The following is a 57,671-nucleotide window of genomic DNA, read 5'->3' on the forward strand; positions in this document are numbered from 1 at the left end:
GCGGGGGGCGGGGGTGGGGGGGGGGCGTGACGGTAGGGGCGCGGGTTGGGTGGGGGGGGGGCGGGGTTGCCCCCGGCCCCCCTCGACCCGCACCCCGCCCCCCGCCCCCGCGACGCCGACTACAGCCGTATCGCCGGGAAAAATCTGGTGTCCGGCTGCATCCGTGTGCGGCCTTCCGCGCGAAGTTCCGTCAGAACGCGCGACGAAGGAGCCCTCGGCATGCAACACCCCACGGGACCAGGCAGCCGGCCGACCGTCCCGCCGGTCATTGGCATCGGCTGGTGCGCCTGGCACCAGGCGTACAGCGCTACGGCCCGTCTCGTGCAGGACGCGGAGGGCGCGGCGCACTTCGCCTGCAACTCCTGCCGCGAGGCGTACAACCTGGTTCCCGTCGCGGACCGGCCATGACGCAAGCCCCCGAGCCGCCCCCGGTCGAGCGGTTGAGCAGAGCGCAGTACGACGGGTGGGCGTGCTGCTGGTGCGGCAAGAGTCTGCTGCACGACTCCGGGGCGGTATCCGCGGGGATCGCACGAGGCAACTCCGGGGTGCACGTCCTTGACGTCGAAGTGTTCGCCTGCGGGTCGGCCTGCCCGCAAGGGCCGCGCGGAACCCGGTCCGACAGGGCATCCCAGGCGTGAGTTCGTGCCGGCGATAGGACATGCCCGCCTGCTCGAACGACGTCACGATTCTCCCGGCACTCCCGCCTCGAAGTCAGGGCCGATGGCGTCGGCCCACGGTTCCGTGGCCGTGACCACGGGGTGACCGAGCCGCGCCGACTCCTCGATCGCCAGGCCCAGCAGGTGGTCCTGGAGACCGTCCGCCAAGGGGTACGGAGGCGGACCCTCGCCACGAACCCACATGGACATCCGCTCGACGATGGTCGCGGCTGCGATGTCCTCGTCGGACAGACGAGCGGGGCGGTACGGATTTCGGTACACGGCACGTCCGTTGACCGAGATGCTGTCCAGGAAGAACCCCTCCAGGTTCATGTCCACACCGGTCTGACGGCGCGTCACGGCGGACTCGACGACTGTGCGCGGGTCTTCGAGGAAGACGATCCGATCGTCGACGATCTCGCCTCCCGTTCCCCGCACGGTGAGCCTCCGGTGCCTCAGCGGGTTCCACCACTGGTTCTCGGTGAAGTCGTACAGGCCTGTGCGGCCGCCCCCGAAGTCGAGGATCGCGAGTGTCGCCGTACGCGGGACGGGATCAGGGTTGTCCGAGAAGGCGCCCCCGAAGGCGATGGGATCGACAAGGGACGTGCTGACGGAGTTGGCGATCACCGTCGTGGGCCCGCGGCCCACATCGAGCAGTCCTCGCATGATCGATACCGCGTGGTAGAGGTGGTTCGAGGTCACCTGCACACTGGTGGGCTCGCCGACCAGTCCTTCCTTGACCATGCGCAGCCGGGCTCGGTGCGCGGGCATGAACATGTTGTGTTCGGCCACCTGCACCAGGTCCCGTGCGCCCACCCGGGACCACAGCGCTCGCATCGCGGGGAGGTCCGGAGCGGGTGGGGTCTCCTCAAGGACGGCGACACCGAGTTCGACGATCTGCTGCGTGATCTCCGGCGCGGCTGGCCAGGGCACCGCAACGATCACGAAGTCGGGCTCGCCATGCTTGGCCGCCTCTTCGACGGAGTCCACTGCCAGGGTTCCGAACCGGTGCGCCAGTTCCTCACGCCTCGCGGCCGACCGCGAATGGACACCGGTGACGGCGAACCGCCCGGGCAACTCGGCGGCGACCCGCAGGAAGAACTCCGATCTCCAGCCGGTGCCCACGATCGCGAACTTCGCCGGTCGATCCTTCGTGGCCATCTGCCTGCCTCCTGTCGGCCTGTGCCTTCACGGCCGGGATGCCTTGAGGAGCACTGAGGAACAAGTGTGCGCCCGGTTCGGCTGTGCGGGCGTGTCCGAAGGCGTCGACGGAGAGCACGATCCTGACCTCACCACCGGCCCATGGGGGGAGGGCGTCTGCCTGTTCGGGGGATCAACCGCGGCCGTCGGGCCGTCCCTCCTGGATCTCAGCGCGTCCGCCGCCGGTGATGAGGCTCCTGCGGAAGTGCCCGTGCCGCGACCTGCGGGCCCCGAGGCCGACCGGCTGGACCGTTGCGACTGTCCGGCTGCGATCAAGGGTCACCCAAGCGGTCCTCGTCGAAGGACCCGATTGCCCGGCAGCCCCAACTGCCTCAATTCCCGTCCACCGATCCTGACCTCAACTCCCCCGCCCCGCACCACCCGGCAGCAGGACCGGCGCGTCGGACCGATGAGTCTGCGGGTTGCCTGAAGTCTTCCTTGTGACGAGGCCGCCCCGTCGCCGGATCGGGAATCGGTGCATCGGGAATCGCCGGAACACATTGCTACGGAGGAGAGATGGAGGCCAGGATGAGAAATCCGATTCGGCTGTACATGTCGATGTCGCTCGACGGCTATATCGCCGGGCCGGACGACCGGCCAGGTCAGGAGCTCGGACGCGACGGCGGACGGCTTTTCGACTGGCTGGACGACCGGGAGTCCGACGGACCGAGCGGACAGGTCTACCGCGAAGCGCTGGCGACCGGCGCGGTGATCTCCGGCCGACGGACCTTCGAACTCGCCGGGCGCTGGCAGGGCGACCATCACGACGGCGTTCCGGTGCTCGTTCTGACCCACCAGGTGGATGACGGGGACGTGCCACCCGGCCACGCGCGTTTCGTCACCGACGTCGTGGAATGCGCCCGTCAGGCCCGCGCCGCCGCGGGGGACCGGCCGGTCATGGTCCATGGGGCGGGGGCGGCCCAAGCGCTGCTCCGGGCGGGGCAGTTGGACGAGATGGAGATCCACCTGGTGCAGGTCCTCCTCGGGGAGGGCCGACGGCTGTTCGACCATATCGGTGGTGATCACATCGAGCTCGACCTCGTCCGACGGCTCGACGACCGAGACGTCACCCACCTCCGCTACCAGGTACGCCGGCCCGGGGAGGCGGCGTGAAGACGCTCTTCGTCTCCTACCGCGTCACCGACCTGGAGCGGTCGCTCGGTTTCTACACCGCCCTGGGCTACGCCGAACTGGGCAGAGTCGAGGTCGGCGACGGGGCTCACCTCGTGATCCTCGCCTTCCCCGGCGAGCCGGCGGCCTCGCTCGAACTGGTCCACCGTCCCGCCGACGGACGCGTCGACGTGGGCAGCGGATTCGACCACCTGGCGATCCAGGTGGACACGCTGACCGTTACCCTCAAGGCACTGGTCGAAGCCGGTCTGGAGCCGGGGCCCCTCCAGTACCCGGGCGGTCCTCACGGCCCGAAGACATCGTGGCTCACGGACCCGGACGGCTACCGGATCGAGCTGGTGGAGTGGCCGTCCGGACATCCCGACGGCATCACCGCGGCAGACTTCTCCTGAGGCGGTCACGGCGAGTGGAGTGACGACACTCTCCTCAGCGCTGCGGCGGCGCACCTCCCAGTCTCATCCCCCGCCCCACTCACAGGACTTGAGGATGGCGGCCGAGTGCCCTCACGGGTGCCGCTGCTCATGTGACGGCACGCATCGCCTGCCACGCGCCCGGGGGCATCCCTGTCGCCTTCCGGAAGAACACCGAGAAGTTGGACGCGTCGGGAAAGCCGAGCAGGTCGGCGCAGCGGCTCGCGGTGACGCGGTCGTGGACGAGGAGCCGTTCGGCCTCCAGGACGATCCGGTCGACGATGTATCCCTTCGCCGTACGGCCGGTGACCTGCTGCACCGCTCGTGAGAGGGTGCGGGGCGCGTATCCCAGAGCGCGGGCGTAGTAGCCGACGTCGTGATGTTCCCGGAAGTGCGCTTCGACGCTGGTCCGGAACAGCCGAAACACCGGATGTGAGAACCGTGCTTCGGCGTGAGGTGGCCGAAGCCGGGCGACGAGTGCCGACAGCAGGATGTCCGGCAGCTCCGTCGAGAGGTCCCCGGCGGGGGCGGACGCCTCGATGAGGAGATGGTTGCGTGCGGCGTCGACGTACGGCCAGTCGGCGTCGGGAATGCTCCAGTGCGCGGCCAGGTCCGGGGACGCAACGAGGTCCCGGGTGGCGTGGGTGACCGGGGCGGTCGGTACGAACAGCACGAGGTGTCCCGTCACACCGGTGATGTCGTCCCACTGGTGCACCGCGCCGGGAGGGATCCACACCGCGGAGCGTTCCTTTAGCGGGTGGCGGAGAAAGTCCACCGTGAGGGAGCCGTGCCCGGCGTCGACGACGGCGAGGACATGGAAGTCGGCGCGCTGTGTTCCGCCGTCGTTCAGTTCGCGAAGGCGGTCGAACGTCATCGTCTCGACCGTGGCGGCACGGCGCTCCGCGGGCTGGTAGGTCATCTGCCGGATCACGGTCACCTGTCCAGTTTCCACCATCGGCCGACCAGTCACGCCGATGTCCTGCCTGGGTGAGCGAGCTTCAATGAACGCACAGGCAAATCGCCCAGAACAGTCGCCGGGAGAACCACGATGAACACGACGCAACCGAAGCCGCTGCCCACTTACGACCATCGGCCGGGGACCGGTCCGACCCTGGTGTTCCTGCACTACTGGGGTGGTTCGGCCCGCACCTGGGACCTCGTGGTCGACCGTCTCCCGGGCCGTGACGTGCTGACCGTCGACTTCCGCGGATGGGGCCGCTCCAAGGGGCTGCCCGGCCCCTACACGCTGGGGCAGCTCGCCGACGACACGCTCTCCGTACTCGCCGAGGCGGGCGTCACCGACCACGTCCTCGTCGGGCATTCGATGGGGGGCAAAGTCGCCCAACTGGTCGCGGCGACCCGACCCGCCGGCCTGCGCGGCATCGTCCTCGTCGGCTCCGGAGCGGCGAAACCCTCGGCACAGGTCACCCCCGAGTTCCAGGAAGCCCTGTCCCACGCCTACGACTCCGACGACTCCGTGGCCGGGGCACGGGACCACATCCTCACCGCGACCCGACTGCCCTCGTCGATCAAGGCACGCGTCGCCGTCGATTCGCGAGCCGGGGCCGACGCCGCCCGCACCGAGTGGCCGTTGCACGGCATCGCGGAGGACATCACCCGGCGCACCGGCATGGTCAGCGTTCCCGCCCTCGTCGTCGCCGGGGAGAACGACCAGGTCGAGCCGGCCGAGGTGCTCCGCGCCAACCTTCTGCCCTACCTGTCCCAGGCAGAGTTCACGGTGATTCCGACCACCGGTCACCTGATCCCGCTGGAAGCTCCGGCCGACCTCGTCGACGCCATCACGGCCTTCGCACCAGCGGCCTGACCATCCGCGCGGCCTGGCGACAGCTCTCCTCCGCGTCACCAGCCGAACGCCCCTGCCCAACCCCCTCCCTGTCATCCTATGTATTTCCTCAACTCCCGTCTCCGCTCGCACCATTGACAGCGGTTCCACCTCCCCTCAATCATCAGACATCCGATGAATTGGAGCCGCTCATGGGTACGTATCCGAGACGTCAGGTCCTGGGCACCACCGCCGGAGTCGCCGTAGCAGCAGCCCTTCCCCTCTCCTCGGCCACCGCCGCGCACGCCGCCGAACCCCTCACCGAACACACCGGGCCGTGGGCCGCCGTCCCCGACCCGGTCCCTGTCCCCCTCGACTCCCTCTACGACAACGACGGCATCGACACCACCTCCGCGCGCGGCGGTGACTTCGACGGCTCGGGCTACACCTTTCCTGGCGAGGAACTTCCCGCCGGCCGTGTCGAGGTCGACGGGACGCCCTTCGTCTTCCCGTCTTCGGACACCGGCGCGAAGAACAACGTCGTCGCCCTCGGACAACGCGTCGAACTTCCGGCAGGCCGCTACCTCTCGGCCCTCTTTCTCACCGCGGGCAGCTACGGCAACGCCGCCGGCCGAGCCACGGTCCACTACACGGACGGCTCGACCACGACCGCCACCCTCGGCGGCTCCGACTGGTACGCCACGGGCGGATCCCTGTCAGCGCCCTACCGCTACGGCCCGGACGGCAGCAAGGACGAACACAGCGTAGGGATCGGCATATCCGAGCTGTGGCTCGATCCGCAGCGCGACGCCGTGGCGATCACCCTTCCGGTGACCAACCCGGCGCAGGCCGGCAAGGCCTCGCTCCATGTGTTCGCGCTGTCCCTGCAACCCGCCGCCCAGGGACGCGCGTTGGCCCTGCGCGAGGCCCGGTCGACGAACTCACTCCTGGAGGCGTCCGGCGCCCAGAGCATCGAAGCCACCGTCATCAACGCGGGGACGGTCGCCGTCCTGGCCTCGGACGACGTGACGGTACACGTCGAGGTTCCTGGGGCGCGCACCGTCGAGGCCGCCCGGGTCCGCCGTCTGGACCCCGGCGAGCAGGCCCGTATCCGGATGGGCATCCGCAACCGTGCGGGCACCGCGCCGGGCACCGCCCAGGACGGCTCGGTGACCGTCGCCGGCCGCGGCACCCAAGTCACCTCGCGGACAAGCCGGTTGACCCTCGGCGTCGCGGACTACCAGCCCACGGAAACCTCCCTGACGGGCCATCAGGCTCCGTACTGGTTCCAGGAGGCCAAGTTCGGCATCTTCATCCACTGGGGCGTCTACTCGGTGCCCGCCTGGGCGCCGGTCGGCAAGCAGTACGCCGAGTGGTACTGGGATCAGCTGCAGGACCCGAACAACCCGACATACGCCTACCACCGGGCCACCTACGGCGAGGAGTTCGCGTACGACGACTTCATCCCGCGTTTCACCGCCGAGAAGTTCGATCCGCGGGCCTGGGTGGAACTGTTCCGGGACGCGGGCGCCCAGTACCACGTGCTCACCTCGAAACACCACGAGGGCTTCGCGCTGTGGGACACCAAGGTCTCCGACCGCAACGCCGTGAAGATGGGCCCCAGAAGGGACCTGGTCAGAGAACTCTTCGACGCGTCACGCCGCCACACACCCGAACTCCACCGCGGGCTCTACTTCTCGATGCCGGAGTGGTTCAACCCGGACAGCCCGTGGATGGGCCACGCCCCTCGCAATCCGTACACCCTTCAGCCGGTGCCGTACACCGGATACACCGCGGGCAAGGACTATGTGACGGAGTATCAGGCCGCGCAGATGCTGGAACTGATCCACGGCTACGACCCCGAACTCATCTGGTGCGACATCGGCGGCGCCAACGACAGCCTCCATGTGCTGGCGGAGTACTTCAACCACGCCAAGAACCGCCGCCGCCCGATCGACGTGACCGTCAACGACCGTTCGGGGATCGCCTTCCACGACTTCACCACGCCCGAGTACACGACGTACGACAACACCGTCGTCGCCAAGTGGGAGTCCAGCCGCGGCCTGGACCCGTTCAGCTACGGCTACAACCGGGCGACCCCCGACGACGGCTACATGACCGCCGAGGAAGTCGTGCGCAACCTCGTCGACATCGTGTCGAAGAACGGCAACTTCCTTCTCGACATCGGCCCCCGGGCCGACGGCACGATCCCCGAGATCATGCAGACACGGCTCCGCGAGACGGGCAACTGGCTGCGCACCAACGGAGAGGCGATCTACGGCACCACGTACTGGTCCCGGATGGCCGAACTGGGCGATGACCTGCGCTTCACCGTCCGCCCGGACGAGGCCTTCTACATCCACTCCCTGGCCAGGCCGAGCGCCAGACTCACCGTCGAAGCGCCGATCCCCATCCGCGGCGGCGACAAGGTGACGATGCTCGGCCACGGCCGCCCCCTGACCTGGACCCTCAGCAACGGGGCACTGGTGATCGACGTCCCCGAAGCCGCACGCAAGGCGGGGCAGCACGCGTGGGTGTTCAAAGTGCACTGGCGCGTCTGAGTCCCGACGGAGTCCCTGAGCGCGGCCGGTGTTCGTGACGAAAGGGAGCGCACCCTCAACCGCTGCGGTCGGGCGGCTCCCCCACGGACACCACCACCGCTGCCGCCTGCCCCTCGGGGGCGTCGTAGCTGACCGTGTCCCCGGGACCGCGGCCAAGGAGGGCGCTGCCGAGGGGGCTGTCGGCCGTGACCAGCGCCTGGTCACCCGCCGCGGCTGTCTCACCGATGTGGACGGTCTCCACCGAGCCACCGGAGTACCGCACGGTGACCGTACTGCCCACACCGACAAGGCTCGTGGAAGGCGGGCCCGCCACATCCGCCTCACGCAGCCGCGTGGTGATCTCCGAAATACGGTCGTCGAGGCGCCTGAGATCGTCGCCACGTTGCAACTCATCGGCTTCGTCGGCTCGGTCGCCGACCACCGAGTCAGAGTCCTGAAGTGTCGCCGCGACCGTCCTGCGTTCAGTGTGGAGGTCGTCAAGCTCCTGCTGGAGAGCGTGACGGGCAGCATCGCTGATCGGCGCTGGTTCGCTTGACATGCCTGCTCCTCGGGGACACAGGAGAGCGGAAGCAGAAAACAAACATTTCGTACCATATCAACAATGTCGTGGCGGCGGATGGGCGTCGCCGACGACGGACGGCCAGCCGGTGCCTGGCCGGATACCGGTCAGCCGTCAACCACTCACGATTCCCACCACGAGGTTGATGGCCGTGGCGAGAATGCTCGTGCCGAAGACGTAGGACATCAGCGAGTGCCGCAGCACGATCGACCGGATCGTGGAACTGGAGACATCCGTGTCGGACACCTGATACGTCATTCCGAGGTTGTAGCTGAAGTAGAAGAAATCCCGGTACGCCGGCGGATCGTCCGAATTGAAGTCGATGCCGCCCTCGGACTCGTAGTACACGTAGGCATATCGGGTGGCGTACATCAGGTGCAGTGCGGCCCAGGCCGTGAAGACCCCGCACAGGGCGGTCGCGGCGTGGCCGATGTCGGACTTGCCGCCGCGCAGGAGAAGCAGCACGATGGCGACCAGTCCGCACAGAGCCACCAGGACCACCACCACTTCCTCGGTGACGGGCCGGAAGTCCTCGCGGCGCGCATTGCGGTGAGTGGCCGCGGCATCCATCGGCCACAGCACCGCCCAGCCCGACACCACGAAGAACAGTTCCATCGCGGCGATTCCGGCCAGCACACCCAGTGCCGCGTCGGTCGGCGGTCCGACGGCCGCGCCGACCACCGCTCCGAGGACCAAGGCCCCGGCAAGACGTGGCACGGCGTCCAAAGGCAACCAGGTCCTCATGCACTACCACCACAATCCCGTTGTCGCCTCGACCCCGAGCCGTCCGACGTCACCGAGTCGACGTCGGCCCTGCGGGTGAGCGTCGGCCCGGCAGGAACACGGGGTACGTACCCCACCTGTCGCTCCGGCATCGCCTCGTTCCTTCAAAGACCCGGAACGGCCGAGGAGGTTCACTCGCCCACGGAACGGGCGGGGCCCTCGGTGCCCTTCACTCCCCGCTCCGTGCTCGGATCGACAGGCAGGCCGAATCCCGGAGTGGCCCAAGGATCTGCCCTGGAAATGGACCACACCCCTGGGCTACTCCACTCCTAGGGTCGGAGACATGAAGACGGGCGGACAGCAGTCCGACCGACGCCTCCCAGAGCGCCGGCCACGCCTGTCCACCCCGCAGAGGTGATGCCAATCCGGCTTTCCGCCCCTGCGGAACCTCCACCGAAGAGACAAAACGATCGAGGAAACGAGTCCCATGAAAGCGATCGTGGTGACAGACCAGGCCGCTGGAACAGCCGGGATGACGCTGGTCGAGCGACCCGAGCCGCAACCGGCCATCAACGATGTCGTCGTTCGGATTCACGCGTCGGGATTCGTCCCGACCGAGATGGAGTGGCCCTCGACCTGGATTGATCGCGCCGGCCGCGACAGGACGCCGGCGATCCCGGGCCACGAACTGGCCGGAGTGGTCACCGCCCTCGGCTACGGCACCACGGGGCTGTCGGTCGGGCAGCGCGTGTTCGGCCTCGCCGACTGGCATCGCGACGGCACCCTGGCGGAGTACGTCGCGATCGAGGCACGCAACCTCGCACCGCTGCCCGGCGACGTCGACTTCACGGCAGCCGCGTCGCTGCCCATCTCAGGTCTGACAGCGTGGCAGGGGCTGTTCCAGCACGGCCGCCTTGAGGCCGGCCAGACCGTGCTCGCCCATGGCGCGGCCGGGGCAGTCGGAACGATGGTGACCCAGCTCGCACGCGAGGCCGGCGCCTATGTCATCGGCACCGGGCGTGCCGCCGACCGTCAGAAGGCACTCGACTTCGGCGCGCACGAGTTCGTCGACCTCGAGAACGACGCGCTGGAAGACGTCGGCAGCGTCGATCTCGTCTTCGATGTGATCGGTGGCGACATTCAGAAACGGTCCGCAGCCCTGATCAAGACCGGAGGAACACTGGTGTCCGTCGTCGGCCCGGTCGAGGCGCAGCCCGTCGCCGGCCTGGCGGTGGACTTCGTCGTCGAGACCGACCGTGCCGAACTGGGCGAGATCGTGCGGCGGGTGCGGGACGGACGACTGCGGACCAACATCGACAACGTCTCAACCCTCGACGACGCCGTCGCCGCCCTCAACCCGACCGAACGACGCAAAGGGAAGACGATCATCCGCGTTCACCCGTGAGGGACCAACTCGCTCCCGGCCACATGGCGTCAGGGAAGCGGAACGGCTGCCGCACGCTCCTTCGTCGCCGCGCAGGTCCCAGCACGGGGGGGGTGACCCAGGCGTGGCGTCCTCGCCTGGGTCGCGGGACAGCGGAGCCGGCACCGCGGTGTGCGGACCAAGCCCCGGTGCCAAGCCCCCCGCCCCACCCGACGGACCCCGCCCCCGACGCACACCCTCCAGACGGCCCTGGTTCGACCCGACATCCCTGTCACTGCCCTGAATCGTTGTCATTCCTCTTGACCTCACTTCAGAGGGCGAATTACGGTTCCCGCACTCGTAGTGAATGAAACGATTCAACACCTGCTCACCCGTGACAAGTTGGGGCTGAACCATGCACGAAACCCACCCGCAGCGTGGCGGTGCGACCCGCCGGTCCGTCATGGCGGCCGCTCTGACGACGGGCGTCCTCGCCACACTCGGTCCGACGGCGAGCGCCGCCGCTTCCTCCGGTACGGCTCGCTCCACCGCGGCCGCGCCAACGGCCAGTTGGTTCGCCAGACCGGCCAAGTCGGTCCGACCCAGGTTCCGTTGGTGGTGGCCGGACGGGCTGGTGGACCCGGTGGAGATCGCGCGGGAGATCGACCAGATGGCCGACGCGGGGTTCGGCGGCGCCGAGATCGCGGCAGTGCACCACAGCATCACCGACACCTCCGTGCTGGACACCGCCCGCCACGGGTGGGGCAGCCCGGCCTGGCGCGACGGAGTGAAGGCCGCGCTGCGCCAGGCCGCCCGGCGCGGACTGACCATCGACCTCACCCTCGGCCCGAGTTGGCCCGTCGCCGTGCCCGGAGTGACTCCCGACGACGACGCCGCGGTGAAGGAACTCGCCTACGGCAAGGCCACGTTGACCGGCGGCGCGGCCTACGACGGTCCCGTGCCGGCCTCCGTCTACGCGGCCGCCTCGGGTGTCACACAGCAGAAGCTCGTCGCCGTGCAGGCCGCCCGCGTCAACACCGCCTACTCCAGCGGCAAGGCGACCGGACTGGACGCCGAGAGCGTCACCGACCTCACCGGCCAGGTGTCGGACGGCAGTCTGAGCTGGACGCCGCCCGACTCGGCGACCTGGGTGATCCTGTCGTACTGGCAACGGGGTTCGGGCCAGCAGCCCGAGGCAGGGCCGCACTCCTCCCCCGCCGCGTATGTCGTCGACCACTTCAGCGCGGCGGGGACCGCGGCCGTCACCCGCTACTGGGACTCCGCGATCCTGGACTCCACGCTCCGCCAACTCCTGAGATCGGCGGGCGGCACCTTCTTCGAGGACTCCGTCGAGCTGGAGACCAAGGGGTTGCAGTGGACGCCCGGTCTGCCCGCGGCCTTCCGCGAGCACACCGGTCGCGACCTGCTGCCGTATCTGCCGGCCGTCGTCCTCGACAAGGGCAACCAGATCTTCGCTTTCGAGGCACGGCTCACCCAGGAGATCCGGCACGACTTCTGGGAGACCGTCTCCGGTCTGTTCAACCAGCACCACCTCGGGGCGCTCACGTCCTGGGCGCACGGACACGGCATGAGGATGCGTTCCCAGCCGTACGGTCTCCAGACCGACGCCATCGCGTCGGCGGCCGTCCTCGACGTACCCGAGGGCGAGTCGCTCGGCTTCAAGAACCTCGACGACTACCGCTGCCTGGCGGGCGGACGTGACATGGCCGGCCACCGCATCCTGTCCTGCGAGGCGGGCGCGTACGCGGGCGGCGCCTACAACACCACCTGGGACAAGTTCCTGCGCACCATGGGCGGCGCGTACGCGGCGGGCGTCAACCAGACCGTGATCCACGGCTTCTCCTACGCCACCGCACCGGGTGTCAGCTGGCCCGGCTTCGCCGCGTTCAGCCCGTACAGCGGGGCCCCGGGATACGGCGAGTCGTGGGGGCCGAGGCAGCCGACCTGGCGCCATGTGCCCGACATCGCCGCCTACCTGGGCCGCGTCCACGAGGTCCTCCAGTCGGGCACCGCCCGCGCGGACATCGCCGTCTTCCGGCAGACCGGCTACACGGCCACCGGCATCGGGGCCTCCTGGCTGACCTCGACGGGCGTCCCGCTCGGCTGGACCCACCAGTTCCTGAGCGGCCCCCTGCTCGACCTGCCCACCGCCAAGGTCTCCGGCGGGCGCCTCGCACCCGACGGGCCCGCCTACAAGGCCCTGTTCCTCGAAGGCGACTTCTTCTACGGCTCCAACCCCACGCTCGCCGTCGCCGACGCCCGCAGACTCCTGAAGTTCGCGCGTGCGGGCCTGCCCACCGTGCTCCTCGGCGCCTTCGACCAGCCACTCACCCCCGGTCTCCCCGACGCCGGGGAGCAGGCCGAACTGCGTTCACTGACCGCCCAGTTGCTCGCTCTGCCGAACGTGCGTCAGCTCACCGACAAGACCCTCGTCGGTGCGGCGTTCGCGGAACTCGGCGTGACCTCGGATGCCGTCTACTCCGTGCCGTCGACCCTGCTGAACGCCCACCGGATCACCGACGACGCCGACTTCTACTACCTGTGCAACGGCAAGCACGCCGAGACGGTCAAACCCGCCGTCGCCCTCATCGACCACGACGTCACGCTGCGCGCGACCCGCCGCAAGGGGACCGGCGCGGTCCCGTACCTGCTGGACCCCTGGAGCGGACAGGTCACCCGGCTCGCCCGGTACACCCAGGACGGCGACGCGTTCACCTTCCGGGTGACGCTCCAGCCGGGCGAGACCCTCGTCGTCGCGCTGGGCGCCCCGGGACTGTTCGGGGACCGCTGCGGGAGCCGTCCGCACGCGGTCGCGACCGACGCGGACACCGCGCTCTTCGCGGACGGCTCGCTGGCCGTACGAGCCTTCACGGCCGGTGTCCGCACCACCACCCTGTCGACGGGCCGCAAGGTCACCACCGAGATCCCCGAGGTGCCGGCGGCCGTCCCCCTCGACCGGTGGACGCTCTCGGTCGACGACTGGCAGCCCGGCGGCACCGCGACCACCACCACGATCGTCAGGCACAGCCTTGTCCTCGACGCCCTGCTGCCGTGGTCGCAGATCCCCGAACTGGCCGACGTGGGCGGCGTCGGCCGCTACCGGACAACGGTCACCCTGCCGGACACCTGGACCTCTGGCACGGGGGCCCTGCTCTACCTGGGCAGCGTCAGCGACACGTGCCGGGTCTCCGTCAACGGAACGCTGCTCGACCCCGTCGACCGGCTCAACCCGGTGGTGGACCTCGGCGGCCGGCTCCGCCGCGGCACCAACACCATCGAGGTCGAGGTGGCCACCCCGTTGTTCAACCGGCTGCGGATCAGCAACCCCGCGGTGTTCGGGACCTCCGCGAGACAGTCCTACGGCCTGGTCGGACCGGTCCGGCTCACGCCGTACGTGCAGCGGAAGGTGGCCTGATCCCAGGCGGTCGTACGGGGATTCCTGTCCCCGTACGACCACCCTCGACCCGGACACGGCACACGCCGGTCGGCGCCCGGTCAGTCACACGTCAGCGTCGGTGTCGCCCAGTCGCCGTGGTCGTTGCCGTTGCCGTCGCCCGCGTCGCCGACCCTGAGGTCGACCACCTGGGCGCCGCTCACGTCGACGTCGATCGGCACTGCGGCTTGTTTGCCGTGGATCGTCGGGGTGGTGACCAGGGTCTTGCCGTCCGCGATCACGGAGAACGTCACCGTGCCCGCGCCGCCCGTCTCGTCGTCGACGCCGACGTCCGCCGTCAACCGCGAGCACTGGCCGGCGAGATAGAGCTGGACGTCGCTGACCGAGTTGGTGCCCAGCCCCTTGGCGTAGCCGACGCCCGCGATGGTGATCGGACGCCCGTCACCGGCCGCCTGTTCGCCGACGCTGGTGTCCCGCTCCACCGGCCCCCATCCGTTGGTGGACGACAGAAACGGCAGGGCGCTCACGTCGCTCTTCCCGCTCGGCGGGGCGGGCGGTATCCCCCCGACGATGCGCTCGTCGCCGCCGGAGGACTGCCGTCCGCTCTGCCGGTAGCGCACCGTGGTGGTGAGTGCCGAGGCGGACGGGAGGGTGCCGCCCGGCGGCTGCACCTTCCAGGTGAAGGTGGCCGATGCGCCGGGTCGCAGGATCTTGACCGCCGTGGGACTCGGGGCGCTGACGCTCCAGCCGTCGGGTGCCGAGAGCGACGCCGTCAGTGCGGAGGCCGACGGCCGGTCCTTCGGCACGCGGACCGTCGTCCGGGCGGTGAAGGCCTGTCCCGGCCGGGCGTTGTCCGGGACGTCCAGGGTGACGTCCGCTCCCGGGCGCTTCGGCATCGCGTAGGTCCGGGCGTCGTAGCCGGGACTGTCGTTCTGCGCGACGCGCAGGGACGAGGCGTAGCTGCCGTAGTCGGTGAGGGAGACCTTGCCGAGACCGCCGGTGCTGCCGTCGAGGTTCCAGACGGCGATGGCGATGCTGTTGTGGCCGTTCGGGTTCAGGATGCCGTTGGGGACCGGGAACGTGTGCTGCGGGCCGAGGTAGTTGACGTAGTTGCCGACCTGCCAGCCGTTCACGAAGATCGTGGCGCGGTACTTGCGTGCCGGGTCGTCGGTGAACGTCAGCCCGAGCGAGGTGTCCTGGCCGTGCGGCAGGTCCAGCGTGGCGTCGGTGCGGTACCAGGAGACTCCGGGTGTCGTGTCGGCCGTCGGGAGGGAGACGCGGTTCCAGTCGCCGTCCGGGTAGCCCGGCAGGGACCAGCCGGCCCGTTCGCCGTAGAGGCCGCCCGTGGAGAGCGGGCCGCGGACCGTGTCCTGGAGGTCCTCGCCGCCCCGCACGCCCTGGAGGCGCCAGGTGACGGACGTCAGCGGCGCACCGACGAGGGAGGCGCTGGTCAGGCCGCGCGCGGTCTTGTTGCCGTTGGAGGAGTTGTAGTCCTCCTCGTGGCCCATGTTGACGGTGAGTACGGAGATGACGTTGTCGCCCGTGGACTTCACGGAACCCGCAGGGAAGGTGAAGTCACCGCTGCCTGTGGTGGAGCTGCCCAGGAAGGTGCCGTTCAGCCAGGCGGAGAACGCCTGGGCGCCGCCGCCGGAGTCCGAGACCAGGTGGACGCCGGTCTCCTTGCCGGTGGTGCGGAAGCGGCCTCGGTACCACGTGTTGCCGGTGTGGAAGCCGTAGTCGTCCGCGTAGAGCACCGGCAGCGAGTTGACGCCGGAGACGCTGTTGGTGGTCGCCTTGTCGGCCACCTGCCAGCTGGTGTCGTCGAAGCCGGGGGCTGCTTCGGGGGATTCCTCGGCGTGCTTCCAGTTGGTGAGCGCCGGGAGGTGGACGGGGGCGGCCACCGGGATCTTTCCGGTGAGGCTCCCCGTGTCGGTGGTGCGGGTGCCCAATGTCCGCCCGTTCCAGGTGACTTGGGCGGCGGAGGTGAAGACCTCGATGTTCTTGTCGTCGGCGTTGTCGCCGGTGAGCGCCACGGTGCGACCGCCGTGCGGGCTGGCCGCCGTCCGCAGCAGGTGGGTGCCGCGCACGAGCACGGGGCCGCTCGCCGTGTCCTGACGCCAGAAGGTCTTCGCCGTGGCCTTGTCGCCGACGAGCAGGAGGAGGGGGCGCTGTCCGGCGCCGCTGACTCTGACGCGGATCAGGCCCTGGTGCGTGTAGTTGAGCCGCAGGTCTCCGGTGGCCGGGTCCCAACTCGTGCTGACCGTACCGCCGTCGGCGGAAACGGTGGGCTCGGTGGCGTAGCGCAGGACGGTCTCGCCGTCGCTGCCCTGGTCGCCGTAGAGCACGGCGATGTCCCGGTTCCCGATGGTCGCGTCGGTCATGATCTCGGAGGTCGAGTACTGCAACTGTGCTTCGCCGAGGCGGTAGTTGGCCACGATCACATGGGAGTCGCGGCCGTCGAGGGTGATCGCGGTGCCGGGCTGCTGCGGCACGACCGGATAGGTCGGCTCGGCGGTGGCGGCGGTCGGCACGTCGATGGCGTCGACGGCAACGTAGTTGTCCGTGGATGCCGAGCTGTGGTTCCCGTTGACGACGATCTTCAGTGTGTGCGCGCCGGGTGTCAGACCGGTCTTCTGGAAGACCACGGCCTGGCTCTCGCCGCCGGAGTCGTCGACCGTGGCGGTCTTGGTGCCGTCCAGGTAGACGTCGGCGTAGCCATGGTTGTCGGTCTTCGAGCCGATCCAGCGGATCGCGGTGCCGTCGAAGGGGACGGTGAGCGAGTCACCGGCCTTGTTCGAGAACGACTCGGTGTGTTTGTAGTCGCCGCCCGTGTAGCTCGTGTCGGCCACGTGCGACCACGAACCGGCGTACTGGAGCGCGGAGTCGGGGTCGTCCCAGGTGTAGGTGGTGTCGTTGGACGGCTGGGCGTTGAAGTCCAGGGAGATGTGCGTCCTGTCGACGGCCGTGGACGTGGAGTTGCCGTGGCGCAGGACGTGGAACTGCGTCTTGGTGTCGGGGTTCATCCGGGCGGTGTCGACGACCGCGGAGTCGTCGGGCGGGGTGGCCCTGATCGCCTCGGTCTTGGTCAGCGGGGCGACCGACTGCGTGAAGTAGCCGATGAGTTTGTCCTCGTCGTACTTGGGATCGAGCTGGCGCGTCTCGCGGATCGCGGCGCCGTAGTCGTACGACGTGTAGTTCTCGGGCATGCCGAGCCAGCCCCAGTTGGTGCCGCCGTAGGTCATGTAGAAGCTCTGGGCGGTCGCGCCGACGGCGATGTTCTGCTTGTAGAAGACGTTGGCGAACCGGTCGTTGATGAGCTGGGCGCACTTGTCGTAGCCCGGTCCGCCCCAGGGGTCGAAGGCGCCGCCCTGGAACTCCGGTGAGTACAGCGGTTTTCCGGCCGGGTGGTCGTAGCTGATGTCCGGGACGCCGTTCCACTTCGAGGGATTGGAGCAGTCGAAGCCCTGGGGGTAGGAGTCCGGGCCGTCGACGTCCAGGGCGCCGGTACCGGAGTTGAAGGTGCCGTTGTTGTTTCCGGTCAGCGGAACCGTGATGCCGTCGGCCCGGGCCTTGTCCTCCAGGTGCTGCATGTAGGAGCGCCCGGCGGCCGAGCCGTCGTAGTACTCGTTCTCGACCTGATAGGCGATCACCGACCCGGTGCCATTGGTCAGTTGGTGGCGGGCGATGATCCGGTCGATCTGGGTCAGCCATTCGTCGGCGTACTTCAGGAAACGCGGGTCGTCGCTGCGGTTGTCCTCGGCCTTGGTGGTCAGCCAGCCGGGCAGGCCGCCGCTGTCGACCTCCGCGTTGATGTACGGCGCCGGGCGGGCGATGACGTAGAGGCCGGCCTCCTGGGCCATGTCGAGGAGCTTGTCGACGTCCCGCACCCCGGTGAAGTCGTACACACCCGGCTTGGGCGAGTGGTAACCCCAATCGAAGTAGAGGGACGTCGAGTTGAAGCCGGCGGCCTTCATCTTCTGGAAGATGTCGCGCCACAGGTCCTGGCTCGGGAGCCGGAAGTAGTGGAACTCGCCGGACCACAGATAGGTGCGTTTGCCGTCCACGAGGAATGAGTAGCCGTCGAGACTCACCGTGTGCGCCTGCGGAGCGGCGGCGGGAGCGGCCGGCCCCTGCTCGCCGACGTCCTGCGCGGCCACGGCCGGCGCGATGGTGCCCGCCGCCAGGGCGATGGTCGCGGCCGTCGCGAGGACCGCCCTCCACCACCGTCGGCGACCGGGTCTCGCTCCCTCTGAACCAATCCGACTACCCCGCACTGCGGCCTCCAGACCGACTGGGCGAACAGCATCAAACAGACTCAGGCAAACCCGAACAGTAAAGGGGCGCCGGGCCAACCACAATGGGTCGGAAGGACACAGTCGAAAGGCCGGTCCCCGGGCTCACGTCCGGAACCGGCCACCTTTCCTGACGCCGAGCGATCTCGCGGACTCGGTCGTCAGTCGTGTACGGAGCCGCCGTGAGGTTTCCGGACGGAGGGCGCGGGTTCGGGGTGGGCGCCGGTGAGTTCGGGCTCCAGGCCCTCGCTCAACCCGGCGGGCCGACGGCCCGCGTCGGTGCGCCACGCCTCGAAGGCCCAGGTGGTGAGGGCCACGACCGCGAGGCCCAGGAGCCAGCCGCCCACGACATCGCTGAACCAGTGGACACCGAGTGCGATCCGGGTGAAGCCGACGCCGATCACGGACACCACCGCGATGACCCAGCACAGCGCCCGCAGAGCGCGCGGCACCAGCGGCAGCAGCACCAACAGCAGTATGGCGAACGAGGTGGTCGCGGTCATCGCGTGTCCCGAGGGGAAGGAGAATCCCGGCGCGTGCGCGACCGGGTCCTCCAGGGACGGCCGGGCCCGCTCGACCAGCGTTTTGACCAGCAGCCCGATCAGACCGCCGGCCGTGGCCGTGACGGCGGACCAGGCGGCGAGTCGCCAGGCCCGGCGGTACAGCAGCCACACGGTCAGCAGCGCGACGATCGCCCGCAGGGTGACCGGATCCCATACCCGGTCGGACAGGAAACGCAGGACATCCGTCCAGGCCGGATGCGCGAGGGCGGTCTCGTTCAACTGCCGCGCCGCGCGCGCGTCGAGACTCCGCAGCGGCTGCCAACGGCCCTCCACCAGGACGAGCAGCAGGCCGAACGGGACAGCGGCTACGGCGGCGACGGCGACCGAACCGAGGAGATGGATGCCGAATCTCCGGTCGGCCGCCCGGCGGCGACGGAGGTCGGCGAGACGTTGGGTCGTGGCGCGGACCACCATTCAGACTCCCGGGTCGGCTGAGATCGGACCGGGCCGCAGCGCCCGCGCGGCCTCCAGCTGCGCGGCGAAGGACAGGCCCAGGAAGAGGGCGATGGAGGTCAGGTAGGCCCAGAGCAGCAGGGACATGAACGCGCTGAGCGGACCGTAGATCGTGTCGAAGGACCCGCTGATGTTCAGGTACAGGCTCAGCAGCCAGGTCAGGGCCGTCCACAGGACGAGGTAGACGGCGGCGCCGAAGGCCAGCCAGGTGTAGCCGGGCTGCCTGCGGCGGGGGGAACGGCGGAAGATCGCGCTGGCCGAGATCAGGGCGAGCACCAGTCCGAAGGGCCAGCGCAGGATCTCGCAGGCCGTCCTGGCATCGCCGTCGAGGTGGTACACCGTCGCCGCCGCGGCGGCCAGGTCGCCGCCGGCCACCATCACGACGAACCCGATGCCGAGCGGAATGCCGGCGCTGAGGGACATCACGAGCCCGCGCAGGTACTTCTGGCGGAAGGGACGGTCGCGTTCGTTGCCGTAGATCCGGTTGGCGCCACGTTCGATCTGGCACATCGCGGTCGTGACGTTGACCAGCGAGAAGGCCAGGCCGAACCAGAGGGCGATCTGGTCGCCGTCGCCCGCGCTGCGGCGGCTTCGGGCCAGTGCGTCGTCGACGACGTCGGCGCTGGGCCCCTGCGCGATCCGATGGATGGTCAGTTCGGCGAGTCTCCCGATGTTCTCCGTGTGCAGCGCCGTGGAGAGCCCGACGAAGGCGATGGCCAGCGGGATCACCGCCAGTACCGTTTGCAGGGCGAGCGCGCGGGAATGGCTGAAGCCGTCGGCGTAGCGGAACCGCACGAAGGAGTCGCGCAGCAGCGGCCAGCGGCCGTAGCGGCGCAGCGACGCCAGGGCCTCGTCGGCCGAGAGGTCGTCCCCGGTCATGTCGCGGGTCTCGGGGACCTTGGTGGCGGTGCCCATTCACTTCTCCCGGGTGGGCAGCAACACGGTGAGCGCACCGGCGCTGACCTCGGCGGTGAGACGTCGGCCGTGGGTCACCGGGTCCCCGTCGAGTTCACGCGACTGCGGTACGGCGAAGGTGAGTTCGGCCCGCCGGAAGGTGAAGAACTCCACCGGTACGACCTTCGTGCCGGCGCCCTCCGGGAGAAGCGTCTGCGCGGTCGTGGCCCGCGGGTTCCGGCCGCGACCGCGCATCAGGGCGCCCAGGGCCCGTATCCAGCCGCCGGGGCCGCGCGGGTCGAGGATCAGCAGATCGAGCAGCCCGTCGTCGGGCCGGGCCGCCGGGAGGAGCGTCAGACCGCCTTGTACGGTGCCGACGTTGGCGAGGAGCACCATGCGGGCCGTGCGGTGCAGGACGGGCGCGTCGTCGAGCCGGACCGTCAGCCGCATCCGGGGTGTGCGCAGGGTGCCGACGGTGGCGAGTACGTAGGCGAGCCAGCCCACGGTGGACTTGGCACGCTCGTCGGTGTGTTCCAGCATCGCGGCGTCGAGCCCGGCCCCGGACATCGCGGCGAAGTGCGTGGGGGCGAGGCCGTCGCCCTCGATGCGGCCGAGGTCGATGCGGTGCGGGGTGCCGGACAGGGCGGCGTCGAGCGCGGTGGTGGGGGTGAGCGGCAGGCCGAGGTTGCGCGCCAGCAGGTTGCCGGTGCCGCAGGGCACCACGACGAGGGGTACGCCACTGCCGGCCAGGGCGTCGGCCGCCGCCCGCACGGTTCCGTCGCCACCGCAGACCACGACCAGTTCCGCACCGGCACGGACCGCGCCGGACGCCTGGCCGGTGCCGGGGTCGTCGGCGGTGGTCTCGATGAACCGCGGTGCGCGGTGGCCGTGTTGTTCCAGAACCCGCCGCAGCTTCTCGCGGTCCCCCGCGTCGGTCGCCAGGGGGTTGAAGATCACGACGGTGCTGCCGGGCGCCCGCTCCTCGGCCCGCGCGGCCGGGTCGGCGGGTGCGGTCCGCTGCGCGGGAACGGCGGCCACGGACGCGTCGGTGAGCAGGGCACGGCCGACGATCAGCAGGGACAGGGCGCCGTTGGCTATTCCGCCGATCACGTCCGTGGGGTGGTGCATGCCCCGGTAGAGGCGGGAGACGCCGACGATCAGCGGCAGGAGGAACAGCAGCCCGGCCAGCGGCCACCGCCACGGCCTGCGGACCCGGGACAGCACGAGCACCGCGAGCCCGGCGTAGAGCGCGGTGGCCGCGCCGGTGTGGCCGGAGGTGTAACTGGACGTGGGCGGGGAGGCGTCGAGTCGGTGCACATGCGGGCGGGTCCGGTCCACCGACAGCGTGACGACCAGGAACACGAGTGCCTGGAGCGAGACGGCGACAGCGAGGAAGACCGCCTGACGCCACATCGGCAGCCGGGGTAGGAGCAGCAGCGCCACGCAGGTCAACAGGGTGATGGCGATGATCGTGAGGGTGTTGCCCGCCTCCGAGCCGAGGTACGACAGGGTGGTCAGCGTGCTCGTACGGATCCGCTCGAACCCCTCGTCGACGTGGTCCTCCACCGTCAACGGCCACACGTTCCGGGCCGGGCCGGTGATCAGGAGCCCGAAGCCCACTATCACCGCGGCCTGACAGACGGTCAGTGCGCCGATGCGCGCCGCGGCACCGCCGGTACCCCGGGGCAGAACAGGCGCGCGGCCCCACCGGACCGCCTCAGCCTCCTCCCCGGTCGCTTCTGCTGCTCTTCCCGGCACTGCGGTCGACATCGGGGCTCCCACGGTTCGGCGCCTCGCGGCGGTCCACGGTCGGGTGGCCTTCACACCCGACCATCGCCGTCTGCCCCCGAACCCGAGGCGCAGACACCCCCTCACGTGGGAATCCATGAGCCCATGCCCCGGGCGGACACGGAAGGTGCCGCTGGGGCGTGGTGCGACGGCCACGGCAGGGGTGGGGTCCGACAGGAGTTGGTCCAGCAGGGGCATCGGTGGCCCCGAGGTCACGGGGCGCCCCGCGGCGGAGGAAGGACCCCGGTGCGGCGGCGAGTCGGGGGATGGCCGTCGCGGGCCTCTTCCAGGTCGGCGATGCCGATCCCTGCCTCGTTGTCCCCGACCGGCTGACGGACGAAGTCCGCGCGCGCCGCGGGATCGCCGGGTCCGAATGCCCGGCGATCCCGCGGCGCGTCTCCGGGGAGATCCGGTCGCTCCGAAGGTCCACGGCGGTGACGCTGCCGCCGTGCGTCAACAGCACCCCGCCCACGGCGTCCGCCGGCCGCCCGCCGCGCGGTGAGAGGCCGTGCCGGCCGGCGAGGCGGACCGGGACATCGTCAGGAGCGCCGGGGGTTACGCACGTGCCAGCAGAGCGTCGGACGGCCGAGGGATATCATGCGGGCGAGCCGATGCGCCAACTGCCGTACGGATCAGCGCAGTCCGGCGAAGAGGTCGTTCTCGGGCAGGGCCGCGTCGGTGGTGTCCCTGACGCGTACGAAGGTCTCCGTGCCCATGAACTCGCCGAACCTCTCCTTGCCCATCTTGAGGAAGAAGATGTTGTCGCCCTGACTGGCGTGCGCGGCCAGCGAGTCGAACTTCTGGCCACTGAACGCGGTGGCGTCCACCCAGGTGGTGATCTCGTCGTCGGGAAGGCCGATCTTGGCCATCTCGGCGAGTTCGGCGGGGTCGGGCTCCGGCATCTCCGGGTGGAACTCGCGCATGAGCTCGCCGAACCGGTGCATCGTCGAGCGGGGCATCGTGGTCCAGTACACCTTCGGCGTGAGCTCGATCATGTCCAGCGCCGCCATCGTGATGCGGTGGGCCTGGATGTGGTCGGGGTGGCCGTAGAAGCCGTTCTCGTCGTAGGTGACGACCACATCGGGCCGGTAGTGCCGCATGAGGTCAGCGAGCCGGGCCGCGCCTTCCTCCACGGGGGTCTGCCAGAAGGCTCCGGGGGCGTCGTTGCTCGGCCAGCCCATCATTCCGGAGTCGCCGTAGTCCAGCATCTCCAGGTCGCTGATCTTCAGGACCTCACAGCTCGCCTCGAGTTCCTGACGGCGCATCTCGGCGACGGCCACCGGATCGTGGCCGGGATCGCCCGGCTTGACACCCCCTGGTCCGTCCCCGCAAGCGCCGTCGGTACAGGTCACGAGAACCGTGCGGACGCCTTCCGCGGCATAGCGCGCGAGGACTCCTCCGGTTCCGGTGGCCTCGTCGTCGGGGTGGGCGTGCACTGCCATCAGCGTCAAGGGCCGGTCAGTCATGAAACAGTCCTCCTGAAGGAATACGTCGTGATTCACATGCGCGGCGGGCATACCGCCGTCGCGGGGTCCGGACCCTGGTGGGGCGGAAGACCTCGTGATCTCCGTGTTCCCCGTCCATGCGGCGCCGGTCCCTCAGCCGTTGCAACCGTGCCGACCGGACCGACTGTTCCCGATCCGGGCTCTCAGCCTTCCAGACGCGGGCGTTTCAACGCGAACGAGGTACCGGCCCGACCTGTGCGTCTTGACGCCATGCGGGGTCCGGCCGCCGTCCGACGCCGCCTGTGAGGTCCCGATACGGACATGGGGCCATACATCACTGTGGCCGCGCGGCTTGCACGGCGTGCGTGATCCGCCCCGGCTGGCGTGCGGCCGGATGCGATGCGGGCCGGCCCCGCCGCGTCGACCGGGCTCTCCGCGCTGACTGCTCGCGGTGCGAGTAGGAGCGTCGTCGCGGCCGATCACCACGGCACCGCCGAGGCCCAGCCGACCAGGGCATGGTCTCGTCGTGGTGCGGGGCGAACCGCGCGACGGAGTGGGTGGCATCCGGTGGTTCTGGCCGCGGACGCGTTCGTCGACGGGCCGGACGGCCTCGCGTATCGATCCGTTCGGGTGGCCGGAGCGGTTGCCCGGTCCGTCGCCGAAGCCCGGCGATCCCAGCACCGCGTCTCTTCGACAAGCGTCCCGACCTGCCGGGCTCCAGCTGGAGGTCTAACACCGCCGACGTTCGAACCTGTCCTCAGCTCAGCGATCACGAACGCCGAGCCGCCGTAGGGAAGGCTCCCTCGGCCTCATCCTGAGGAGGCCGTCGACACCTCAGTCCTCCCCGGCCCCCAGCACGTACAGCCCCGGCAGGTTCACCACGATCGCCTCCTGCGTGCTGCGTGCGATCACCACCACGGCCTCTTCCGCCGGGTCCGGGTTCTCCTCGCGGTGCGGCACGAACGGCGGGACGAAGATGTAGTCGCCGGGAGACGTGCGCAGGCGGATCTCCTCCGGCCGCGGGCCCGTGTCGTCGAGGAACACGAACTCGGGGTGTCCGCTGACCACATAGATGGCGGTCTCGGACTCGCCGTGGTGGTGGTCCGAGGAGGCCGTGGAGGGGGCTACATGCGTCTGGCCCATCCACAGTTTTTCGGAGCCGACGGTCTTGCCGGACACCGCCGCGAACCTGCGCATGCCACCGCTCTGCGCGGTGTCGCCGTCGAGGGCGTCGGCGCGGACGTGGTGCAGGCGGGTGCGCAGGGGGGCCGCCGACTCGCCTGGGGCATCGTGGAGATGGGGGTGGAAACCTTCGCCGGGGGTTGTCAGCGGCTCGCTCATGGTGGGCGACGCTAGAGCCGCCACGAAAAGGATGTCAAGAGGTATCCATTGCCCTTCACCTGCGGCAATGTTCCCGCAATGTACGAGGGGCGGATGCGGGGAACGCGTGAGGGGTACCCCGGGAAGCCCTCGTGACCGGGCCCGCGTCGGGCATCATGTGCGCATGCATATTTCCGCGAAGGCGGACTACGCCACGCGGGCCCTCCTGGAGCTCGCCTGCGAACCTGCCCGTCCGCTCACGTGCGAGGCGATCGCCTCCTCGCAGCAGATCCCGTTCCGGTTCCTGAAGTCCGTGGTGGGCGAGTTGCGCAGAGCCGGTCTGGTCCGCAGCCAGCGTGGCTGTGAGGGCGGGTACTGGCTCGGCCGGCCCGCTGCCGAGATCACGCTGCTGGACGTCGCCCGTGCGGTGGACGGGGAGTTGATCACCCTCCGCAGCGAACCCCTGGCCGGACTCGACTACCCCGGCCCCGCCTCCGGCCTGCCCGGAGTGTGGCGCCGTGTCGAGGCCGAGGCCGCCGCCATCCTCGGCGGCACGACCCTGGCCACACTGCTGCCCGCCACGGCGACGGACGCGAACGGCGACGACGAAAGCGCCGCCGAACACGAACACTCACCGGGCGAGCACCTGAGCCACCAGGGAGCCGCATGACGCCGGACACCGACCGGCCGGACACGGGAGTCACCGGCGGCGCCGAAGTTACCGAGGGCCGCGAGGACTACGAGACCCGCGACGTCACCGGACACCACGAAGCCACCGGCGCCCTCGCCGACCCCAACAGCCTTGACGGACGCGGCCCCCGCGACAGCCCCGGCGCCCTCGACATCGTCGAGTACACCGACCCCCTGTGTCCCTGGGCCTGGGGGTCCGAACCCGTCTTCCGCCGCCTCCGCGCAGCACTGACCGACGACGACCGCGTCCACTGGCGCCGCGTCTACTGCATCCTCTTCGACCACGACGACGACCCCGCCCCCGATCCCGCCGCGGAGACCGCCTGGTACGCGCGCTACGTCGAGGAGATCAGCGCACACACCCACGCACCGCGAGCGCTACGGCTGAGCCGTGTCGCCGCGAGTTCCTGGCCGGCCTCACTGGTCGCCAAGGCCGCCGAGGCGCAGGGCACGGAAGTCGCCGACCGGGTCCTACGGCGGCTGCGGGAGAGCGTGTTCGTGCTCGGGGAACCCGCGGACACCCCCGAGTCGGCGCTGGCCGCGGTGTCGGGCGTACCGGGTCTCGACGCGGAGCGTTTGGCGGCCGACGCGGCGTCGGCCGAGGTGCTGGCGCAGGTACGCGCCGACCACGCCGAAGCGCGTCGCCCCGTGGCCGAGGTGCTGTCGGTACGCGGTGGCGACTCGCCCCATCCCGGTGCCGCCAAAGAGGCCTCGGACGGTCAACGCCGTTACGCACTGCCGACGTTGCTCGTGCGCACCGCCGCCGGACACCGCGTCGTCCCCGGCTGGCGCCCGTACGAGGAGTACGTCGCGGCCGTCACCGAGCTGAGCCGCGGGCTGTTTCCCGCACCCACCGCACCGCATCCCGCCTCACCGCTCCGGCCTGCGCTCGCACCCACACCGCTCCCCCCGGCGACAGCCCTCGCCCACTACCGCACCCTCACCGACCCCGAACGCATCCACCTCACCGACGCGGCCCCCTGGCCCCCGCCCGGCACCGTCCGCGTGGACACCGCCAACGGCCCCCTGTGGCTCCACCCGGACGAGGCCGCCGTGCACCCCGCCACCGCTCCCTCGCGAACCACCGCACCCCGCTAGCCCTCTGATCAGGGGTCAGGCACCGTCCCGGCGTCCCTCAAAGGCCGTCCCCGGGATCGTCCCGCCGAATGAGACACCAATTGGTGTCCATTGACAGCCGCCGACGGACGGCCCCAGGATGTGCAGCATGCTCACGACGCACCCCGGTGTGGTGTGCCGCTACGTGGACCTGCGGCGCACCTGTAGCGCTCTCTGTCGCTGACCCGCCGCCCCCGGCCCACTGGCGCCTGACCGCGCCCCCGTTGGCACCGGCGCCCCACCGCCTCGCCGACCGGCGCCCGTCCTCCCGCGCCGCTCCCTTCGCGCTTCGCCGCCGTCTCTCCGCCTCCGTATCCCGGCTGTCTTCCGTGCTCCGCCGACGCCTCCTGCCCTGGGCGCGGCATGCCCCCGTGCGCCTCGAAGCCGCACCGGCATGCCCGTCGTCCCGGTCCGCGTGATGTCCGGCCCTCGGGTCAGCCGCTTCCGCCCTTCTTCCGCAGCACCCCGCTCATCTCTCGCCGCACCTCACCCCGCTTCCGCCGCCCCGCGCTCTCCTCCGCTGCCACGGCGCGGCCGGAAGCCCTCGAAGAAAGAAACCAAGATGCCCGGACGACTCACGCCCCGCAGCCCTCGGACGGCCTTCCGCCCCGGCCGGCTGCGCGCCGCCGCACTGGGGACCGCCCTCGCCACCGTGCTCGTCCCCGCGCTCAGCGCCTGCGGCGGCGACGCCTCGACGGCCGGCGGCGGTGCCACGCTGAAGTGGGCCTCCTCCTACTTCCCCACCCACTGGGACCCGGTCGTCGGCGGCAGTGGCGCCCAGTTCCGCGAACTCGCCCTGGTCTACGCCTCGTTGACCCGTACGGACGCGACCGGCAAGGCCGTGCCCGACCTGGCCAAGAGCTGGGAGTACAACACCAAGGGCGATCAGATCACCTTCCATCTGCGCCCCGGCCTCACGTTCAGCGACGGTACGCCGGTGGACGCGACCGCCGTGAAGGCAGCCATCGTGCGCGCCCAGAAACAGAAGAACTCCGCGCTGTTCGGCGACCTCACCTCGATCAAGTCGGTGGACGCCGACGGACTGGACGCGGTGCTCCACCTCAGCCAGGTCGACTACCAGATCCCCCAGCTCCTGGGCGAACGCGTCCTCCAGATCGCCAGCCCGAAGGCGGCGGCGTCACCCACGAAGCTGGACCAGAACCCGGTCGGCGCGGGCCCGTTCACCGTCACGCAGCTCGTACCGGGCACCAAGGTCCTCCTGAAGAAGAACCCGGACTACTGGGACGCCAAGAACATCCACATCGACAACGTCGAGCTGACCTCGGCGCCCGACGCGGCGACGGTCGTCTCCGGACTCCAGACCGGCGTCTACAACTTCGCCGACATCGCGCCCAGTCAGGCCGAGGCCGCCAAGAAGGCCGGACTCGACGTCTTCGTCCAGCCCGGCTTCAACGCCAACAACATCAGCCTCAACGTGAACAAGGCGCCGTTCAACAACGCCAAGGTCGTCGACGCGGTCCGCTACGCCATCAACCGCCAGGAGTTCGTGGACAAGCTGACCTTCGGCTACGGCTCGGCGACGAACCAGCCGTTCCCCAAGGGCTACGTGGCCTACGACCCGCAGTCCGCCAACGACTACGCCTACGACCCGGCGAAGTCCAAGCAGCTGCTCTCCGAGGCCGGTTACCGGGCCGGCCAGATCAAGCTGGTCCTCGTCATCCCCGCCGAGGACCCCCAAGCCGAGGTCGTCCAGGCACAGTTGGCGAAGGTCGGCATCACCGTCGACATCAAGGTCGACAAGAACTGGGCGACCCCGTTCTTCGCCAAGGACCTGACGCTCTCCCTCTACGGGACGACGGGGCGTGACTCCGCCGCACAGACCCTCACCGCGCACTTCGGCCCGAACGGCCCCCTCAACCTCAGCTCACCGTACGAGCCTTCAGGCTTCGAGGCGGCCATCGCCAAGGTGCGGCAGACCCCGCTGGACTCGCCCGACTACACGAAGGTCCTCCAGGCGGCGACCCGGGCCGGCCTGGAGAGCAAGGCGCTGGTCTTCACCTACTCGTCGCCCAACCTCATCGCCAAGAGCAAGTCCATCTCCGCCCTGCCCAAGAACCCGGCCCACATCGACTGGACCGGCGTGACCATCGGCACGAACTGACACTCCGTCAACTCCACTGTCGTAAAAGGTCGATACGGCCTCTGCGCATCCCAACAGCTCACTACAGGTCACTACAGGTCACTACAGAGAGGGGGCAAGCCATGACGACGACGGAGGCACCGGCCACACCACCCGACGTCCGTCACCGGGTCGCCACGACCGGGGCGCGGCACACCGTGGGCCGCGTCCTGGTCACCCTCGCCCGGTCGATCGCGATCTTCGTGCCCGTGTTCCTGGTCGCGACGTTCGTGACGTTCGCGCTGCGGTCACTGAGCGGGCTCAGCCCGGCGCGGATCCAGCTGGGCGAGGAAGCAACTCCCGCGGCGGTTGCGAGAGTCGAGGCACAGTGGGGTCTCAACCGGCCCTTCCTGGTCCAGTACGCCGACTGGCTGGGCGGGGTGCTGCACGGGCAGCTCGGCACCAGCTGGACCAACGGCGCCGACATCTCCACCCTCATCGGCCTCGGCCTGGGCGTGAGTCTGTCGGTGGCGTTCTTCGCGCTGATCATCGGCGTGATCGCGGGCTTCGGCCTCGGCACGCTCGCCGCGCTGCGCCGTACGACCTGGGTCGACCGTGCGATCACCGGCTTCGTGACGGTGATCTCGGTGATGCCGGCCTTCGTCGTCGGGATCGTACTGGTCGCGGTGTTCGCGGTGGGACTGCATGTGTTCCCGTCCGCCGGCTACGTCCCGGCGGCGCAGGGGCTCGGGCCATGGCTCGCCCATATCACCCTGCCCGCGGTCGCGTTGAGCTTCGACGTCGTCGCCGATGTCGCCCGGCAACTGCGCACGAGCCTCATCGCGGCCTACCGCGAGAACTACGTGACGGGCGCGGTCGTACGGGGGCTCAGTCCGCGGCGGATCTTCCTCGGCCATGTGCTGCGCAACGGACTGGGTCCGGCACTCGCCACGCTGGGCCTGAAGTTCCCGACGCTCGTCGGCGCCTCCGTCGTCACCGAGTGGATCTTCGGGCTCCAGGGCTTCGGCCGGTTCGCCAACGACTCCGCGCAGGCCGGTGACGTACCGGCCGTGCAGGGGGTGCTGGTGGTGTCGATCGTCCTGGTCGTCGCCTTCAACCTGATTGTCAACCTGGTGCTGGCGCGTGTGACGCCGGCGTCCCAGCGGGGGGTGTGACCATGGTGCGCCGCGTGCTCTCCCTCACGTCCGGCCGGATCGCGCTGGTGATCCTGACCGTGATCGCCCTGCTCGCCGTCCTCGGGCCGTTCATCGCGCCCCACGACCCGCTGGCCACCAGCTCCGACACCCTCGCCGACGCATCGGGCGCGCACTGGCTCGGCACCGACTACCTCGGCCGCGATGTGCTCAGCCGACTGCTCGACGGCTCCCGGGTCAGCGTCCTCGGCTCGCTCGAAGTCGCCCTCACCGCACTGGGAGTCGGGGCGATCCCCGGCATCCTGTCGGTGTACTTCGGCCGGGTCTTCGAATGGGTCACCCTCCGGCTGACCGACACCCTTGTCGCCCTGCCCTTCCTGCTGTTCGCGGTCGCCGTGGTCGCGCTGCTCGGCAACGGCATCACCCAAGCGATGCTGGTCACCGGCGTGTTGGTATCCCCGTTGTTCTACCGGGTGGCCCGCGCCGCCACGCTGGCCGTGGCCCGCTCGCCGTACGTGGAGGCGGCGCTCATCTCCGGTGCGTCCATCGGGTGGGTCGTGCGGCGGCATGTCTGGGTGAAGGTACTGCCGCCGATCGCGGTCGCGCTCGCCCAGACCATCGGCGTCGGTTTCGTCATCGTCTCGACGCTGACCTTCCTCGGCATCGGCGTCCAGCCGCCCGCACCCACCTGGGGCGGCCTGCTCGCCTCGGACCTCGGCTATCTCACCCAGAAGCCGTGGGCGCCGCTGATCCCCGCCCTGCTCATCATGGTCACCGTCTGGGCGTGCAACCTCCTCGCCGACGCGATCCGCGACGTCTCCGGCGAAGCGGGCCGCGCCCTGGTCAACAACCGCAGGGCGCGCGCCAATCGACTCTCCGGGGCCGAGACACAGAGCGGCTCCGGCTCCGACCTCGCGAACGTTCACGCCGGAGGTGCGTGATGGCAACCCTCTCCGAGAAGGTCCTCACCGACGCCGAGCAGAACACCGGAGCCGTAACCGACGGCACCGGCGTTGGCACCGCCACGGCTCAGCCCGGACACCGTCCGACCCCTTCAGCTCCCGCCCCGTCAACACCCGTCCTCTCCGTACGGGACATCCGCATCAGCGACCAGGCCGCCGGCCAGGAGATCGTCCACGGCGTCACCTTCACGCTGACGCCCGGCAGGACGGTCGGCATCGTCGGCGAGTCCGGCAGCGGCAAGACGCTCACCTGCCGGGCCACGCTGGGCATCCTGCCCGCCCACTTCGAGGTCACCGGCGGCTCGATCGAGATCGACGGCCAGGACATCTCCGGGCTCACCTCCGCTCAGTGGACGGCCCTGCGCGGCGCCACGATCAGCGCGGTCTTCCAGGACCCGGCGTCGTACCTCAACCCCTCGATCCGGGTGGGCGCCCAGATCGCCGAGGTGCTCCGGGTGAAGAAGGGCCTGAAGCGGCGCGCGGCCCGCCAGGGGGCGATCGACCTGCTCCGCACGGTCCATCTGCGCGACCCCGAACTCGTCTACGGCCAGTACACCTACGAGCTGTCCGGCGGCATGCTCCAACGCGTGCTCATCGCCGCCGCGATCGCCGCCGACCCGCGCATCCTCATCGCCGACGAGGCCACGACCGCGCTCGATGTCACCGTCCAGGCCGAGATCCTCGACCTGCTGGCCGACCTGCGCGAACGTACCGGCCTCGCCCTCGTCCTGGTCTCCCACGACCTGGCCGTCGTCGCCCAGCTCTGCGACGAGGTGCTCGTCATGCGGCAGGGCGAGGTCGTCGAACAGGGCCCGACGCACGAGGTGTTGCACAACCCCCAGCACGCGTACACCCGGCTCCTGATCGCCGAGCACGAGCAGTACGGCCTGGACAAGTTCCTCGCCGTCGGCCCTGGCGAGGCCGAGGACGCCGTAGAGACTCTGGACGCCGAAGAGGAGGACGCATGAGCACCACCGACCGCCCCCCGGCGCCGCAGCCCACGCAACCGACCCAACCCGTCCTGAACATCGTCGACTTGGAGGTCCACTACGGCTCCCGTCGGCGCCGCCGCCGGGCCCTGAACCGGGTCTCCCTGAGCATCGCCCCGGGCGAGACCGTCGGCATCATCGGGGAGACCGGCTCCGGCAAGTCGACGCTCGCGCGGGCCGCGCTCGGGCTGGTGCGCGCCTCGGGCGGGTCGATCGTGATCGACGGCGAGGAGGTCGGCGCGTACGGCCCTCGCCAGTGGCGCGCGCTGCGGCGGCGCGGAGTCATCCAGTACGTCTTCCAGGACCCGCTGCGCAGTCTCGATCCGGACGTGACGATCGAGGCCTCGCTGGCCGAACCCCTCCTGATCCAGGGCGTGTCACGGCAGGAGGCGGCGGCGCGGGTGCGGGCGTTCCTCGACCGGGTACGGCTCTCCCCCGGGCTGCTCGACCGGCTGCCGGGTGAGTTGTCCGGCGGTCAGCGTCAACGGGTCGCGGTGGCACGGGCGTTGGTGACCGAACCGCGTCTCGTGATCCTCGACGAACCGGTCAGCGCCCTCGACTCCGCGAACCGCGTGCAGATACTCCAGATCCTCAAGGAGCTCCGCGCCGACGGGGTGGCCCTCGTCTTCATCTCCCACGACCTCGGCTCCGTCGCCGGCGTCGCCGACCGGATCGCGGTGCTGTACCAGGGCGAGTCGGTCGAGGTCGGCGCCACCGGCGACGTCATCAACCAACCCCAACACCCCTACACGCGCCTGCTCGTCCGGTCCGCGCCCACCCTGCACAGCGCGGCTGCCGACCGTGCCGAACGCGAGGCCCTGCGTGCCCTTCTGCACGCCTGACACCCCCTCAACTGCCGCTGACAGACAAGGAACTGCCATGTCCCGCACGCTCCACCTCGCCCTGCACCCCTACGGCGTGGGCGGCCCCGGCCAGCACGGTCTGTGGAAGGACCCGCGCGTCGCGAAGAACGCCAGCATCGACATCAACTACTACATCCGGTTGGCGCAGACGGCCGAACACGCCCTGTTCGACGCCCTGTTCATCGTCGACAGCCAGTTCATCAACTCCACCTACCCGGCGCACTATCTCAACCGCCTCGAACCGCTCACCCTGTTGTCGGCCGTGGCGACCCACACGAAGCATCTGGGCCTGGTGGGCACGGCCAGCTCGACGTACAACTCGCCCTTCAACCTGGCCCGCCGCTTCGCCTCGCTCGACCACATCAGCGGCGGCCGGGCCGGCTGGAACGTGGTGACGAGCTTCGACACCGGTACCGCGCGGAACTTCGGACTCGACGAGCACCTCGACTACTCCACCCGCTACGGCCGCGCCCTGGAGTTCGTGCAGGTGGCGCAGGGGCTGTGGGACTCGTACGAGGACGACGCGTTCCCGGCGGACGTCGAGCGGGGCGTGTTCCTCGACCCGGCGAAGCTGCACGGACTCGACCACGAGGGCGAGCACTTCAAGATCGCGGGTCCGCTGAACCTCTCCCGCTCCCCGCAGGGCCAGCCGGTGATCTTCCAGGCCGGGGTGTCCGAGGAGGGCCGTGATCTCGCGGCGCAGGTCGCCGAGGGCATCTTCGCGCCCGGGGGCACCCTGGAATCGGCGCGGGACTACTACGCCGACGTCAAGAAGCGCACCGCCGCCTACGGCCGTGACCCCGAGCACGTCAAGATCCTCATCCACGGCGGCCCGGTCGTCGCCGCCACCGACGAGGCGGCCCGCCGCCGGGAGCGGGAGATCTTCGATGAGGACGACGACTTCGACCGCAACCTGGCGCTGCTGGGCCGGTCCTTCGGGGCGTACGACTTCAGCGTGCACGACCTGGACGCGCCCTTCCCCGATGTCGCCCACCTCGCCGAGAAGGGCGGGCGCACGGGGGCCACGCAGCTCATCGCACGGGCCAGGGCCGAGAACCTGACACTGCGTCAAGTGGCGGAGTCCATCAACCAGTTCCGGCAGTCGCCGTTCGTCGGGGACCCGCGGACGGTGGCCGACACCATCCAGCAGTGGTTCGACGCGCGCGCCCTCGACGGCTTCAACCTCGCCTTCCGCACCGAGGAGGAGCTGAACTACTTCGTCGACAGCGTCGTCCCGCTCCTCCAGAAGCGGGGCCTGTTCCGCACCGAGTACACGTCCGACACCCTGCGCGGCAACCTCGGCCTGCCGATCCCGGCCAACCGTCACTCCCGCGAGCGCCAGCTCGTGAACGACTGAGAGGGCCGGCTCACCATGACGAGCGAGAGGCCACGCTTCCGGCTCGGTTTCCTCACCCATGTCCAGGGCCGTGACGACGACATCGCCCGCACCTACCGCAATGCACAGGAACTCTTCGTCGTGGCCGACGAGTTGGGCTTCGACGTGGGCTGGGTGGCCCAGCACCACGTCCCCCTCGGGGGCGGCGGCCTGTCCTCGCCGTGGACGTTCCTGGCCCACGCGGCGGCCCGCACGACCCGCATCCGGCTCGGCACCGCCATCACCGTCCTGCCCCTGGAGGATCCGGTCCGGCTCGCCGAGGACATCGCCACCGTCGACACACTCAGCTGTGGCCGGGTTGAGCTCGGCGTGGGCAGCGGGTCAAGCGCGGTGGAGTACGCCGCGTTCGGCAAGGACGTGGCCCGCAAGCGTGAACTGACCAGCGAGCACCTCGACATCGTCCGACAGGCGCTGGACCGGCGCGAGGTGGGCACGCCCGGCTTCCGCATCCAGCCCCGGCCCAGCGACTTCGACGACCGTGTCTGGCAAGGGGTGTTCAGCGGGCGGGGCGCCGCGTTCGCCGCGCGGGGCGGTTCGAATCTGCTGCTCAACCGGGCGGCCTACGGCTTCGACGCACCCACCGACGAGGTCCAACGCCCATGGGCGGACGCCTACTTGGCCGCCTGGAAGGAGCCGCGGCGCCCGCGCATCGGCCTGTCGCGGTTCGTGTTCCCGGCCAAGGACCGGCGGACCGCACTCGCGGCGATCGGCGACGACGTCCACCGGGCGGCCTTGCGGATGGCGGAGCACGGCGCGTTCCCCAAGGGCCTCGGCCAGGACGAGGCGCTGCGCCGCTTCCACTCCTTCTACGGCCATCCCGATGAGATCGTCGCGGCGCTCGGGCAGGAGCGGGTGCTGCCCGTCGCGACGGACCTGATCACCCAGTTCAACCCCGCCGTCCCCAACCACGACGCGGCCGTCCGTGCCCTCGAACTCATCGCGACCGAGGTGGCACCGGCGTTGGGCTGGCAGCCCGCGCCGACGGCCTCGATCGTATCCGCAGGAGTGTGAAATGACCCAGTACAGCGACTACTTCGGCCCCGAGGGCCTGCGCGTCCGGGGCACGGTCCTGATCGTGCCCGGCCGGGGCGAGACCCACTCGACCTACACCCGCTTCGGCAGGCGGCTCGCCGCCGACGCCTACCGGGTCCGGATCGTCGACGCCCCCGATCTCGACACCGAGGACCTGACCGCGCTCGCCGCCCGGCTCTCCGAAGCGGCCGAGGACACGGCCGCGGACGACGGTGTCGTACGACCGCTCGTCCTCGTCGGCGCCGATTCGGGCGCCGCCGCCGTGGCCACGCTGCTCGACCGGGAACCCGGCGTCCGGCCCGACGCCGTCGTCCTCGCGGGCCTGCCCGGCCGCTCCCCCGGCACCACCGCGACCGCCGGCACCTGGGACGAGGAACTCGACGTCCGCACCGCGTGCCCCACCCACCGGGGCGCCCTCACGGAGGACCCCGAGGTGCGGCGCGGTTCGCTCGACGAGGTGGTGCCGGAGGCCGTGCTCGGCGCCGCCTACGACAGCAAGACCGCCGTACCGACTCTGCTGCTGGTCGGTGACGCCGATCCGCTCGCCGATCACGAGGCGCTCGCACATGCCGCCAAGTCCCGTGCCAGCGCGCGGCTTTCGGTCGTGCACGGTGCTCATCACGATGTGCTGAACGACCTCCAGCACCGTTCGGTGGCCGCCGAGGTCGTCACGTTCCTGGAGACGCTGCGCAACGATCTGCGGCCGCTGGTCACGGTGCGGTCGAGCGCCTGGTGAGCGTTCGGCCGCCCGCTCGGTCCGTCGTCCGAACCCCGATCACGGAAGGTCCGTCATGGCCTCGATCCTGTCCGTTTCCGGCAGCCCCTCCCCCACCTCACGCACCACCCGCCTCCTGCGTCACCTGGACGACCGGCTCCGCCTCCAAGGCCATGACGTGACCCCGCTGGAGGTGCGCACGCTGCCCGCGCAGGCGTTGCTGGGCGCCGACTTCGGGCATCCGGCGATCGCCGCCGCCACGGCGCTGTTCGAGCAGGCGGACGGGGTGGTGATCGGCACACCGGTCTACAAAGCAGCGTATTCGGGCCTGCTGAAGTCGCTCCTCGATCTGCTCCCGCAGTACGCGCTGACCGGCAAGACGGTGCTGCCGCTGGCCACGGGCGGCAGCACGGCCCATGTGCTGGCGATCGACTACGCGCTGCGTCCGGTGCTGAGTTCCATGGGGCCGTCGCACATCGTGCCGGGGTGGTTCACGCTCGACAAGGACATCACGGTCGGCGAGGACGGCACGCTGACCGTGGCGTCCGCGACCGCGACGGCGCTGGAGCAGGTCACGGACCACTTCTCGCGCGCGTTGGGCGGTTACACGGCGGTGCTCGCCTCCACGGGGTGACGGCACCCGGGGGCCGGCGTGGTTGTGGCAGTCGTGTTTCAACTGCCCACGTCACGCTGGTCCTCCGGCACCGCCTGTGGTTCTCTCACGCTATGACCGTGCTCGTGACCCGCCGCCACGTCGACTACGTGCGTGTCACCAGCACGGGGTGTTCCGCCGCGAGCTGACGCTCCGCTCCGGCAGCCGATCCCCCTCCTCACCATCGCGCCGCGCCGTCCTCCGTCCTGCCGTCCTCCGGTCGGGGCGGCGGTCCCGCGGTCGTGCCACGCACCCCAGCACCCCGCACGCTCCGCACAAGGGAGAACCATGAGCCAGCCCATCGACTCCGTCGCCGCGGGTCACACCCCCGAGGACGAGCCCGCAGGCCCCGACACCTCGGCCTGGTCGTTCGAGACCAAGCAGGTTCACGCCGGTGCGGTACCGGACCCGACGACCGGGGCGCGGGCGACGCCGATCTACCGGACCAGCTCGTTCGTCTTCCGCGACACCCAGCACGCGGCGGACCTGTTCGCGCTGGCCGAGCCCGGCAACATCTACACCCGCATCCACAACCCCACACAGGACGTCTTCGAGCAGCGCGTCGCCGCCCTCGAAGGCGGAGTCGCCGCGGTCGCCCTCGCGTCCGGGCAGGCCGCCGAGACCCTCGCGATCCTGACGGTGGCGTCCGCGGGCGACCACCTCGTCTCCAGTACGTCCCTGTACGGCGGTACGTACAACCTCTTCCGGCACACGCTGCCGAAGTTCGGCATCGACGTGTCGTTCGTCGACGACCCGGACGACGCCGAGGCGTGGCGGGCGGCGATCCGGCCGAACACGAAGGCCCTGTTCGCCGAGACGCTCGGCAATCCGCGCGGCAACGTCCTCGACGTCCGTGCGGTCGCGGATGTCGCACACGGGGCGGGCGTACCGCTGATCGTCGACAACACCGTGCCGACGCCGTACCTGCTGCGGCCGATCGAGCACGGCGCCGACATCGTCGTCCACTCGGCGACGAAGTTCCTCGGCGGGCACGGCACCACCATCGCCGGTGTCGTGGTCGACGGCGGCACCTTCGACTTCGGCGCGCACGCGGAACGGTTCCCCGACTTCAGCGAGCCGGACCCCAGTTACCACGGTCTGCGGTACTGGCCGGCGCTCGGCCCGGGCGCCTTCGCGGTCAAGCTGCGGGTGCAGCTGCTGCGCGACCTCGGCCCGGCGATCTCACCGCACTCGGCGTTCCTGCTCCTTCAGGGCGTGGAGACGCTGAGTCTGCGCATCGAACGGCACTCGTCCAACGCGCAGGCCCTGGCCGAGTGGCTGGAGCAGCGCGACGAGGTGGCCGCCGTCCACTACCCGGGACTGGAGTCCAACCCCTGGTACGAAGCGGGGCGGCGCTACCTTCCGCGCGGTGCCGGTGCGGTGCTGGCCTTCGAGCTGCGGGACGGGGTCGAGGCCGGGAAGCGGTTCGTGGACGCGGTCGAGCTGTTCAGTCATCTCGCCAACATCGGGGACGTACGCAGCCTCATCATCCACCCGGCTTCCACGACCCACAGCCAGCTGGACGAGGCACAGTTGGCGGCGACCGGTACCTCGCCGGGGCTGGTGCGGCTCTCGGTCGGCATCGAGAACCTCGCCGATCTGAAGGCCGACCTGGAGGCCGGGTTCCGCGCGGCCAAGGGCGCGTCCTGAACACCGTACCGACACCGTCAGGGGTCCCCTTTCCGCCGGCCTCCGGGGCCTGGCGGGTGGGGGACCCGCCCGGGCGCCGTCAGTGGCATGCCAGGGAGAAGCCCCTCGCGCTGGAGGCGGGGGGTGAACTGCCCGGTGTGCGGCTGGCGTTCGAGACCTGGGGGCGGCTCGCGCCGGACCGCTCGAACGCCGTGCTGGTCCTGCACGCCCTCACCGGCGACAGTCATGTCGCCGGTCCCGCCGGGCCGGGTCACCCCACCCCGGGTTGGTGGGACGCGCTCGTCGGACCCGGCCGCGTCCTGGACACGGAACGGTGGTTCGTGGTCGCGCCGAACGTGCTCGGCGGCTGCCAGGGCAGCACCGGTCCGTCCTCCCTCCGTGCGGACGGACGGCGGTGGGGCGGGGCCTTCCCGTTCCTGACCCAGCGCGACCAGGTCGCCGTGGAGGCCGGTCTCGCGGATGAACTGGGCGTCGAGCGCTGGGCGTTGGTGGTCGGCGGGTCCATGGGCGGGATGCGGGCCCTGGAGTGGGCCGTGACGTACCCGGAGCGGACGGCTGCGCTTCTGCTGCTCGCCACCACCGCGTCGGCGAGCGCCGAGCAGATCGCATGGGCCGACATCCAGCTGCACGCCGTCCGTTCGGACCCGCACTGGCACGGCGGCGACTACCACGACACCGGCCGGGGACCCGACGCGGGACTCGGGCTGGCCCGGCGCCTGGCCCACGTCACCTACCGCAGCGAGCCGGAGTTGGCGGTCCGCTTCGGCCGTGCGGCGCAGGGTGCGGAGGACCCGTGGGACGGCGGCCGGTACCAGGTCCAGTCGTATCTCGACCACCACGCGGCCAAGTTGGTACGCCGTTTCGACGCGGGCAGCTACGTCACGCTGTCGGAGGCCATGAACAGCCACGACATCGGCCGCGAACGGGGTGGAACACGTGCCGCGCTGCGCCGGGTGAAGGCCCGGACCCTGGTCGCCGGGGTGGACTCCGACCGGCTCTATCCGCCGTACCAGCAGGCCGAGTTGGCGGCCGGGATTCCCTCGGCGGACCGGCCCCGGGTGATCGAGTCGCCGTACGGCCACGACGGGTTCCTGATCGAGACGGAGCAAGTGGCCTCGCTCGTACGCGAACTCGTCGGCTGACCGCTGAGTGACTCCGGACATGGCAGCTTCCGCGCGTGAACTCCTATGGCGAACCGGGAAATGGACTAGACAATTGCGGACCGGTCTTTCAATGCCGTGCGACCCGTCAGGGGGCGTTTCCGAAGCCGGGGCGTGTTCCTGAATGCGGCGCCCCGGAGAACCGGGCGGCCCCGGTGCCGAATTGCCGTTCCGGGACCGCCCCTTGTCACGACTACTCAATTGTCATATGCCCGGCTGTTGTCACACCTCCAGGCTTGCCTCAAGTCGCTTGAGGTGATGCCTCGCCAGCGCCAGATTGCTGCGCTCGCGGTCCAGCGCCAGATACAGGAAGAGCGAGCCGCGGGTGCTCGCCAGCGGTCTGATCAGGTGGTACTGCTGACCGAGGGTGATCAGGATGTCCTCGATGCGGTCGTCCACGTTGATGGCCTTCAGCGTGCGCTGCTTGGCCCGTACGACCTCGGTGTTCCCCGCCCCCGCGACCTCCAGGTCCAGATGCGGCCCGCCGCCGAGCGCCCCCAGCGTCATGCCGCTCTCGTAGTCGACCAGGGACGCCCCCAGCGCCCCGTCGATGGTCATCGCTTCCTTGAGTGTCGCCTCAATGTTCACGTGGTGCCTCGTTTCCCTCACGAGCCGGCGAGATTCAGCATCTCGCCACGAAAACGGTCGCAATGCGAACCGTGCGGGTAACAGACAACACCATCTTTGGTCAGAGTTGCGATAGTTGGCAAACAAAGTAGTGTGCTCGCCAGAGTGACTGAAGGGGGGACCTTTGTCATCGCTCGACGCCGCACTGGGCCGCGCCCTGACCACGCCCGGTATCAGCGGAGCCGCGGTACTCGATGCCGTCACCGGCCTTTCCTATGCGGAACTCGGTGAGGTGAGTGCCGGTCAGGACTCCTGCGAAATAGCGGAGTTGACCCGCACCCGCCTCAATCGGGCAGGCGCGGAGGGGGAGGTGGAGAGCATCGTCGTCACCACCTCGACACGGCACCTCGTGACCATCCACCTTCCGCGGCAGGGCGACCCCTTGCTGTTCTGCGCGACGGTCGACCGCGACCGCACCAATCTCAGCTCGGCGCTGCGCGAACTGCGGCTGTACGCCGACGAGTTGCTGGCATGACGGAGCGCACCGAGGAGCCGCTGCCCGACTCCCGCAACGTTCCCGCCCTGTTGGCGGTGCTCCGGGCCCAACGGCGTTCCTGCACGGTGGTCGTGACCGGCACCCCGGGTGGCTCGATCCATGTGCGCGACGGTCTGGTGGTGGCCATGGAGACGCCGGGGGCGCCGGGCGTCGAGGGCCTGCTGTTGCGGTCGGGCCGGATCGACGAGCGGGCCTGGTCGGCGGTCCGCGCCTCCGACACCACACATGAGCATCTCGCCGCCGGGCTGGTGGACCAAGGACTCGTCGGCGCGGGTGAGTTGGAGGTCGTCAGCCTGAGCGCGCTCTTCGACGCCGCCTTTGCGCTCTCCCTGGCCGTACCCGACGGCTGGGAGGTGACCGACCCCGTGCCGACGTTGTACCGCAACGCCGGAGTCACCCCCGACCGTCTCCTCGCCGAGGTGTCCCGACGTCTCAACGCCCTTGGCGGGGAGCCCGGTTCGGCCGCCGCCCTCGCCCGCGCCCGGCTGCGGCCGACGTCCGCAGGGCACCTCTCCGAGACCCCGGGCGGACTTCCGGCCCGGCACCGCGCGGTCCTGACCGCCACGGACGGCCGCCGCACGGCACGGGACATCGCCTTCACGCTCGGCCGGGGCCTCTTCGCCGTCATGCTCGACCTGCGCCACCTCCTGGACCGCGGCCTCGTCGAACCGCACACGCCCCCGCAGGACCGCCGCCCGAGCACGGCGCCACGGGTCGCACCCCCTGCGGCGACAGCCGCCGCGCCCGGCCCCGCGTCGCTCCCCCGTCGACTCCCCGGCCGGAACTCCGTACCGGCGCACCGGCCCCACGACTGAACCCGAACCGCCCGCCCCGGCCGCGTCCCCACCGCGTTCCCCTCCTGACTCGCCGTCCCACCGCATGCACGCACACAGGAAGAAGACGCCATGAGCGACCCCGTGACCGACCTCCTCATCGCCCTGCGGGACACCGTGATGGGAGTCACCGAGACCACCCTGGCCACCAGCGACGGGCTCGTCGTGGCGAGCGACACCACCAAGACCCACCCCGAGTCCATGGCCGCGGTGGCGGCGGCGACCCTCGCCCTCGGCAACAGGCTCGCCGACCAGGGCGGCACCGGACATCTCCGCGAGATCAGCGCGAGCTGTAGCACGGGCCATGTCATCGTGACGGCCGTCGGGGACCGGGCCCTGCTCGCCGTGGTGACGGACGACGGCCTCGACCAGGCCGCGTTCCGGCGCGAGATCCCGGCGGTGACGGCGAAACTGCGGCGGCATCTCGACGAGGACGTGTAGGCGGACTCCCGGCCCCTCCCGCGCACAGCCCTGGACGATGCACGACACCGGTGAGGAGTTCTGGGGCGCCAGGCCGCCGTTCAGGACTCCGTCGAGCCGGTCCAACTGCCGTCAGAGGGTGAGGAGTTCCTCGTAGAAACCGCCGAATCCCCGTGCGCGGTCGACGAGATGGATCTCCAGAATCCAGTGGCAGGTGCGGCCGGTCCTGTCGGTGCGGCGCATCGGGGTCTCGTTGTCGGGGGTGACGTACGACTCGACGTGGGCGCCCTCGATCGTCTCGTGCGGGAACTCGCCGACCAGGTGTCCGGCGTGCCAGCCGCCCAGCTCCCAGCCCGCCTTCTCCGCGAGGCGGGCGACCTCGGCGTAGAGGCCCGCGCCGGTGATGTCCGGGGTGTTCTCGAAGAAGCGCCGCCCGGCCGCGAACACCTGGGGCAGGTCGTCCCGCAGCCGCTGCTTGACGGGGTCGTCGCCGAGGACGAAGGTCCGGCCGAAGTCGGCCTCGTACTCCTCGAAGATCGGCCCGAAGTCGGCGAACACGATGTCGTCCGCGCCGATCACCCGGTCCGGCGGGTTCTCCTTGTACGGCTTGAGGGTGTTCGGCCCCGAGCGCACGATCCGCTTGTGCCAGTGCCGGGTCGTACCGAACAGTTCGTTCGCGAGATCGCGAATCCGGTCGCTGACGGCCCGCTCCCCCTCCCCGGGCGCCACGAGCCCGCGCTCCTCGATCTCCGCGAAGAGCAGCACGGCCTTGGCCTGGGCATCGAGCAGGCGGGCGGCCCGCGTGGGTTCGTCGTCAGCCATGGGGCGAACCTAACCAGGCAGATCGTTCCCGGCAACGCGATTCCCTGGACGGTCCCGGCCGGAACGATGTCCGGTGCCGTCGAAGCGGTGTCGGCGCCGTTCCTCGCCGCTTCCTCCGATCTGCCAGCCCGAAGCGAACTCCCAGGTGGCGGATGCGACGAGGTCGGTGACGGGCGCGGCCGGAACGGCTAGTTTGTGGACTCACCATCAGTGATAAATCCGGCAATCAACATCTTTTCTCTTCTCTGTGAGGCGTTCCGTCATGAGCCTGAGCATCCGCAACCAGATTCCCGGCACCGTCACCGCCGTCACACCCGGCGCGGTGATGGCGACGGTGAAGGTACGCCTCGCCGGCGGCCAGGACCTCACCGCGGCGATCACGCTGGAGGCCGTGAAGGACCTGGGGCTCACCGAGGGCACGTCCGTGCACGCCATGATGAAGTCCACCGAGGTCGCGCTCGCCACGAGCCGGGTCGAGGGCGTGTCCATCCGCAACCAGCTGCCCGGCACGGTGAGCGACGTGGCCACCGGCGGAGCGATGGCCGTCGTCAAGGTCACGGTCGACGGGGGCGAGCTGACCGCGGCGATCACCAAGGACGCCGTCGGCGATCTGGGCCTGCGGACGGGTTCGACGGTCGTCGCGCTGATCAAGTCGACCGAGGTGTCCCTGGCGACCGCCTGACGCGGGGCGGTCCCGGTCAGGCGTTGACCGGCCCGGTCTCCTCGCGCGGAACCCGGGCCGTCCGCCCGTCGGGCGCGGCGAACACGTCGGCGTGCACCGAGGGCGCCGACGTAGGCGATCCCGGTGGTCGGCGCGGTGTGCAACACCGGGATGTCGACGTCCCGTTCATGGCTCCGCGCGGTCGGACAAGCGGCGGCCGGACGCTCGGAGAGCAGCACGGCCGCGTCCTCGGCCGTGGCCGTCGCCGTGACCTGCCGACCCATCAAGTGGGCCTGCGCGACCAGGAGTTCGGCGAGTTCGCCACCGGCGGGGATGGCCGGACGGGGACGCGGGACCCGGCGTCGGACGCGGTCCGTGTGAGCGCCTACGCTGCTTGGGGAAGGTAGCCCTGACCAGGAGTCCAGCGGAGAAGGGACGTCACCCGTGGCGAGCGAGCGACACGATACGGCCGAGGCCGGCGACGCGTCCCGGCCCGTCCCGCCCGGCCAGCGTCATGTGCACGGCTGGCCGGTGTCGCACTACGGTCCCGTGCCGCGGTTCCGCCCCGAGCGCTGGAACCTGCGCGTGCACGGCGCCACCGCCGACGGTGCCGAGCGCGTGTGGACGTTCGACGAGCTGGCGCCGCTGCCGCATGTGACGGTCGTCGCCGACCTGCACTGCGCGTCCGGTCCGACCTCCACCGACCACGAGTGGTACGGCATCCCCGCGACCGCCGTCCTGGAGCTGGTCCCGCCCGCGCCGGAGGTCACGCACGTCATGGCGTGGGCGGAGTACGGCTATTCGACCAATCTCCGCCTCGCCGATTTCACGGCACCGCAGACGCTGCTGACGACGCATCACAACGGCGAGCCCCTCACCGCCGAACACGGTTTCCCGCTGCGGCTGGTGGTGCCGCATCTGTACGGCTACAAGAGCGCGAAGTGGCTGCGCGCGATCGAGTACCTCACGAAGGACCGGCGCGGCTTCTGGGAGGAGCGCGGCTATCACACGGTCGCCGATCCGTGGAAGGAACAGCGCTACTCCTACCAGGAGCAGGACGACGACAGTGTGTGACGGCACCCCCGCTGAGCGGCGGAAACCCGCGTCACGGCGCCACAAGGACGGCACGTAACCTCGTCCGCATGGTCACCGGCAGCTGGGGCCGCCGTTCGAGCCGGCCGGCTGCGGTCACTGGACGCAGCAGGAGCGCCCCGCCGAGGTGAACGCCGCCCTCGTCGACTTCTTCACGGGCTGCGAGCGGGAGATCAACGGCGGGCCAGGAACGGTGTCAGACCCTTCGTGATCACCTCGGCCAGCCTCTCCTGGTGCGCGGTGAGGAAGAAGTGGCCGCCGGAGAGGGTGACGAGGTCGAAGGTGTCGGTGGTGTGCCCGCGCCAGGCCTCGGCCTCGTCCGCGGAGACCTTCGGGTCGTCGGTGCCGGTGAACACGGTCAGCGGGCAGTCGAGGGGCGGGCCGGGCGCGTACCGGTAGTTCTCCACGATCCGGTAGTCGGCGCGGATGGCGGGCAGCACCATCCGCAGGAGTTCCTCGTCGGCGAAGACCCGGTCGTCGGTGCCGCTGAGGGTGCGGATCTCCCGCAGCAGACCGGCGTCGTCCAACGCGTGGGCGTACTCCGGCCGTTGGCGGGAGGGAGCTCGCCGACCGGACACGAACAGGGCCGCCGGAACCTGTCCCGCGGCCGTGAGGGCGCGGGCGACCTCGAAGGCGAGCATGGCTCCGAGGCTGTGGCCGAAGAGGGCGAGGGGCTGGTCGGTCCAGGGCAGCAGTTCGTCCACCACGGCCCGCGTGAGCTGGTCCAGGCTCTCGGCGAAGGGTTCGCCACGGCGGTCCTGGCGGCCGGGGTACTGGACCGCCAGGACCTCCACCTCGGGGCTCAGCATCGCCGGCAGGCCCGCGAAGAAGGTGGCTGAGCCGCCCGCGTGGGGCAGGCAGACGAGGCGCACCGGGGCGGTGGGCCGGGGCTGGAACCGCCGTATCCACAAGGTGCTTCGGGGCTCGGTCATATGGCTCCGTAGGGAATCAGCGGGCGGCCGGGGTGTCGTAACTGTGGAAGCCCCGGCCCGACTTGCGGCCGAGTCGGCCCTCCTCGATCAGGCGGTCCAGGAGGGGCGGGACGGCGTGGTGGGGGTCGCCGGTGCGGCGTTCCATGGTGCGGGCGACGTCGGCGATGGTGTCGAGGCCGATGAGGTCGAGCACGGCGAGGGGGCCCATGGGGTGGCCGCAGCCGAGGGCCATTCCGCGGTCGATGTCCTCGGGGGTGGCCACGCCCGCCTCGTACATGCGGACGGCGGAGAGGAGGTACGGGATGAGGAGCGCGTTGACGACGAAGCCGCAGCGGTCCTCTGCGTGGACGGTCTGCTTGCCCAGGACGTCGGTCACGAAGTTCTCGGCGTCGCGAGCGGTGCGGTCGCTGGTGTGCCGGGAGCGGATGACCTCGACCAGGGGCATGGCGGGCACCGGGTTGAAGAAGTGCAGGCCGATGACGTCGCCCGGCCTGCTGGTGGCGTTGCCGAGGTCGGCGATGGAGAGGCTGGAGGTGGTGGAGGCGAGGACGGCCGCCGGGTCCTCGACGGTCTTGGCGAGGACTGTGAACAGCCGCAGTTTCGCCTCACGGTCCTCGGAGATGGCCTCGATCACGAATTGACGGTCCGTCAACTCATCGGTGTCGCAGCCGAATCCGGCTCGTTCCTCGGCGTCCGCCCGCGCCCGCTCGTCGATGTGCCCTTTGGCGAGCGCACGGTCGAGCAGCCGCAGCACCCGGGTGCGGGCCCGGTCGGCCGAGGCCGGCCCGGAACCCAGGACACGCACGTCCAGTCCGGCGCGCAGGCACTCGGAGGCGATCCCGGCGCCCATGGTGCCGCCGCCGACGACACCGACCCGCCGGGCGCTCATGCGGCGGCTCCCACGGCCGGGGCCTGGACCGACCAGCGCAGCAGGCCCGCGGCGACCGCCATGCCGGCGCCGAAGCCGGCGAGCAGCACGAGGTCGCCGGCGCTCAGCAGGCCGGAACGGTTCGCCTCGTCGAGGGCGATGGCGACGGAGGCGCTGCCGGTGTTGCCGGTGTGGTCGAGCGGGAGGTGGGTGGCGGCGGCGGTGAGGCCGCAGGCGTCCACGAGTTCGGCGACCATCATGCCGTTGGCCTGGTGGGGCATGAAGTGGTCGATGTCGGCGGCCTTGCAGTCGCAGCGGTCTAGCAGGTCGGCGATGATGCCGGGCACGTTGTCGAGGACGTAGTCGCGGACCTGGCGGCCCTGCATGTGCAGCAGGTGGGAGCGGTCGGCGATGGTCTCGGCGGAGGCGGGGCGGCGGCTTCCGCCGCCGGGCAGCCAGATCAGCTCGTGGTGGTCGCCGCCGCCGACCATGTCGAGGTCGAGGAATCCGGATTCCTCGTCGACGGCCGCGACCACGGCGGCTCCGGCGCCGTCGCCGAACAGGACGCTGGTGGCCCGGTCCTCGAAGTCCACGAACCGCGAGTACACGTCCGTGCCGATGACCAGGGCCTTCGCGGTGGGGCGCAGGGTGATCAGGGCCCGGGCCAGGGCGAGCGCGGTGACGAAGCCGGAGCAGGCGATGTTGACGTCGAAGCAGCCCGCCCGGTGGGCGCCGAGAGCGTGCTGCACCAGGGAGGCGGTGGCCGGGATGGGGGCGTCGCCGGTGGTGGTGGAGACGATGAGGTAGTCGATCTCGTCGGCGCGCAGTCCCGCCGCGTCGAGTGCCGCGCGGGAGGCGTGCACGGCGAGGTCGGAGGCGGCCTCGTCGGGTGCGACGAAGCGACGGGAGACGATCTTCGTCTTGCGGGCGATCCACTCCGCGTCGGTGCGGGGGACGATCCGGGCGATCTCCTCGTTGGTCACCACGCGTTCGGGGAGATAGGAGCCGGTCGAGAGGATGCCTATGCCACAGGGCTCGGTGCTCGCCCCGGCCGTGTCCGGATTCATGTGCGGTTCCCTTCGGGTGTCGCGCCGCTCGCCGCCCTGTGCGTCATCGGACAGCGGCCGGGGTGAACGGGCGCAGCGGGTTGAGCATGTCCTCGCCGATACGGGCGCGCAGTTCGGGCGCGGTGACGCCGAGTCCGGGCTCGGGGGCGAGACACAGCACGCCGACCTTGCCGATGTGCTGGTTGAGCTGGACGCGACGGGTGGCCTCGCCGACCTCGGACAGGGGGTGCACCTCGGAGACGACGGGTGCGATGTGTCCGCGTTCGAAGAGGCGGGCGCACTCGACCATTTCCTGGAGGTTGGCGATGTGGCTGCCGATGATCCGCTTGAGCTTCATCCACAGGTAGCGGTTGTCGAACTCGTGGTGGTAGCCGGTGCTCGACCCGCAGGTCACGACAGCGCCGCCGCGTCGGACGACGAACACCGAAATGCCGAAGGTGGCGCGTCCGACGTGTTCGAAGGCGATGTGCGGGTCGGCGCCCACCTCGCGGCGGATGATGGCGCCGAGCCGTTTGCCGGCCTTGATGGCGAGTTCGGGGTCGTCGCCGGTGTCGTCCCCGATGCCGATCTCCTCGCGGTTGATCACCACGTCGCAGCCGAGCCTGCGGGCGATCGCAGTCTTCGACTCAGAGCCGACGACTCCTACGGCGATGCCGCCGCCGTTCTTCACCAACTGGGCGGCGTACGCGCCGAGTCCGCCGGAGGCGCCCCAGATCAGCACGATGTCGCCCTGCTTCATCCGGGCGCCGCGGTCGCTGACGAGCATCCGGTAGGCGGTGCCGCCGCAGACGGGGATGCTCGCGCCCTCCTCCCACGTCAAGGGGGCGGGTTTGGGGACGAGTTGGCTGGCCCGCGCCACCGAGTAGTGGGCGAGGCCGCCGTAGTTGGTCTCGAAGCCCCAGGCGAGCTGGTTCTCGCTGAGCATGCCGTCGGACTGGGTGGCGGGCTCCTGGTCGTCGACGTAGGCCGGGCTCACGATCACGTGGTCGCCGACGCGCCAGCGGCGGACGCCGGTGCCGACGCGGACGATGACGCCGGAGCCGTCCGAGCCCAGCACGTGGAAGGGCTGGTCGTGACGGGTCGCCCAGCCGCCCTGGCGGGCGTAGGAGCGCAGGAAGCGGAATGTGGAGAGGGGTTCGAACTTCGCGGACCAGACGGTGTTGTAGTTCACCGAGCTGGCCATGACCGCGATCAGCACCTCATCGGGTGCCAGTTCGGGCATCGGGACCTCGCCGACGTGCAGGGTGCGGCGGACGTCCTTGTCCTCGGAGTCCCCGAAGAGGCCCTCGTCCTCGACGCGCAGGTGGGCGGCGGTGAAGTGGCTTGGCAGCGGGGCGCGTTCGAGTTCCTCGGGCGAGGCCCCGGACAGCACGGCATCGGACAGCGACATGTCGGGTTCCTCATTCACCGTCGGGCGGTTCGATGGACAGCGCGTGACGGAAGACGTTCCGTGGGTCGTACGCCGCCTTGACGCGCTGGAGGCGGGGGTAGTTGTCCTTGTAGTAGAAGGTCGACCAGGGCACCCCCGACGTGTTCTGCGTGGGGTCGGCCATGTCGGCGTCGACGTAGTTGATGTAGCAGCCGTCCCAGGTGCCGTCCGGTACGGGCACTCCCCCGGTCTTGGCGTAGACCTCGCGGTACATGCCGCGCACCCACGCGATGTGGGTGGCGTCGGTGGCCGGATCGACCCACCAGGCCTGGTACTGCATCTTGACGACCGAGTCGCGCTGCGGGATCGCCGTGGCGTCGGAGGCGACCGAGCTGATCTCGCCGCCGTAGGGGAAGAGGATCAGGGAGGCGCCGGGGTTGCTGTAGTCGGAGGCCGTCAGATAGCGGTGGATGACGGAGGCCTGGTCGGTGGTGAAGTTGCCCTTGAGATAGGCGGACCGGGCCTTCACGCGGACGGCGGGGGCCGCGTAGTTGGACGTCGAGATGAAGCGGGTGGCCTGGCCCCAGGTGACCCTGGAGGGGGCGACGACCAGGCTGTCCCGTACGGCCTGGGCGGTGCCGGCGCCGATCGCGGTCAGGTGGTCGGTGAGGATCTGTTCCGCGTTCGGGGCGGTGGCGTCGACCTGGGTGATGAGGGTGAGGACGCCGGTGGCGACGTGGTTCAGGCCGAACAGACTGGACAGCGCGTTCTCGGCCGCACCGGGTGCGCTGTGGGCCTGCTGCCAGGCGACGAAGTTCCGCAGCAGCCTGCCGAAGTCGGCCTCATCGACCGAACTCCAGGGAATGGCCACGATGTTGAGCAGCACGTGGGACGGCGGGGCGGGCAGCAGGGTCTCCGGTTCGGTGCCGGTGGCATCCGGGCTGCGGAACCAATAGCGGGTCACCACACCGAAGTTGCCGCCGCCTCCGCCGGTGTGCGCCCACCACAGGTCGTGGTGCGGGTCGGCCGGGTCGGCGGTCGCGATGACGGCCTTGGCGATGCCGGCGGCGTCGACCACCACGACCTCGACGGCGTACAGGTGGTCGACGACGAGCCCGAACTGCCGTGACAGCAGCCCGTATCCGCCGCCGCAGGCATGTCCGCCCATGCCGACGGAGTAGCACAGGCCGCCGGGGAGGGTGACACCCCAGTCGCGGTAGAGAGTGTCGTAGACGTTGAGGAGGATCGCGCCGGGTTCGATGCAGAAGGCGCGCCGGGCCGCGTCGTGGGAGACCTTGTCGAGGGTCGAGAGGTCGAGGACGATGTCGATCTCGGGGTTGTAGACGAAGTCCTCGAAGCAGCCGCCGCCGCTGCGCACCGAGAGGCGTTTGCCGCCGGTGACGGCCTCCTGTACGGCGGCGACGGCCTCCGCGGTGCTGCGGATCACCCGGATCTTCTCGGGGTGGCCGACCCAGCGTTTGTTGTAGCCGGTGGTCATGTCGTCGTAGCGGCCGTCCTGCGGGGTGACCACGATGGGGGCACTCGCCGTGTCCTCGGCCGTGGGCGTCGCGGCCTGTGCGGTGCCGTCCGCTCCGGTCGCCGCCGTCGTTCCTGTCACGGTCACCCCCGCGATCGCGTATTCGAGCAGTCTTCTGCGGCCCAGCTCTGGCATCCGGCGTCCCTCTCCTCGGTGGTGGCGGTCAGCGGCGCGGGCCGGCCACGGCGGGCATGCTGGTGATGGCGCTGACGAAGTTGCTGGTCACCCGGACCGGTTCGCCGATCTCGAAGTCCGGTACGCGGCGCAGGAGTTCGCCGAGGAGCATGCGGAGTTCCATGCGGGCCAGGACGTTGCCGAGGCAGTGGTGGGGGCCGCCGCCGCCGAAGCTGATGTGCCGGTTGGGGGTGCGGGCGAGGTCGAGGGTGTTGGGGTTGGTGAAGACCCGTTCGTCGCGGTTGCCCGACGGGTAGAACAGGGCGACCTTGTCACCCTCCCTGATCTTCTGCCCGTTGAGTTCGGTGTCGCGGCTCGCGGTACGGCGCAGGGTGAGGACGGGGGTCGCCCAACGCAGCAGTTCCTCCACGCCTTTGCCCGAGAGGGTGTCGAAGTCAGCTGCCAGCAAGGCGCGTTGGGCGGGGAAGTCGGAGAGCGCCTTGCCGGCGTGGCTGATGGTCTGGCGGGGGGTGTCGAAGCCCGCGCCGATGAGCAGCAGGAAGAAGGCGCTGATCTCGGCGTCGGTCAGGCCCTCGCCGTCCACCCTGGCCTGCACGAGGTCGGTCATCACGTCGTCCTGTGGGTCGGACCTGCGTGCCTTCGCCATCTCCACGGCCGTACCGGAGACCAGTCCGACGACCTCGTTGACCAACTCGGCGCGGTCCTTGCCGAGTTTCTCCGCCTCGTCGCGGCTGGAGAGCATGATGCTGATCGCCTCGGTGAAGCGGTCGATCTCGGCCGCCTCCAGACCCAGCATGTACGTCATCGTCCAACGGGCCATCGGCATCGACACCTTGGCCACGAAGTCGCACTCGCCCGCGGTCGCGAAGTCCTCGACGATACGGCGCACCTCCTCGGCCATCGACGCGCGCATCTGCTCCATGCGGGCCGGGCTGAACGCGGAGGAGACGAGGCTGCGCAGCTTCAGATGGCGCGGGGCGTCCAGGGCGACGATGGACTGGGTCGCCTGGAGGATGTCGTCGGGGAGCTCCTCGAACTGCACACCCTTGCTGGAGATGAACAGATCGGGCTGACTGCTGACGGCCACGATGTCGGCGTGCCGGACCACGGCCCAGAAACCGTCGTCGGGCGGGGTCGGGAGCAGGCTGCCCTCGGGTGCCTTGTGCCAGGAGACCGGGCGGGCGTCACGCAGGGTCCGGAAAGTGTCGTCCCAGACCGAGGGGGGCTGCGACCAGAACTGGATGGACGAAATGTCGGCGGTGTCGAACTGCCGAGACGCGGCGGTCACCAAGGTCTCCTCCTGCTGAGGGAAGCGGCACGCGTGGGACCACGACGTGCGGACATCGCCGTCGAGCATGCGACAGGGTCCCTGCCGGGGCCTTGTCGAATCCCTTGCCGCCCGCTTGCGAGAGGCTGCCCGCCGGGGACACCGGCTCCTCCGCGGCGAGCCACGCACCGGGAACGCCCCCTTCCTCCCGGAGGGCCACCTGCCGGGGTCACCGACGCCTTTGCCTGCCGTCCCGCCGGCCGGGGGCGCCAGCGCCCAGGTCCGACTGCCCACCTGCCAGGGACACACTCGCCTTGCCTGACGGCCCACCTGACCGGAACACCTGCGCCATGCCTGACGGCCCACCTGCCAGGGACGCCCGCGTTGTCGCCCGACGGGCCTCCGAGCAGGGGGCGCCCGCGTCTACGCCCGACGGCCCGCACGTCGGAGACGGCTGCGTCCTAGGACCAGGCTGCCTGCCCGCCCGACCGGCCCGACCGCTCGCCCGCCGAGGACTGCTGCGTCCTAGGTCGTGTCCGCAATGTCAGGGGAGCCAGAATCGTAGGCAGGCGATGGTGACCAGGGATTGGTAGTGGCGGGCGCGTTTGTCGTAGCGGGTGGCGAGGGCCTTGTTGTGTTTGAGCTTGTTGAAGCAGCGTTCGACGAGGTTGCGGCGTCGGTAGGCGGCACGGTCGAGCCGGCAGCGGCTCTCGCCGCGTCGGATACGGCCGTTGATCTGGTCGATGCGTTCCGGGATCGCTGCTTTGATGCCGCGCTGTCGCAGGTAGCTGCGGATCTTCGTGGACGAGTAGCCCTTGTCCGCTGCGACGAGGTCGGGACGGGTACGAGGGCGGCCTGGCCCGCATCGCTGGATCCGGATGCGGGCCATCACCGCCTCGAACTGGGTGCAGTCGTTGACGTTCCCGCCGGTCAGAGTGAAGGCGAGCGGCCGGCCCCGGCCGTCGCAGGCGAGATGGATCTTCGTGGTCAGCCCGCCCCGGGACCGGCCGATCGCTTCGCCCGGCCATTCCTGCCCCTTTTTCGGGCCCCGGCTGCGTGCTGATGGGCCCGCACTGTCGTGGAGTCCACGCACACAACGCTCCAGTCGACGGCGCCAACGGCATCGCAATGCTGCTGGACATGGGCCAGCAGCCGGTCCCAGGTACCGTCGGCCGACCAACGCCGGAAGCGTTCATACACCGTCTTCCACGGCCCGTAGCGTTCGGGCAGATCCCGCCAGGCGGCCCCAGTGGACAGCTTCCACAGGATCCCGTTGACCACCTGTCGGCGGTCCCGCACAGGGCGGCCCATCCGCGACGGAGCCAGCAACGGCTCGATCACCGACCAGGCCGGATCAGTCAGTTCATGACGACGCACCACGAACAGACCAACGACCCCACTACTTTGCGGACACGACCTAGCGCCAGCCCTGACCAACAGAACACTCGGATCGTTGCATGCCAGCCCGCCCGCCAGGAACGCCCGCTTCGGTGCCTGACGGCCCGCCTGCCATGGACGCCCACGTCTTTGCCCGACAGGCCCGCCCGCCCGCCGAGGACGGCTAGGTCTTAGCTCCAGCCTGACCGTCAGGAAAACCCGGATCATGCCTGCTGGCCCACCCGCCAGGAACACCCGCCCTGGGGCTAACGGCCCGTCCGCCGGGGAGGCCCGGTTCCTCGTTGCACCTGGCCGACAGGTCACCCCCACCCCCGTCAAGCAGGATGCGGCGGCACCGAAGTAGGACCGCACGCACCGCTCGCCTCGCCGGTCTTCGCCCGCCGCCGAGGCGTTCGCCGGGTTCGCTCACGGCCCGGTTCATACTCACCGTGCAGCGCGGCGGGTCGCTGCGCCAGGGCCCGGACCACGCTCTCGCGCAACCGTGCGCGGTCGGAGCCGCTCAGTTCGCCGAGGAGCACCTCCTGGACGAGTTCGTCGCGGAAGGAGAGAAGGAAGGGGGGCTGCGCCTCGCGGCGCAGCAGGCCGCGGCGGGTCGCGGCCTCGACGGCCGCCTCCACGTCCATGCCGCCGGCGCCCAACACCTCGCGGACCAGGGCGAGTTCAAACGCCCCGCCGAGTGCGGAGCAACAGCGCAGGACGTCCAGGACCGGTCCCGGCAGCGCCGCGAGCCGTCGCCCGAGGGACTGCCGGACGCCGACCGGGATGTCGGCGAGGGCGTTCTCCACCACCGCGCGGTCGCACAGCAGGCCCGGGTCGCCGACCCCGGCGATGAACTGGTGCAGGACGTACGGGTTGCCGCGGCTGCGTTCGTGCAGCAGCCGCAGGACGTCGTCGGGCACCTCGACCGCGCACTGCGCGGACACCAGGTCACCGGTCTCGCGCCGGGTCAGCCCGGTGAGCCGCACGCTGCGGGTCCGCGAGTCACCCAGCGCCTCCGCGACCGCGCCCCCGCCCATGAGGTCGGCGGCGGCCCCCGTGTCGTCGGCGGTGACGACCAGGCTCAGCGGTTCGCAGTGCAGCCGGGTACGCAGCAGCGCGAGGAGTTCCAGGGAGGACTCGTCGGCCTGGTCGAGATCTTCGAGTACGACGACGAGGGGGTCCTCGGCGGCGAGCGAGAGCAGCGTCTCGCACATGGCGTCCTGGGTGAGGAAGCGGGCCCGCGCCGAGGGGTCCTCCCCGCTCAGACTCCGCCGACCGGACTCGGGGTCCAGCATCAGCGGCGCCAGCAGGCTCCCGAACCGCGCCTCGGCCTTGCGGAACGCCTCGGGGCGAGAGACCGCGAGCTGCCGGAAGACCTGCGCCCACACCCAGTACGCGGGCACGCCCTCGCCGGAGGTGCACCGCCCCCAGACCACCTCCTGAAGCAACTCGTGCAGCCGGACGGCGAGTTCCTCGACGAGTTCGGTCTTGCCGACGCCCATCTCGCCGAGCACGGCGGTCAGATGGCTGCCGCCGTCCAGCGCGTCGAGGACATGGTCCCCGAGAACGGCGAGTTCCCGGTCCCGGCCGACGAAGACACCTCGGGTACGGGCGCCTTTGCGCAGGCGGGGCGGGCGGGTTCCGGCGGCGCCGCGGGCCCGCGCGGCGGACTGCGGCGGGCCAGAGGGCCGTTCGGGAACAGCCGTCGGGGAGTCGTCAGGACCGGGCATGGCGGCAGGGGGTCGCGGGGCGGCCTCGGGTGCGGGCCCGCGCGGGTCGGGCCCCCGGTCGGTGATGATGCGGGAACCCCCCGACACCGGCGGTTCGGCCAGGGGAAGGCGCTGGTGGAGTATGTCGGAGTGGACGCCCTGGAGTTCGGCCCCGGGGTCGACTCCGAGTTCGTCGGCGAGATGGCGGCGGGTCTGCTCGTAGAGCCGTAAGGACTCGGCCTGCCGGCCCAGCAGGTACAGGCCGCTCATCAGATGCCCGACGCACCGCTCGCGGGTCGGATAGCGCTGCACCTCCGGGTAGAGCGCGGTCACCACGGAGTCGGCCTCGCCGATGGCCAGACAGGCGCCGGCCCTGGTCTCCACGGCGGTCAGCCGCAGTTGCTCCAGCCGTTCGTTCTCGTCGGCGATGGGGCCGTACGAGGTGAGTTCGAGGTACGGGTCGCCGCGCCACAGGGCGAGCGCCCGGGAGAGTTCGTCGCGGGCGCTGTGGAAACGCCGTTCGGCGAGGTCCTGCCGGCCGCGGTCGACGAGGGTCTCGAACCGGTGGACGTCGACGAGTTCGGGGTCGATCTCCAGGACGTAACCGGGCGAGCTGTGGCGTACCCGGGCCCGGGCGCCGCCCTGTTCGCCGCCGGACGCCAGCGCGCGGCGCAGATGCGACACGTACGTCTGGAGGGTGGCGATGGGACGGCGGGGCGGCCGTCCCGACCAGAGTTCGTCGACGAGCTGCCCAGCCGCGACAACGTTTCCCAGCCTCACCAGCAACAGGCCCAACAGGGCGCGGTGCCGCAGTGGTCCGAGCGGCAGGGAGCGCCCGGCGTGCAATGCGGTCAGCGATCCGAATACCCGTAACTCCCATGCGGGAACGCCTGTTTCGACCGTTCCGTCGACTCGTGGCCGACCGTCCGTAGTTGCCTTCCTGTCGGTCGCCCGCTCCAGCGTCACACCCTTGAACAGATCTGACATACGCTTCCTTTGGTCACAGGGAGATGCGGTTGAGGAGAGCGGTTCCACTACACGGCGCGACGCTGCGCAAACAGAGAGCAGTGCAAGGGCCACCCACCCGAACGGATCTTGGAAGATGGCTTTTCGGCCAACATTCCATGGAGTGGCTTGCCCGACGGTCTACCCGTTCTTTCCTGGAGGTTTACGAGCACCCGACCCAACTGGGCATCCTCTTTTCCTTTTCCCGGCATGGGCGTTCGACCACGACACGAACGCCTCGAATCCGTCCTGCGGCGCGATCGTAGAACACATGTTGTGCCGAAAATGTGACGCGCTTCAAGAGCGGTTGCATTCAGCCACCACACGTCTTGTCGCCACCCTGACGCTTCCCCGCCCGCTTCCGCCGCGGACCACGGGCGATAAGGGCAACCGAACCATACTCGCGTTCGAACTCGACTAATCTCGGATTCGTGTGGTTGACGGTAATGGGGCCCGTGCGGGCGTGGCAGGACGACGCGGAACTCGAGCTGGGCCCCGCCAAGAGACAGGCCCTGCTGGCCCTGTTGCTGGTGCGGTCGGGGCAGCCGACGAGTCTGAGCACGATCATCGACGTCCTGTGGGGGCAGACGCCGCCGAGCAGTGCCGCCAACGTCGTCTACCGTCACGCGGCGGCCGTCCGCAGACTCCTGGAGACGCCGTCGGTGGCCGACGCGAGCGAGGACGGTACGCCTGCCCCCCGGCTGGTGCGGGTCTCGGGCGGCTACCGTCTGGACGCCTCCCCCGCCACCCTCGATCTGCTGCGTTTCCGCCAACTGCGCGGTGCCGCCGAGGACATGGGCGGCACCGGAGCGCTGCGCGACAGCGTCCGGATGCTCACCCGTGCGTTACGCCTGTCCCGGGGGCCGACGGCGTCCGGGATCCTGCCGCACATCGCGCAGCACCCGTACTTCGTGGCCGTGGACCGCGAGTACCTGACGGCCGTGAAGGAGGCCGCGGTCATCGCCACCGCCGTGGGCGAACCGGGGTCCGTCCTCGACATACTCCAGCCGGCCGCCGCCCAGCATCCGCTGGACGAGATACTCCAGGCCCAGCTCGTCCGTACCCTCGCCGCGACCGGCCGCCAGGCCGAGGCACTCCAGGCCTACCACGCGGTCCGCACGCGGCTCGACGAGCAGCTGGGCATCGCCCCCGGGCCCGAACTCCGGTCCGTCCACCAGGACATCATGCGCCGCGGCGCGTATACGCCCCCGCGCCTGTCACCCGTCCTCCCCGCCGAACCCGCCCGCACAAGGCCCCAGGAGCCGCGCCGGTCTCTTTTACGACCCTCCCAACTGCCTCCGGATGCGACGGATTTCGCGGGGAGGAAGGCCGAACTCGCCCGCCTGGACACGCTGTTACCGATCGACGCGCCGCTCCCGGACGATGCCGGTCACGTCCGGGCGGAGCCCCGCCGCCCGCGCCACACCGGCAACAGCCGCGCCGCGTCCCGGCCGCCCGTGGCGATCGTGGGCGTAGCCGGCGCCGGCAAGACCGCGCTCGCCGTGCACTGGGCCCACCGCATCGCCCCCCGCTTCCCCGACGGACAGCTCTATCTCGACCTGCGCGGCATCACCCCCGACGGCATACGGGTCACCCCGGGCGAGGCGCAGCACGCCATGCTGGTCGCGTTAGGAGTTCCGGACGGGGAGATCCCGGCCGACCGGGACGCCCGGACCGACCTGTACCGCGCTACACTCGCCGGCCTGCGGCTGCTGATCGTGCTCGACGACGTGGCCGACTCCGATCAGGTACGGCCGCTGCTGCCCGGCACCCCCGATGCCCTGGTCCTCGTCACCAGCCGCGACCGGCTCGGCGGGCTCGTCGCCCCCGATGGCGCACGTCCACTGGAGCTGGCCGATCCGAGCCCGGCCGAGGCCCGCGAGGCACTCGTCCGCCGCCTCGGCGGCCGTAGGACCGGGACGGGACCGGAAGCGGGTGACCCGGTCGGCTCGGTCGACGACATCGACGCCGCGGGTGACCGGCCGCCGCCGGCGTCGGCCGTCGCGGAGGCCCGGGCGGACGGTCGTCTCCCGTGCGTGGCAAGCGAGTTCAGGGCGCGGGCGGTCACCCTGGACGAGTTCGCCGGCAGTGGCCGGCACGCCGACATCCGCACGGTCTTCACCTGGTCCTACCGGCAGTTGGCGCCGGACTCGGCCAGGATGTTCCGGCTGCTGGCGCTGCACCCCGGGTTCGGCATCGCGGCCACCACCGCCGCCAGTCTGGCCGGGGCCCCGCTCGAACTGGCCCGGGAACTCCTCGCCGAGCTGGCCCGCGCACAGCTGCTCACCGAGGAGGCGCCGGACCTGTATGCCCTGCACGACCTTCTCGCCGCCTACGCCCGGGAGTTGCTGCGCGACAGCGACCCGGAGGACCAACGCGGGCTGTCCATACGGCGGATGCTCGACCATTACGTGTACACCGCCCGCACGGCGGCGACCC

At 70.4% G+C, this 57,671-nt stretch carries 46 protein-coding genes and 1 pseudogene (1 of these 47 only partly in view); 27 read left to right on the top strand and 20 right to left on the bottom strand.

The genetic code is table 11. The features are described from left to right. The first annotated feature begins 219 nt into the window (after positions 1 to 219). Positions 220 to 408, top strand: coding sequence for a hypothetical protein (locus ACIRB1_RS15280; RefSeq protein WP_403465853.1), 189 nt, complete (start codon positions 220 to 222; stop codon positions 406 to 408). Positions 409 to 680: 272 nt separating this feature from the next. Here ACIRB1_RS15280 and ACIRB1_RS15285 read toward each other — a convergent pair whose 3' ends face one another. Then, positions 681 to 1,817 carry a Gfo/Idh/MocA family protein gene (locus tag ACIRB1_RS15285; protein WP_403465854.1) on the bottom strand — a complete coding sequence of 379 codons (1,137 nt, stop codon included), beginning with the start codon at positions 1,815 to 1,817 and terminating at the stop codon, positions 681 to 683. A gap of 567 nt (positions 1,818 to 2,384) precedes the next feature. Here ACIRB1_RS15285 and ACIRB1_RS15290 point away from each other — a divergent pair. Beyond that, on the top strand, positions 2,385 to 2,969 hold the full coding sequence (locus ACIRB1_RS15290) for a dihydrofolate reductase family protein (protein ID WP_403465855.1): 585 nt from the start codon (positions 2,385 to 2,387) through the stop codon (positions 2,967 to 2,969). After that, on the top strand, positions 2,966 to 3,379 hold the full coding sequence (locus tag ACIRB1_RS15295; protein ID WP_403465856.1) for a VOC family protein: 414 nt from the start codon (positions 2,966 to 2,968) through the stop codon (positions 3,377 to 3,379). The genes ACIRB1_RS15290 and ACIRB1_RS15295 overlap by 4 nt, the downstream gene beginning before the upstream one ends. 127 nt (positions 3,380 to 3,506) lie before the next feature. Here ACIRB1_RS15295 and ACIRB1_RS15300 read toward each other — a convergent pair whose 3' ends face one another. Next, positions 3,507 to 4,334: a helix-turn-helix domain-containing protein gene (locus ACIRB1_RS15300; RefSeq protein WP_403465857.1), complete on the bottom strand. Its 828-nt coding sequence runs from the start codon at positions 4,332 to 4,334 to the stop codon at positions 3,507 to 3,509. Positions 4,335 to 4,445: 111 nt separating this feature from the next. Here ACIRB1_RS15300 and ACIRB1_RS15305 point away from each other — a divergent pair, with 111 nt between their 5' ends. Together ACIRB1_RS15305 and ACIRB1_RS15310 are read left to right on the top strand one after the other, a co-directional pair. Further along, positions 4,446 to 5,222, top strand: a complete 777-nt coding sequence (locus tag ACIRB1_RS15305) for an alpha/beta fold hydrolase (RefSeq protein ID WP_403465858.1) — start codon at positions 4,446 to 4,448, stop codon at positions 5,220 to 5,222. 170 nt (positions 5,223 to 5,392) lie between these two features. Further along, positions 5,393 to 7,741: an alpha-L-fucosidase gene (locus ACIRB1_RS15310; protein WP_403465859.1), complete on the top strand. Its 2,349-nt coding sequence runs from the start codon at positions 5,393 to 5,395 to the stop codon at positions 7,739 to 7,741. A gap of 55 nt (positions 7,742 to 7,796) precedes the next feature. Here the strand turns inward: ACIRB1_RS15310 and ACIRB1_RS15315 are convergent, their stop codons facing one another. Both ACIRB1_RS15315 and ACIRB1_RS15320 read right to left on the bottom strand, forming a co-directional pair. Next, a complete protein-coding gene (locus ACIRB1_RS15315; RefSeq protein WP_403465860.1) occupies positions 7,797 to 8,279 on the bottom strand; it encodes a GreA/GreB family elongation factor in 483 nt (160 codons plus the stop codon). Between the two features lie 135 nt (positions 8,280 to 8,414). Next, positions 8,415 to 9,044: a DUF1345 domain-containing protein gene (locus tag ACIRB1_RS15320; protein ID WP_403465861.1), complete on the bottom strand. Its 630-nt coding sequence runs from the start codon at positions 9,042 to 9,044 to the stop codon at positions 8,415 to 8,417. A gap of 466 nt (positions 9,045 to 9,510) precedes the next feature. Between ACIRB1_RS15320 and ACIRB1_RS15325 the strand changes: the two genes are divergently transcribed. Both ACIRB1_RS15325 and ACIRB1_RS15330 read left to right on the top strand, forming a co-directional pair. Then, complete coding sequence (locus tag ACIRB1_RS15325; RefSeq protein ID WP_403465862.1) at positions 9,511 to 10,428, top strand: NADP-dependent oxidoreductase; 918 nt, start codon at positions 9,511 to 9,513, stop codon at positions 10,426 to 10,428. A gap of 373 nt (positions 10,429 to 10,801) precedes the next feature. Further along, complete coding sequence (locus ACIRB1_RS15330; RefSeq protein ID WP_403465863.1) at positions 10,802 to 13,822, top strand: glycosyl hydrolase; 3,021 nt, start codon at positions 10,802 to 10,804, stop codon at positions 13,820 to 13,822. An 80-nt stretch (positions 13,823 to 13,902) separates the two neighbouring features. On the opposite strand, the gene ACIRB1_RS15335 is transcribed toward ACIRB1_RS15330, so the two are convergent. From ACIRB1_RS15335 to ACIRB1_RS15360, 6 genes are all read right to left on the bottom strand, one after another. Further along, positions 13,903 to 18,075: a beta-galactosidase gene (locus tag ACIRB1_RS15335; RefSeq protein ID WP_403465864.1), complete on the bottom strand. Its 4,173-nt coding sequence runs from the start codon at positions 18,073 to 18,075 to the stop codon at positions 13,903 to 13,905. 179 nt (positions 18,076 to 18,254) lie between these two features. Continuing rightward, positions 18,255 to 19,070: a phosphatase PAP2 family protein gene (locus ACIRB1_RS15340; protein WP_352181637.1), complete on the bottom strand. Its 816-nt coding sequence runs from the start codon at positions 19,068 to 19,070 to the stop codon at positions 18,255 to 18,257. After that, on the bottom strand, positions 19,071 to 20,024 hold the full coding sequence (locus ACIRB1_RS15345) for a YihY/virulence factor BrkB family protein (protein WP_352181636.1): 954 nt from the start codon (positions 20,022 to 20,024) through the stop codon (positions 19,071 to 19,073). Then, a complete protein-coding gene (locus ACIRB1_RS15350; RefSeq protein ID WP_403465865.1) occupies positions 20,025 to 21,773 on the bottom strand; it encodes a diacylglycerol kinase family protein in 1,749 nt (582 codons plus the stop codon). Between the two features lie 650 nt (positions 21,774 to 22,423). After that, the gene (locus ACIRB1_RS15355; RefSeq protein ID WP_403465866.1) at positions 22,424 to 23,257 is read right to left on the bottom strand and encodes a PIG-L family deacetylase; all 834 of its coding nucleotides are present in this window, start codon (positions 23,255 to 23,257) and stop codon (positions 22,424 to 22,426) included. Between the two features lie 813 nt (positions 23,258 to 24,070). Beyond that, entirely contained in the window at positions 24,071 to 24,577 is a 507-nt protein-coding gene (locus ACIRB1_RS15360; protein WP_403465867.1) for a cupin domain-containing protein, read from the bottom strand. 163 nt (positions 24,578 to 24,740) lie between these two features. On the opposite strand from ACIRB1_RS15360, the gene ACIRB1_RS15365 reads away from it, so the two are divergent. The 13 genes from ACIRB1_RS15365 (at position 24,741) to ACIRB1_RS15425 (ending at position 38,997) form a co-directional block, all read left to right on the top strand. Then, on the top strand, positions 24,741 to 25,226 hold the full coding sequence (locus tag ACIRB1_RS15365; RefSeq protein WP_403465868.1) for an RrF2 family transcriptional regulator: 486 nt from the start codon (positions 24,741 to 24,743) through the stop codon (positions 25,224 to 25,226). Then, positions 25,223 to 26,344, top strand: coding sequence for a DsbA family protein (locus tag ACIRB1_RS15370; RefSeq protein WP_403465869.1), 1,122 nt, complete (start codon positions 25,223 to 25,225; stop codon positions 26,342 to 26,344). Before ACIRB1_RS15365 ends, ACIRB1_RS15370 begins: the two co-directional genes overlap by 4 nt. Positions 26,345 to 26,924: 580 nt before the next feature. Next, positions 26,925 to 28,484 carry an ABC transporter substrate-binding protein gene (locus ACIRB1_RS15375; protein WP_403465870.1) on the top strand — a complete coding sequence of 520 codons (1,560 nt, stop codon included), beginning with the start codon at positions 26,925 to 26,927 and terminating at the stop codon, positions 28,482 to 28,484. A gap of 101 nt (positions 28,485 to 28,585) precedes the next feature. Then, entirely contained in the window at positions 28,586 to 29,617 is a 1,032-nt protein-coding gene (locus ACIRB1_RS15380; protein ID WP_403465871.1) for an ABC transporter permease, read from the top strand. A 2-nt stretch (positions 29,618 to 29,619) separates the two neighbouring features. Then, on the top strand, positions 29,620 to 30,537 hold the full coding sequence (locus ACIRB1_RS15385; RefSeq protein WP_352181628.1) for an ABC transporter permease: 918 nt from the start codon (positions 29,620 to 29,622) through the stop codon (positions 30,535 to 30,537). Further along, entirely contained in the window at positions 30,537 to 31,526 is a 990-nt protein-coding gene (locus ACIRB1_RS15390) for an ABC transporter ATP-binding protein (protein WP_403465872.1), read from the top strand. The genes ACIRB1_RS15385 and ACIRB1_RS15390 overlap by 1 nt, the downstream gene beginning before the upstream one ends. Then, positions 31,523 to 32,389: an ABC transporter ATP-binding protein gene (locus ACIRB1_RS15395; RefSeq protein ID WP_403465873.1), complete on the top strand. Its 867-nt coding sequence runs from the start codon at positions 31,523 to 31,525 to the stop codon at positions 32,387 to 32,389. The genes ACIRB1_RS15390 and ACIRB1_RS15395 overlap by 4 nt, the downstream gene beginning before the upstream one ends. A 37-nt stretch (positions 32,390 to 32,426) precedes the next feature. Further along, a complete protein-coding gene (locus ACIRB1_RS15400) occupies positions 32,427 to 33,767 on the top strand; it encodes an LLM class flavin-dependent oxidoreductase (RefSeq protein WP_403465874.1) in 1,341 nt (446 codons plus the stop codon). A gap of 15 nt (positions 33,768 to 33,782) precedes the next feature. After that, positions 33,783 to 34,817, top strand: coding sequence for an LLM class flavin-dependent oxidoreductase (locus ACIRB1_RS15405; protein ID WP_403465875.1), 1,035 nt, complete (start codon positions 33,783 to 33,785; stop codon positions 34,815 to 34,817). Position 34,818: 1 nt separating this feature from the next. Then, positions 34,819 to 35,574, top strand: a complete 756-nt coding sequence (locus ACIRB1_RS15410) for an alpha/beta hydrolase (protein ID WP_403465876.1) — start codon at positions 34,819 to 34,821, stop codon at positions 35,572 to 35,574. Positions 35,575 to 35,629: 55 nt separating this feature from the next. Continuing rightward, positions 35,630 to 36,187 (top strand): NADPH-dependent FMN reductase, encoded by a 558-nt coding sequence (gene ssuE / locus ACIRB1_RS15415; RefSeq protein WP_352181622.1) that lies wholly within the window; start codon positions 35,630 to 35,632, stop codon positions 36,185 to 36,187. 306 nt (positions 36,188 to 36,493) lie between these two features. Continuing rightward, positions 36,494 to 37,855, top strand: coding sequence for a bifunctional o-acetylhomoserine/o-acetylserine sulfhydrylase (locus tag ACIRB1_RS15420; RefSeq protein ID WP_403465877.1), 1,362 nt, complete (start codon positions 36,494 to 36,496; stop codon positions 37,853 to 37,855). Next, on the top strand, positions 37,852 to 38,997 hold the full coding sequence (locus tag ACIRB1_RS15425; protein WP_403466210.1) for a homoserine O-acetyltransferase: 1,146 nt from the start codon (positions 37,852 to 37,854) through the stop codon (positions 38,995 to 38,997). Before ACIRB1_RS15420 ends, ACIRB1_RS15425 begins: the two co-directional genes overlap by 4 nt. 240 nt (positions 38,998 to 39,237) lie before the next feature. Here ACIRB1_RS15425 and ACIRB1_RS15430 read toward each other — a convergent pair whose 3' ends face one another. Further along, on the bottom strand, positions 39,238 to 39,603 hold the full coding sequence (locus ACIRB1_RS15430) for a hypothetical protein (RefSeq protein WP_352181620.1): 366 nt from the start codon (positions 39,601 to 39,603) through the stop codon (positions 39,238 to 39,240). 163 nt (positions 39,604 to 39,766) lie between these two features. Between ACIRB1_RS15430 and ACIRB1_RS15435 the strand changes: the two genes are divergently transcribed. The 3 genes from ACIRB1_RS15435 (at position 39,767) to ACIRB1_RS15445 (ending at position 41,412) form a co-directional block, all read left to right on the top strand. After that, complete coding sequence (locus ACIRB1_RS15435; RefSeq protein ID WP_403465878.1) at positions 39,767 to 40,117, top strand: hypothetical protein; 351 nt, start codon at positions 39,767 to 39,769, stop codon at positions 40,115 to 40,117. Further along, positions 40,114 to 40,953, top strand: a complete 840-nt coding sequence (locus tag ACIRB1_RS15440) for a hypothetical protein (RefSeq protein ID WP_403465879.1) — start codon at positions 40,114 to 40,116, stop codon at positions 40,951 to 40,953. The genes ACIRB1_RS15435 and ACIRB1_RS15440 overlap by 4 nt, the downstream gene beginning before the upstream one ends. Positions 40,954 to 41,043: 90 nt before the next feature. Beyond that, complete coding sequence (locus tag ACIRB1_RS15445; protein ID WP_352181617.1) at positions 41,044 to 41,412, top strand: roadblock/LC7 domain-containing protein; 369 nt, start codon at positions 41,044 to 41,046, stop codon at positions 41,410 to 41,412. Between the two features lie 111 nt (positions 41,413 to 41,523). Here ACIRB1_RS15445 and ACIRB1_RS15450 read toward each other — a convergent pair whose 3' ends face one another. Continuing rightward, on the bottom strand, positions 41,524 to 42,213 hold the full coding sequence (locus tag ACIRB1_RS15450) for a M24 family metallopeptidase (protein WP_403465880.1): 690 nt from the start codon (positions 42,211 to 42,213) through the stop codon (positions 41,524 to 41,526). 262 nt (positions 42,214 to 42,475) lie between these two features. Here ACIRB1_RS15450 and ACIRB1_RS15455 point away from each other — a divergent pair, with 262 nt between their 5' ends. From ACIRB1_RS15455 to ACIRB1_RS15465, 3 genes and pseudogenes are all read left to right on the top strand, one after another. Continuing rightward, positions 42,476 to 42,895, top strand: coding sequence for a molybdopterin-binding protein (locus ACIRB1_RS15455; RefSeq protein ID WP_403465881.1), 420 nt, complete (start codon positions 42,476 to 42,478; stop codon positions 42,893 to 42,895). Positions 42,896 to 43,318: 423 nt separating this feature from the next. Then, on the top strand, positions 43,319 to 43,948 hold the full coding sequence (locus ACIRB1_RS15460; RefSeq protein WP_403465882.1) for a molybdopterin-dependent oxidoreductase: 630 nt from the start codon (positions 43,319 to 43,321) through the stop codon (positions 43,946 to 43,948). Between the two features lie 91 nt (positions 43,949 to 44,039). Next, positions 44,040 to 44,177: pseudogene (locus ACIRB1_RS15465) on the top strand (alpha/beta fold hydrolase); the annotation flags it as partial. On the opposite strand, the gene ACIRB1_RS15470 reads toward ACIRB1_RS15465, so the two are convergent. The 8 genes from ACIRB1_RS15470 to ACIRB1_RS15505 all read right to left on the bottom strand — a co-directional run bounded on the left by ACIRB1_RS15470 (position 44,140) and on the right by ACIRB1_RS15505 (position 55,214). After that, the gene (locus ACIRB1_RS15470) at positions 44,140 to 44,898 is read right to left on the bottom strand and encodes a thioesterase II family protein (RefSeq protein WP_403465883.1); all 759 of its coding nucleotides are present in this window, start codon (positions 44,896 to 44,898) and stop codon (positions 44,140 to 44,142) included. The pseudogene ACIRB1_RS15465 and the gene ACIRB1_RS15470 overlap by 38 nt on opposite strands. A 16-nt stretch (positions 44,899 to 44,914) precedes the next feature. Then, entirely contained in the window at positions 44,915 to 45,787 is an 873-nt protein-coding gene (locus ACIRB1_RS15475) for a 3-hydroxybutyryl-CoA dehydrogenase (protein ID WP_403465884.1), read from the bottom strand. Beyond that, positions 45,784 to 46,833: a 3-oxoacyl-ACP synthase III family protein gene (locus tag ACIRB1_RS15480; protein ID WP_403465885.1), complete on the bottom strand. Its 1,050-nt coding sequence runs from the start codon at positions 46,831 to 46,833 to the stop codon at positions 45,784 to 45,786. Before ACIRB1_RS15480 ends, ACIRB1_RS15475 begins: the two co-directional genes overlap by 4 nt. A 43-nt stretch (positions 46,834 to 46,876) precedes the next feature. Then, the gene (gene ccrA, locus ACIRB1_RS15485) at positions 46,877 to 48,223 is read right to left on the bottom strand and encodes a crotonyl-CoA carboxylase/reductase (RefSeq protein WP_403465886.1); all 1,347 of its coding nucleotides are present in this window, start codon (positions 48,221 to 48,223) and stop codon (positions 46,877 to 46,879) included. A gap of 10 nt (positions 48,224 to 48,233) precedes the next feature. Then, the gene (locus ACIRB1_RS15490; RefSeq protein WP_403465887.1) at positions 48,234 to 49,874 is read right to left on the bottom strand and encodes a BBE domain-containing protein; all 1,641 of its coding nucleotides are present in this window, start codon (positions 49,872 to 49,874) and stop codon (positions 48,234 to 48,236) included. Positions 49,875 to 49,902: 28 nt separating this feature from the next. After that, positions 49,903 to 51,162: a cytochrome P450 gene (locus ACIRB1_RS15495; RefSeq protein WP_403465888.1), complete on the bottom strand. Its 1,260-nt coding sequence runs from the start codon at positions 51,160 to 51,162 to the stop codon at positions 49,903 to 49,905. Between the two features lie 523 nt (positions 51,163 to 51,685). Beyond that, a protein-coding gene (locus ACIRB1_RS15500) for an IS5 family transposase (protein WP_403465889.1) occupies positions 51,686 to 52,518 on the bottom strand; the annotation gives its coding sequence in 2 pieces (ribosomal slippage) (positions 51,686 to 52,185 and positions 52,185 to 52,518; 834 coding nt in all). A 335-nt stretch (positions 52,519 to 52,853) separates the two neighbouring features. Continuing rightward, the gene (locus ACIRB1_RS15505; RefSeq protein ID WP_403465890.1) at positions 52,854 to 55,214 is read right to left on the bottom strand and encodes a BTAD domain-containing putative transcriptional regulator; all 2,361 of its coding nucleotides are present in this window, start codon (positions 55,212 to 55,214) and stop codon (positions 52,854 to 52,856) included. A gap of 449 nt (positions 55,215 to 55,663) precedes the next feature. On the opposite strand from ACIRB1_RS15505, the gene ACIRB1_RS15510 reads away from it, so the two are divergent. Continuing rightward, positions 55,664 to 57,671, top strand: the 5' portion of a protein-coding gene (locus ACIRB1_RS15510) for an AfsR/SARP family transcriptional regulator (protein WP_403465891.1). The gene runs 953 nt beyond the window's last position; only the first 2,008 of its 2,961 coding nucleotides appear in the window; its start codon is at positions 55,664 to 55,666; its stop codon lies off the right edge, out of view.

Source organism: Streptomyces sp. NPDC096013 (genome assembly GCF_044763565.1).
Taxonomy (GTDB): Bacteria; Actinomycetota; Actinomycetes; order Streptomycetales; family Streptomycetaceae; genus Streptomyces.

Coding starts and splice junctions, on each gene's coding strand:
- ACIRB1_RS15280 (WP_403465853.1), top strand. CDS start 220: ATGCAACACCCCACGGGACCAGGCAGCCGGCCGACCGTCCCGCCGGTC.
- ACIRB1_RS15285 (WP_403465854.1), bottom strand. CDS start 1,817: ATGGCCACGAAGGATCGACCGGCGAAGTTCGCGATCGTGGGCACCGGC.
- ACIRB1_RS15290 (WP_403465855.1), top strand. CDS start 2,385: ATGAGAAATCCGATTCGGCTGTACATGTCGATGTCGCTCGACGGCTAT.
- ACIRB1_RS15305 (WP_403465858.1), top strand. CDS start 4,446: ATGAACACGACGCAACCGAAGCCGCTGCCCACTTACGACCATCGGCCG.
- ACIRB1_RS15310 (WP_403465859.1), top strand. CDS start 5,393: ATGGGTACGTATCCGAGACGTCAGGTCCTGGGCACCACCGCCGGAGTC.
- ACIRB1_RS15315 (WP_403465860.1), bottom strand. CDS start 8,279: ATGTCAAGCGAACCAGCGCCGATCAGCGATGCTGCCCGTCACGCTCTC.
- ACIRB1_RS15320 (WP_403465861.1), bottom strand. CDS start 9,044: ATGAGGACCTGGTTGCCTTTGGACGCCGTGCCACGTCTTGCCGGGGCC.
- ACIRB1_RS15325 (WP_403465862.1), top strand. CDS start 9,511: ATGAAAGCGATCGTGGTGACAGACCAGGCCGCTGGAACAGCCGGGATG.
- ACIRB1_RS15330 (WP_403465863.1), top strand. CDS start 10,802: ATGCACGAAACCCACCCGCAGCGTGGCGGTGCGACCCGCCGGTCCGTC.
- ACIRB1_RS15340 (WP_352181637.1), bottom strand. CDS start 19,070: ATGGTGGTCCGCGCCACGACCCAACGTCTCGCCGACCTCCGTCGCCGC.
- ACIRB1_RS15345 (WP_352181636.1), bottom strand. CDS start 20,024: ATGGGCACCGCCACCAAGGTCCCCGAGACCCGCGACATGACCGGGGAC.
- ACIRB1_RS15350 (WP_403465865.1), bottom strand. CDS start 21,773: ATGTCGACCGCAGTGCCGGGAAGAGCAGCAGAAGCGACCGGGGAGGAG.
- ACIRB1_RS15355 (WP_403465866.1), bottom strand. CDS start 23,257: ATGACTGACCGGCCCTTGACGCTGATGGCAGTGCACGCCCACCCCGAC.
- ACIRB1_RS15360 (WP_403465867.1), bottom strand. CDS start 24,577: ATGAGCGAGCCGCTGACAACCCCCGGCGAAGGTTTCCACCCCCATCTC.
- ACIRB1_RS15365 (WP_403465868.1), top strand. CDS start 24,741: ATGCATATTTCCGCGAAGGCGGACTACGCCACGCGGGCCCTCCTGGAG.
- ACIRB1_RS15370 (WP_403465869.1), top strand. CDS start 25,223: ATGACGCCGGACACCGACCGGCCGGACACGGGAGTCACCGGCGGCGCC.
- ACIRB1_RS15375 (WP_403465870.1), top strand. CDS start 26,925: ATGCCCGGACGACTCACGCCCCGCAGCCCTCGGACGGCCTTCCGCCCC.
- ACIRB1_RS15380 (WP_403465871.1), top strand. CDS start 28,586: ATGACGACGACGGAGGCACCGGCCACACCACCCGACGTCCGTCACCGG.
- ACIRB1_RS15385 (WP_352181628.1), top strand. CDS start 29,620: ATGGTGCGCCGCGTGCTCTCCCTCACGTCCGGCCGGATCGCGCTGGTG.
- ACIRB1_RS15390 (WP_403465872.1), top strand. CDS start 30,537: ATGGCAACCCTCTCCGAGAAGGTCCTCACCGACGCCGAGCAGAACACC.
- ACIRB1_RS15395 (WP_403465873.1), top strand. CDS start 31,523: ATGAGCACCACCGACCGCCCCCCGGCGCCGCAGCCCACGCAACCGACC.
- ACIRB1_RS15400 (WP_403465874.1), top strand. CDS start 32,427: ATGTCCCGCACGCTCCACCTCGCCCTGCACCCCTACGGCGTGGGCGGC.
- ACIRB1_RS15405 (WP_403465875.1), top strand. CDS start 33,783: ATGACGAGCGAGAGGCCACGCTTCCGGCTCGGTTTCCTCACCCATGTC.
- ACIRB1_RS15410 (WP_403465876.1), top strand. CDS start 34,819: ATGACCCAGTACAGCGACTACTTCGGCCCCGAGGGCCTGCGCGTCCGG.
- ssuE (WP_352181622.1), top strand. CDS start 35,630: ATGGCCTCGATCCTGTCCGTTTCCGGCAGCCCCTCCCCCACCTCACGC.
- ACIRB1_RS15420 (WP_403465877.1), top strand. CDS start 36,494: ATGAGCCAGCCCATCGACTCCGTCGCCGCGGGTCACACCCCCGAGGAC.
- ACIRB1_RS15440 (WP_403465879.1), top strand. CDS start 40,114: ATGACGGAGCGCACCGAGGAGCCGCTGCCCGACTCCCGCAACGTTCCC.
- ACIRB1_RS15445 (WP_352181617.1), top strand. CDS start 41,044: ATGAGCGACCCCGTGACCGACCTCCTCATCGCCCTGCGGGACACCGTG.
- ACIRB1_RS15450 (WP_403465880.1), bottom strand. CDS start 42,213: ATGGCTGACGACGAACCCACGCGGGCCGCCCGCCTGCTCGATGCCCAG.
- ACIRB1_RS15455 (WP_403465881.1), top strand. CDS start 42,476: ATGAGCCTGAGCATCCGCAACCAGATTCCCGGCACCGTCACCGCCGTC.
- ACIRB1_RS15470 (WP_403465883.1), bottom strand. CDS start 44,898: ATGACCGAGCCCCGAAGCACCTTGTGGATACGGCGGTTCCAGCCCCGG.
- ACIRB1_RS15475 (WP_403465884.1), bottom strand. CDS start 45,787: ATGAGCGCCCGGCGGGTCGGTGTCGTCGGCGGCGGCACCATGGGCGCC.
- ACIRB1_RS15480 (WP_403465885.1), bottom strand. CDS start 46,833: ATGAATCCGGACACGGCCGGGGCGAGCACCGAGCCCTGTGGCATAGGC.
- ccrA (WP_403465886.1), bottom strand. CDS start 48,223: ATGTCGCTGTCCGATGCCGTGCTGTCCGGGGCCTCGCCCGAGGAACTC.
- ACIRB1_RS15490 (WP_403465887.1), bottom strand. CDS start 49,874: ATGCCAGAGCTGGGCCGCAGAAGACTGCTCGAATACGCGATCGCGGGG.
- ACIRB1_RS15505 (WP_403465890.1), bottom strand. CDS start 55,214: ATGTCAGATCTGTTCAAGGGTGTGACGCTGGAGCGGGCGACCGACAGG.